At 59.9% G+C, this 55,199-nt stretch carries 58 protein-coding genes (2 of these 58 only partly in view); 36 read left to right on the top strand and 22 right to left on the bottom strand.

Features of this window, described 5'->3' with window-relative positions; genetic code table 11:
- Positions 1-939 carry the 3' portion of a replicative DNA helicase gene (locus tag EYD00_RS03735; protein WP_004441029.1) on the top strand. 558 nt of this gene lie to the left of the window's left edge, so 939 of the gene's 1,497 nt are visible here — the last part of the coding sequence; its start codon lies off the left edge, out of view; it ends in the stop codon at positions 937-939.
- A 99-nt stretch (positions 940-1,038) separates the two neighbouring features.
- Here the strand turns inward: EYD00_RS03735 and EYD00_RS03730 are convergent, their stop codons facing one another.
- The 3 genes from EYD00_RS03730 to EYD00_RS03720 form a co-directional block, all read right to left on the bottom strand.
- Positions 1,039-1,341, bottom strand: coding sequence for an AzlD family protein (locus EYD00_RS03730; RefSeq protein WP_004441027.1), 303 nt, complete (start codon positions 1,339-1,341; stop codon positions 1,039-1,041).
- Positions 1,338-2,042 carry an AzlC family ABC transporter permease gene (locus EYD00_RS03725; protein ID WP_004441025.1) on the bottom strand — a complete coding sequence of 235 codons (705 nt, stop codon included), beginning with the start codon at positions 2,040-2,042 and terminating at the stop codon, positions 1,338-1,340. The genes EYD00_RS03730 and EYD00_RS03725 overlap by 4 nt, the downstream gene beginning before the upstream one ends.
- 90 nt (positions 2,043-2,132) lie before the next feature.
- Positions 2,133-2,990: an AraC family transcriptional regulator gene (locus tag EYD00_RS03720; protein ID WP_004441023.1), complete on the bottom strand. Its 858-nt coding sequence runs from the start codon at positions 2,988-2,990 to the stop codon at positions 2,133-2,135.
- 86 nt (positions 2,991-3,076) lie between these two features.
- On the opposite strand from EYD00_RS03720, the gene alr reads away from it, so the two are divergent.
- The 13 genes from alr to rarD all read left to right on the top strand — a co-directional run bounded on the left by alr (position 3,077) and on the right by rarD (position 14,766).
- On the top strand, positions 3,077-4,252 hold the full coding sequence (gene alr / locus EYD00_RS03715; RefSeq protein ID WP_004441022.1) for an alanine racemase: 1,176 nt from the start codon (positions 3,077-3,079) through the stop codon (positions 4,250-4,252).
- Between the two features lie 65 nt (positions 4,253-4,317).
- Positions 4,318-4,587: a type II toxin-antitoxin system ParD family antitoxin gene (locus tag EYD00_RS03710; RefSeq protein WP_004441020.1), complete on the top strand. Its 270-nt coding sequence runs from the start codon at positions 4,318-4,320 to the stop codon at positions 4,585-4,587.
- 67 nt (positions 4,588-4,654) lie between these two features.
- A complete protein-coding gene (locus EYD00_RS03705; protein WP_234882041.1) occupies positions 4,655-4,894 on the top strand; it encodes a type II toxin-antitoxin system RelE/ParE family toxin in 240 nt (79 codons plus the stop codon).
- A gap of 5 nt (positions 4,895-4,899) precedes the next feature.
- Complete coding sequence (gene radA / locus EYD00_RS03700; RefSeq protein WP_004441018.1) at positions 4,900-6,306, top strand: DNA repair protein RadA; 1,407 nt, start codon at positions 4,900-4,902, stop codon at positions 6,304-6,306.
- Between the two features lie 89 nt (positions 6,307-6,395).
- Complete coding sequence (locus EYD00_RS03695) at positions 6,396-6,983, top strand: CvpA family protein (protein WP_004441017.1); 588 nt, start codon at positions 6,396-6,398, stop codon at positions 6,981-6,983.
- Positions 6,984-7,121: 138 nt separating this feature from the next.
- A complete protein-coding gene (gene purF / locus EYD00_RS03690) occupies positions 7,122-8,630 on the top strand; it encodes an amidophosphoribosyltransferase (RefSeq protein ID WP_004441015.1) in 1,509 nt (502 codons plus the stop codon).
- 145 nt (positions 8,631-8,775) lie between these two features.
- The gene (locus tag EYD00_RS03685; RefSeq protein WP_004441013.1) at positions 8,776-9,516 is read left to right on the top strand and encodes an SDR family NAD(P)-dependent oxidoreductase; all 741 of its coding nucleotides are present in this window, start codon (positions 8,776-8,778) and stop codon (positions 9,514-9,516) included.
- 211 nt (positions 9,517-9,727) lie between these two features.
- Positions 9,728-11,113: a cysteine--tRNA ligase gene (cysS, locus tag EYD00_RS03680; protein WP_004441011.1), complete on the top strand. Its 1,386-nt coding sequence runs from the start codon at positions 9,728-9,730 to the stop codon at positions 11,111-11,113.
- Positions 11,114-11,387: 274 nt separating this feature from the next.
- The gene (locus EYD00_RS03675; protein ID WP_004441009.1) at positions 11,388-11,756 is read left to right on the top strand and encodes an endonuclease domain-containing protein; all 369 of its coding nucleotides are present in this window, start codon (positions 11,388-11,390) and stop codon (positions 11,754-11,756) included.
- Positions 11,753-12,229, top strand: a complete 477-nt coding sequence (locus EYD00_RS03670; RefSeq protein ID WP_004441007.1) for a GFA family protein — start codon at positions 11,753-11,755, stop codon at positions 12,227-12,229. The genes EYD00_RS03675 and EYD00_RS03670 overlap by 4 nt, the downstream gene beginning before the upstream one ends.
- A complete protein-coding gene (locus EYD00_RS03665; RefSeq protein WP_004441005.1) occupies positions 12,226-12,684 on the top strand; it encodes a GFA family protein in 459 nt (152 codons plus the stop codon). Before EYD00_RS03670 ends, EYD00_RS03665 begins: the two co-directional genes overlap by 4 nt.
- Positions 12,685-12,687: 3 nt before the next feature.
- Positions 12,688-13,644: a prolyl aminopeptidase gene (gene pip, locus EYD00_RS03660; protein ID WP_034495822.1), complete on the top strand. Its 957-nt coding sequence runs from the start codon at positions 12,688-12,690 to the stop codon at positions 13,642-13,644.
- Positions 13,645-13,857: 213 nt separating this feature from the next.
- Entirely contained in the window at positions 13,858-14,766 is a 909-nt protein-coding gene (rarD, locus tag EYD00_RS03655) for an EamA family transporter RarD (RefSeq protein ID WP_034495824.1), read from the top strand.
- Between the two features lie 52 nt (positions 14,767-14,818).
- Here rarD and EYD00_RS03650 read toward each other — a convergent pair whose 3' ends face one another.
- Positions 14,819-16,579 carry a peptidoglycan D,D-transpeptidase FtsI family protein gene (locus EYD00_RS03650; RefSeq protein WP_004441000.1) on the bottom strand — a complete coding sequence of 587 codons (1,761 nt, stop codon included), beginning with the start codon at positions 16,577-16,579 and terminating at the stop codon, positions 14,819-14,821.
- A 187-nt stretch (positions 16,580-16,766) separates the two neighbouring features.
- Positions 16,767-17,387 (bottom strand): LOG family protein, encoded by a 621-nt coding sequence (locus EYD00_RS03645; RefSeq protein ID WP_004440999.1) that lies wholly within the window; start codon positions 17,385-17,387, stop codon positions 16,767-16,769.
- A gap of 156 nt (positions 17,388-17,543) precedes the next feature.
- Between EYD00_RS03645 and EYD00_RS03640 the strand changes: the two genes are divergently transcribed.
- The 6 genes from EYD00_RS03640 (at position 17,544) to EYD00_RS03620 (ending at position 25,275) form a co-directional block, all read left to right on the top strand.
- Positions 17,544-19,541: a LysM peptidoglycan-binding domain-containing protein gene (locus tag EYD00_RS03640; RefSeq protein ID WP_004440997.1), complete on the top strand. Its 1,998-nt coding sequence runs from the start codon at positions 17,544-17,546 to the stop codon at positions 19,539-19,541.
- 110 nt (positions 19,542-19,651) lie between these two features.
- Complete coding sequence (locus EYD00_RS03635) at positions 19,652-21,538, top strand: ABCB family ABC transporter ATP-binding protein/permease (RefSeq protein WP_004440995.1); 1,887 nt, start codon at positions 19,652-19,654, stop codon at positions 21,536-21,538.
- Between the two features lie 164 nt (positions 21,539-21,702).
- Positions 21,703-22,401 (top strand): phosphatidylserine decarboxylase, encoded by a 699-nt coding sequence (locus EYD00_RS03630; protein ID WP_004440992.1) that lies wholly within the window; start codon positions 21,703-21,705, stop codon positions 22,399-22,401.
- A 24-nt stretch (positions 22,402-22,425) separates the two neighbouring features.
- Positions 22,426-23,295, top strand: coding sequence for a CDP-diacylglycerol--serine O-phosphatidyltransferase (gene pssA / locus EYD00_RS03625; RefSeq protein WP_004440987.1), 870 nt, complete (start codon positions 22,426-22,428; stop codon positions 23,293-23,295).
- Positions 23,296-23,464: 169 nt separating this feature from the next.
- Positions 23,465-23,596, top strand: a complete 132-nt coding sequence (locus tag EYD00_RS26155; protein ID WP_004440985.1) for a hypothetical protein — start codon at positions 23,465-23,467, stop codon at positions 23,594-23,596.
- Between the two features lie 386 nt (positions 23,597-23,982).
- Positions 23,983-25,275 (top strand): GGDEF domain-containing response regulator, encoded by a 1,293-nt coding sequence (locus EYD00_RS03620; protein WP_034496256.1) that lies wholly within the window; start codon positions 23,983-23,985, stop codon positions 25,273-25,275.
- A 219-nt stretch (positions 25,276-25,494) separates the two neighbouring features.
- On the opposite strand, the gene EYD00_RS03615 is transcribed toward EYD00_RS03620, so the two are convergent.
- Together EYD00_RS03615 and EYD00_RS03610 are read right to left on the bottom strand one after the other, a co-directional pair.
- On the bottom strand, positions 25,495-26,256 hold the full coding sequence (locus tag EYD00_RS03615) for an SOS response-associated peptidase (protein ID WP_034495828.1): 762 nt from the start codon (positions 26,254-26,256) through the stop codon (positions 25,495-25,497).
- Between the two features lie 10 nt (positions 26,257-26,266).
- Complete coding sequence (locus EYD00_RS03610) at positions 26,267-26,590, bottom strand: YnfA family protein (protein WP_004440978.1); 324 nt, start codon at positions 26,588-26,590, stop codon at positions 26,267-26,269.
- A 108-nt stretch (positions 26,591-26,698) separates the two neighbouring features.
- Between EYD00_RS03610 and EYD00_RS03605 the strand changes: the two genes are divergently transcribed.
- The 9 genes from EYD00_RS03605 to EYD00_RS03565 all read left to right on the top strand — a co-directional run bounded on the left by EYD00_RS03605 (position 26,699) and on the right by EYD00_RS03565 (position 32,627).
- Positions 26,699-27,115 carry an NUDIX hydrolase gene (locus EYD00_RS03605; RefSeq protein WP_034495830.1) on the top strand — a complete coding sequence of 139 codons (417 nt, stop codon included), beginning with the start codon at positions 26,699-26,701 and terminating at the stop codon, positions 27,113-27,115.
- An 82-nt stretch (positions 27,116-27,197) separates the two neighbouring features.
- Positions 27,198-27,632, top strand: coding sequence for a TIGR02301 family protein (locus EYD00_RS03600; RefSeq protein WP_034495832.1), 435 nt, complete (start codon positions 27,198-27,200; stop codon positions 27,630-27,632).
- Between the two features lie 105 nt (positions 27,633-27,737).
- The gene (locus tag EYD00_RS03595) at positions 27,738-27,995 is read left to right on the top strand and encodes a hypothetical protein (RefSeq protein WP_003501987.1); all 258 of its coding nucleotides are present in this window, start codon (positions 27,738-27,740) and stop codon (positions 27,993-27,995) included.
- Between the two features lie 14 nt (positions 27,996-28,009).
- On the top strand, positions 28,010-28,777 hold the full coding sequence (locus tag EYD00_RS03590) for a hypothetical protein (RefSeq protein ID WP_004440964.1): 768 nt from the start codon (positions 28,010-28,012) through the stop codon (positions 28,775-28,777).
- 119 nt (positions 28,778-28,896) lie between these two features.
- The gene (ygfZ, locus tag EYD00_RS03585) at positions 28,897-29,745 is read left to right on the top strand and encodes a CAF17-like 4Fe-4S cluster assembly/insertion protein YgfZ (protein ID WP_004440961.1); all 849 of its coding nucleotides are present in this window, start codon (positions 28,897-28,899) and stop codon (positions 29,743-29,745) included.
- A gap of 2 nt (positions 29,746-29,747) precedes the next feature.
- Complete coding sequence (locus EYD00_RS03580; protein WP_004440959.1) at positions 29,748-30,371, top strand: YfbR-like 5'-deoxynucleotidase; 624 nt, start codon at positions 29,748-29,750, stop codon at positions 30,369-30,371.
- Complete coding sequence (locus EYD00_RS03575) at positions 30,368-30,886, top strand: tyrosine phosphatase family protein (RefSeq protein WP_004440958.1); 519 nt, start codon at positions 30,368-30,370, stop codon at positions 30,884-30,886. The genes EYD00_RS03580 and EYD00_RS03575 overlap by 4 nt, the downstream gene beginning before the upstream one ends.
- 75 nt (positions 30,887-30,961) lie before the next feature.
- A complete protein-coding gene (locus tag EYD00_RS03570) occupies positions 30,962-31,783 on the top strand; it encodes a mechanosensitive ion channel family protein (RefSeq protein ID WP_004440955.1) in 822 nt (273 codons plus the stop codon).
- Between the two features lie 157 nt (positions 31,784-31,940).
- Positions 31,941-32,627 carry a ZinT family metal-binding protein gene (locus EYD00_RS03565; protein WP_004440952.1) on the top strand — a complete coding sequence of 229 codons (687 nt, stop codon included), beginning with the start codon at positions 31,941-31,943 and terminating at the stop codon, positions 32,625-32,627.
- A gap of 184 nt (positions 32,628-32,811) precedes the next feature.
- Here the strand turns inward: EYD00_RS03565 and EYD00_RS03560 are convergent, their stop codons facing one another.
- The 3 genes from EYD00_RS03560 to EYD00_RS03550 form a co-directional block, all read right to left on the bottom strand.
- A complete protein-coding gene (locus EYD00_RS03560; protein ID WP_004440949.1) occupies positions 32,812-33,630 on the bottom strand; it encodes an ABC transporter permease in 819 nt (272 codons plus the stop codon).
- A complete protein-coding gene (locus EYD00_RS03555; RefSeq protein ID WP_004440947.1) occupies positions 33,627-34,415 on the bottom strand; it encodes an ABC transporter ATP-binding protein in 789 nt (262 codons plus the stop codon). Before EYD00_RS03555 ends, EYD00_RS03560 begins: the two co-directional genes overlap by 4 nt.
- A gap of 249 nt (positions 34,416-34,664) precedes the next feature.
- The gene (locus tag EYD00_RS03550) at positions 34,665-35,708 is read right to left on the bottom strand and encodes an ABC transporter substrate-binding protein (protein WP_004440943.1); all 1,044 of its coding nucleotides are present in this window, start codon (positions 35,706-35,708) and stop codon (positions 34,665-34,667) included.
- Between the two features lie 288 nt (positions 35,709-35,996).
- Between EYD00_RS03550 and EYD00_RS03545 the strand changes: the two genes are divergently transcribed.
- The 4 genes from EYD00_RS03545 to EYD00_RS03530 all read left to right on the top strand — a co-directional run bounded on the left by EYD00_RS03545 (position 35,997) and on the right by EYD00_RS03530 (position 42,111).
- Entirely contained in the window at positions 35,997-37,556 is a 1,560-nt protein-coding gene (locus EYD00_RS03545; protein ID WP_004440941.1) for a VOC family protein, read from the top strand.
- A 266-nt stretch (positions 37,557-37,822) separates the two neighbouring features.
- Positions 37,823-40,618, top strand: coding sequence for a DUF2339 domain-containing protein (locus EYD00_RS03540; protein ID WP_034495838.1), 2,796 nt, complete (start codon positions 37,823-37,825; stop codon positions 40,616-40,618).
- Positions 40,615-41,259: an HD domain-containing protein gene (locus EYD00_RS03535; RefSeq protein ID WP_004440935.1), complete on the top strand. Its 645-nt coding sequence runs from the start codon at positions 40,615-40,617 to the stop codon at positions 41,257-41,259. Before EYD00_RS03540 ends, EYD00_RS03535 begins: the two co-directional genes overlap by 4 nt.
- A gap of 9 nt (positions 41,260-41,268) precedes the next feature.
- Positions 41,269-42,111: an MOSC domain-containing protein gene (locus EYD00_RS03530; RefSeq protein ID WP_034496258.1), complete on the top strand. Its 843-nt coding sequence runs from the start codon at positions 41,269-41,271 to the stop codon at positions 42,109-42,111.
- A gap of 276 nt (positions 42,112-42,387) precedes the next feature.
- Here the strand turns inward: EYD00_RS03530 and EYD00_RS03520 are convergent, their stop codons facing one another.
- On the bottom strand, positions 42,388-43,122 hold the full coding sequence (locus tag EYD00_RS03520) for a class I SAM-dependent methyltransferase (protein ID WP_004440929.1): 735 nt from the start codon (positions 43,120-43,122) through the stop codon (positions 42,388-42,390).
- 164 nt (positions 43,123-43,286) lie between these two features.
- On the opposite strand from EYD00_RS03520, the gene EYD00_RS03515 reads away from it, so the two are divergent.
- On the top strand, positions 43,287-44,504 hold the full coding sequence (locus tag EYD00_RS03515) for an MFS transporter (RefSeq protein ID WP_004440927.1): 1,218 nt from the start codon (positions 43,287-43,289) through the stop codon (positions 44,502-44,504).
- A 13-nt stretch (positions 44,505-44,517) separates the two neighbouring features.
- On the opposite strand, the gene recO is transcribed toward EYD00_RS03515, so the two are convergent.
- The 11 genes from recO to rpoZ all read right to left on the bottom strand — a co-directional run bounded on the left by recO (position 44,518) and on the right by rpoZ (position 53,772).
- Positions 44,518-45,282 (bottom strand): DNA repair protein RecO, encoded by a 765-nt coding sequence (gene recO, locus EYD00_RS03510; RefSeq protein WP_004440925.1) that lies wholly within the window; start codon positions 45,280-45,282, stop codon positions 44,518-44,520.
- Positions 45,283-45,338: 56 nt separating this feature from the next.
- Positions 45,339-45,716, bottom strand: a complete 378-nt coding sequence (locus tag EYD00_RS03505; protein ID WP_004440922.1) for a response regulator — start codon at positions 45,714-45,716, stop codon at positions 45,339-45,341.
- Between the two features lie 130 nt (positions 45,717-45,846).
- Entirely contained in the window at positions 45,847-46,599 is a 753-nt protein-coding gene (locus EYD00_RS03500) for a Crp/Fnr family transcriptional regulator (RefSeq protein ID WP_004440919.1), read from the bottom strand.
- A 146-nt stretch (positions 46,600-46,745) separates the two neighbouring features.
- A complete protein-coding gene (era, locus tag EYD00_RS03495; protein WP_022555902.1) occupies positions 46,746-47,696 on the bottom strand; it encodes a GTPase Era in 951 nt (316 codons plus the stop codon).
- Positions 47,697-47,778: 82 nt separating this feature from the next.
- A complete protein-coding gene (gene rnc, locus EYD00_RS03490; protein WP_004440914.1) occupies positions 47,779-48,492 on the bottom strand; it encodes a ribonuclease III in 714 nt (237 codons plus the stop codon).
- Positions 48,489-49,235, bottom strand: coding sequence for a signal peptidase I (gene lepB, locus EYD00_RS03485; protein WP_003509951.1), 747 nt, complete (start codon positions 49,233-49,235; stop codon positions 48,489-48,491). The genes rnc and lepB overlap by 4 nt, the downstream gene beginning before the upstream one ends.
- 207 nt (positions 49,236-49,442) lie before the next feature.
- The gene (acpS, locus tag EYD00_RS03480) at positions 49,443-49,847 is read right to left on the bottom strand and encodes a holo-ACP synthase (protein ID WP_004440912.1); all 405 of its coding nucleotides are present in this window, start codon (positions 49,845-49,847) and stop codon (positions 49,443-49,445) included.
- Positions 49,844-50,422, bottom strand: coding sequence for a DUF2062 domain-containing protein (locus tag EYD00_RS03475; RefSeq protein WP_004440911.1), 579 nt, complete (start codon positions 50,420-50,422; stop codon positions 49,844-49,846). Before EYD00_RS03475 ends, acpS begins: the two co-directional genes overlap by 4 nt.
- A 249-nt stretch (positions 50,423-50,671) precedes the next feature.
- Entirely contained in the window at positions 50,672-50,818 is a 147-nt protein-coding gene (locus tag EYD00_RS03470; RefSeq protein ID WP_003496944.1) for a hypothetical protein, read from the bottom strand.
- A gap of 197 nt (positions 50,819-51,015) precedes the next feature.
- Positions 51,016-53,250 carry a RelA/SpoT family protein gene (locus EYD00_RS03460; protein ID WP_004440906.1) on the bottom strand — a complete coding sequence of 745 codons (2,235 nt, stop codon included), beginning with the start codon at positions 53,248-53,250 and terminating at the stop codon, positions 51,016-51,018.
- A 132-nt stretch (positions 53,251-53,382) separates the two neighbouring features.
- The gene (gene rpoZ / locus EYD00_RS03455) at positions 53,383-53,772 is read right to left on the bottom strand and encodes a DNA-directed RNA polymerase subunit omega (RefSeq protein WP_003521126.1); all 390 of its coding nucleotides are present in this window, start codon (positions 53,770-53,772) and stop codon (positions 53,383-53,385) included.
- Between the two features lie 392 nt (positions 53,773-54,164).
- Between rpoZ and EYD00_RS03450 the strand changes: the two genes are divergently transcribed.
- Positions 54,165-54,734 (top strand): LabA-like NYN domain-containing protein, encoded by a 570-nt coding sequence (locus tag EYD00_RS03450; RefSeq protein WP_004440903.1) that lies wholly within the window; start codon positions 54,165-54,167, stop codon positions 54,732-54,734.
- Positions 54,735-54,950: 216 nt separating this feature from the next.
- Positions 54,951-55,199, top strand: partial view of a globin-coupled sensor protein gene (locus tag EYD00_RS03445; RefSeq protein ID WP_004440899.1) — the 5' end (the start) only. 1,251 nt of this gene lie beyond the right edge of the window; the window shows 249 of its 1,500 coding nt (coding positions 1-249); its start codon is at positions 54,951-54,953; the stop codon falls past the right edge of the window.

The following is a 55,199-nucleotide window of genomic DNA, read 5'->3' as shown; positions in this document are numbered from 1 at the left end:
GCGGGCGCGGCCTTCGAGCGCGACGGAAACCTCTCCGGCATCTCCACCGGCATCCACTCGCTTGACGCCCGCATGGGTGGCTTGCAGCGTTCCGACCTTATCGTGCTTGCCGGTCGTCCGGGTATGGGCAAGACCTCGCTTGCGACCAACATCGCCTACAATATCGCCGCTTCCTATGAGCAGGAAGTGCAGCCGGACGGCTCGTTCAAGGCGAAAAATGGCGGCGTTGTCGGTTTCTACTCGCTCGAAATGTCCTCCGAACAGCTGGCAACGCGTATCATTTCAGAGCAGACCGAAGTTTCCTCGTCGAAAATCCGTCGCGGTGACATCACCGAGGCCGATTTCGAAAAACTCGTCGCCTGCTCACAGATGATGCAGAAGGTGCCGCTTTACATCGACCAGACCGGTGGTATCTCGATTGCCCAGCTTTCCGCGCGCGCCCGCCGCCTGAAGCGCCAGCGCGGCCTCGATGTTCTGGTGGTCGACTACGTTCAGCTGATGACCGGCTCCGGCAAGAGCGGCGAAAACCGCGTGCAGGAAATCACCCAGATCACCACGGGCCTGAAGGCGTTGGGCAAGGAACTCAATGTTCCGATCATCGCGCTGTCACAGCTCTCCCGTGCGGTGGAGAGCCGCGAAGACAAGCGCCCGCAGCTTTCCGACCTGCGTGAATCAGGTTCCATCGAGCAGGACGCCGACGTGGTGCTGTTCGTGTTCCGCGAGGAATATTACGTCAAGAACATGGAGCCGCGCGATCCTGCCGATCCGAAATATGCCGAGTGGGAAGCGCTGTTCGACAAGGTAAAAGGCACGGCTGACGTCATCATCGCCAAGCAGCGTCACGGACCGACTGGCACCGTGAAGCTTGCCTTCCAGTCCGAATTCACCCGCTTTACGGACTTGGCCGATCCGAGCTTCAGCCAATACGAAGAACATTGAGGCGGCAATAATTGCCGAGAGGGTATGTTTACCGTCTCGGCTATTTCCCACGTTCCGGAAACAAGGCTCGAGTCCTTTCAAGACGTTGGTGGCTTTTTCTCACAAACCGATTCCGCGCAGCAGCGCCACGGCCGCCACGCCGACTGTTGCCGCCGGCAGAAGGCTGAGGCGCAGCGCCGCGACAGCGGTGACCGCGCAGGCGATGGTTTCCGCCGGTCCGCTGGCAAGCGCAGTCGGCGTGACGACGGCCATCAGGACGGCGGGCGGCACTACGCCGAGGGCCTTTTTAAGGCGCGCGGTCAGGGTAAACCGACTGACAAGCAACAGGCCGCCGAGGCGTGTTGCGACGGTTGCCGCCATCATGGCGAGAATCGTCAGCAGCGTATTAAGGTCGAGCGTCATGCCGGCTGCTCCGCCTGTTCATCATGGCCGAAGGCGGCGACAGCGAGGCCCGCGAGCGCACCGGCGGCGATATACCAGGCTCCGGGTACCAGCGCATGGGTGAGAAAGGCGGCGGAGGCGCTTGCCAGAAGCACCGAGCCCGTTTCCCGGCCCTTCCAGAACCCTATGAGCAGCACGATAAACACCGCGGGAAAGGCGAAATCCAGCCCGATGACCGACATGTCGCCCATGACCGAACCCAGCAAAGCACCGGTGAGGGTGGCCAGGTTCCAGACGATATAGATCGACAATGCAGCGCCGGTGAAGAAACCCGCCGTCAGCCTGCCGGCGATGACACGAAACTCCGACAACGCCCAGGATTCATCCGTCAGCACCAGCATGGCCGCATATTTCCGCCAGCCCCGGAAATCGTCCAGCTTGCCGGCGATGGAAGCGCTCATCAGCACGTGGCGCAGATTGACGAGCAGCGCCGCAAAGCCGAGCGCGCTCCAGCTAGCCGGATGGGTCCATAAGTCCATCGCCACGAATTGCGAGCCGCCGGCGAAGACCAGCAGCGACATCAGCGAGGCTTCGAGCGGCGACAGGCCCTTGCCGATGGCGACCGCGCCAAACACGACGCCGATCGGCACCATGGCCACGAGCAATGGCGCGGCGGCCCGTAATCCCGCGACGAATTCCGTCCTTTTGTCCCATATTGACATCGCTTTCTCCCTTTCAGGAGAGCGATTACGCGTAAGACATCCACCGGTCTTGTACGAAAGTGACGTCACACAGGAATGCGTGTGCCGGCATCACCCCATGCGAAACTGGCCCGGGGTAATGCCGGTGCGCGCCTTGAAATGGCGGGTGAAATGCGCCTGGTCCGCAAAACCGCACATCGCCGCCACCTCGGCCGGCATCTCGCCGGCGCGCAGAAGCCGACGCGCCCTGCGGATGCGCACGTCGGTCAGATAGGCGTGCGGGGTGATGTAGAACTCTTTCCTGAAAGCACGGATAAGGTGTGCGCGGCTGAGACCGGCAATGGAAGCCAGTTCCTCAAGGCCGATATCGGTCTCGTAATTGTCGGAAAGGTAGTCGCGGGCGGTGTAAACCGCCGTTTTCTCGCGCGTTTCGACCGGCAGAATAATGGCGCTGCCATGCCTGCCGAAAAGGGCGGCGAGAACCGAGAACATGCCCTCATCCGCCTCGAGGGCACCGGATTTCTCCTCCAGACGCCGGTGCGCCATCTGAAAGGCGGCCGCCATCTGCGGATCGCGCGGCAGAAACTTCGGGAATGAAGGCGTACCGTGGAAGGCCCTGCCTGTCACATCCTCGATGATATCGCGCAGCAGTGCGGTGTCGGGATAGATCATCCGGTAACGGTAACCGCCGCCGCCTGGTGCACCATCGTGAATCTCGTCGGGATTGATGAGATAGAGATGCCCCGGCCCCGTCTGTTCGGTAGTGCCCTGAATGGTGGAAATCTGCGAGCCACTTTCGATGGCGCCTATCGAAAACGTGTCATGGGCGTGAGGCGAATATTCATGGGTGAGAAACGTAGCACTCAGGCATTCCATGCCGCCAAAACGTTCGTCTCGCCAGAAACGCGTGGTTTCCGTCGTGGCGACGGGCATGAAATCGAGGGCCTGTTCCTGCGAAACATTGTGCATGAGCGAAGTTTAGAGCATTCGATCCTTACCGTCTTGAACAAAAGTGCTAGGGTCTGGTCGGTTCCAAAATCAACCGGACGCATGGCATGACAGACGACTTCGAGGATACATTCGCTGAAACCGAAACCGACGCTTTCGAACACGCGCCACTGCGGCTGACCGTCGATCTCGGTGCGCTGGCCGATAATTGGCGGGACATGAGGAGACGCTCCGGTAAGGCGCGGACAGCGGCCGTCGTGAAGGCTGATGCCTATGGCCTCGGCATCGAGGATTGCGGCGCAGCGCTCTACCATGCCGGCGCGCGCGACTTCTTCGTGGCAACGGTTGCCGAGGGTGAGACCCTGCGTTCCTATGCACCTGAAGCACGCATCTTCGTCCTGTCAGGCATCTGGCAGGGCCAGGAACGGCAGGTCTTCGACAATGATCTGGTGCCGGTTCTTGCCTCCGAGGAGCAGCTTTCCTTCTGGATGGCGACGGTGGCCGAGCGTGGTGATCACCCCTGCGCACTGCATGTGGACACCGGCTTCAACCGTCTCGGACTGCCGCTCGACGATGCGCTGTTTCTGGCCGACGACGTGACCCGGCCGGCAAGTTTTGACCCGGTTCTGGTGCTTTCCCATCTCGCCTGTGCCGACACGCCCTCCTCGCCGATGAACAGGGCTCAGCTCGAATCATTCCGGATGGTTAGCACTGCTTTCGAAGGTATCGAATCGAGCCTCTCGGCTTCCGCCGGTATCTTTCTCGGCCCGGATTATCATTTCGACCTTACCCGTCCCGGCATAGCGCTCTATGGCGGAGAGGCGGTCAACGACGTTGCAAGTCCCATGCGGCCGGTCGCCAAAGCCGAAGCGCGCATCATCCAGATCCGCGATGCGGGCGAAGGCCAGACCGTCAGTTATGGCGGCACCTTTCTGCTGAAACGCGCAAGCCGCCTCGCCATCGCGACTGTCGGTTACGCGGACGGATACCAGCGTTCGCTGTCCGGTTCCGGCATTCCGCTGCGCGAAATGGGCCATGGCGGCGCATACGGTGTCGTCAACGGCCACAAGGTGCCGGTTGCTGGCCGCGTCACCATGGACCTCACCATCTTCGACGTGACGGATGTTCCGGCCAATGCCATTCGAACCGGAGACTATGTCGAGCTTTTCGGTCCCAGTGTGCCCGTAGACGAGACTGCACGGGCGGCAGGAACGATCGGCTATGAGATGTTGACAGGACTTGGTCTGCGATATGAGCGGCAATATCTGATGGCGGATGATTGAGACGCGCCTTTAGCGCTTGGAAAGCTCACGCGACCTGTGTTAAAAGAGAACAAAAGGAGATCGAAATGCCCGAAATCCATTTGAGCGAGCAGGACGAGAAGTTCATCGAGGAGCAGGTGGCAGCTGGCGTCTATAGCGATGCGGATGCAGTGATTTCTGCTGGACTTCGTTTGCTGGGCAGCGATGAGGGAAAGAAAGCGGCACTCAAGCTGCTGCTGCAGGAAGGAATTGATGATGCTGACGCTGGCCGTGTTCACAGCTATCGGTCGCGAGATGCTTTCCTGAGCGACATCAAGAACCTGTCCGCGCAACGAAAAACGGGGACCGATCATTAATATCCGGACCGTTATCTGGACCACGCGGGCAAGGCAGGACGTCGCTGAAGATCACGCCTATATCGCAGTGGAAAATCCGGCCGCGGCCGACCGTCTCGCGCTTGAAATTTTTGACAAGGTCGAATCGCTAGCGGCGCTCGGCCTGTCCGGCGTCTCACGAAGCAGCTATGGAACAGGGCTTCGCAGCATTGCCTATCGGGACCGCGTGATTTTCTTCCGCGTCAACGAGAATGAGCTTACGGTCCTGCGCGTCCTCCACGGCCACCAAGACATCTCCGCAGATCATTTCAAACAAGAAGAAAACTGACATAGATGGCCAAAGCCAAGACTCAATTCGTGTGCCAGAACTGCGGCACGGTTCATACCCGATGGGCGGGAAAATGCGAAGGCTGCGGCGAGTGGAATACCATCGTCGAGGAAGACCCGATGGGCGGCATCGGATCCGGCCCGGGCAAGGCTCCCAAGAAGGGCCGGCCAGTCACACTCACCTCACTATCAGGTGAAATCGAAGAAGCCCCCCGCATCCCGACCGGCATCAGCGAACTTGATCGGGCGACCGGCGGCGGTTTCGTGCGCGGTTCGGCCGTTCTGATCGGTGGGGATCCCGGTATCGGCAAATCGACGCTCCTCATGCAGGCGGCCGCCGCCCTTTCGCGGCGCGGCCATCGCATCATCTATGTCTCCGGCGAAGAGGCGGTGGCGCAGGTGCGTCTGCGTGCGCAACGTCTGGGGGCTGCGGAAACCGATGTGCTTCTGGCGGCGGAAACCAATGTCGAGGATATTCTGGCGACGATTTCCGAAGGCAAGCGGCCCGATCTCGTCATCATCGATTCCATCCAGACATTGTGGAGCGATACCGCCGATTCCGCCCCCGGCACGGTGACACAGGTGCGCACCGGCGTGCAGGCGATGATCCGTTTCGCCAAGCAGACGGGCGCGACCATGGTGCTTGTCGGCCATGTCACCAAGGAAGGCCAGATCGCCGGCCCGCGCGTGGTGGAGCACATGGTCGATGCCGTCCTTTATTTCGAAGGTGACCGCGGCCACCATTACCGCATTCTTCGAACCGTCAAGAACCGCTTCGGGCCGACCGATGAAATCGGCGTGTTCGAAATGTCGGATCGCGGCCTCAGGGAAGTGTCCAATCCATCCGAACTGTTTCTGGGAGAACGCAACGAAAAATCACCGGGCGCTGCGGTTTTTGCAGGCATCGAGGGCACACGCCCCGTGCTCGTTGAAGTGCAGGCGCTGGTCGCGCCAACCTCGCTCGGCACACCGCGCCGCGCGGTGGTCGGCTGGGATTCGTCGCGACTCGCCATGATTCTCGCGGTACTGGAGGCCCATTGCGGCGTGAAGCTCGGTCAGCACGATGTCTATCTCAACGTCGCCGGCGGCTACCGGATTTCTGAACCGGCCGCCGATATGGCTATTGCTTCTGCGCTGGTTTCCTCGCTTGCCGGTCTTGCCCTCCCCGCCGATTGCGTCTATTTCGGCGAAATCAGCCTGTCGGGCGCGGTGCGCCCGGTCTCGCACACGGGCCAGCGATTGAAAGAAGCTGAAAAACTCGGCTTTTCCGCCGCACTTCTGCCTTCTGCTTCGGCTGAATTGCCGAAAGGCGGCAAGGGGCGCTGGACGGAAATCGAAAGCCTTCCGGACCTCGTGGCCCGCATCGCCGGCTCCGGCAACCGGTTCAAACAGGTTGAGGACGACGAATATTGATCCTTTCGCCAAAGGAAACAGTGGTGTAAGAGGATCGCAAAATTGGCAAGGCAGCGCCTGACAGGGCGTCGCACCTCCGGAGTTGGTATATGCCCATTACAATTTTCGACGGCATCGTCATCGCCGTTGTTCTTTTCTCCGCCATTCTCGCGATGGTCCGCGGTTTTTCCCGCGAAATCCTGTCGATTGCGAGCTGGGCCGGTTCGGTCGCCGCCGCCTATTATCTTTATCCGGTCCTGCTGCCCTATGCGCGCAACTATACCGATGACGACAAGATCGCCATTGCCGGTTCCGCAGGCGTCGTTTTCCTCGTCTCGCTGATCGTGATTTCCTTCATCACCTCGCGCATTGCCGATTTCATCATCGACAGCCGCATCGGCGCACTGGACCGTACGCTCGGATTCCTGTTCGGCGCGGCGCGCGGCATTCTGCTTCTAGTGGTTGCGGTCGCCTTCTGGAACTGGCTGGTGGATGTGAAGACGCAGCCGGAATGGGTGACGCAGGCGAAGTCCAAGCCCTTCCTCGACGGGCTGGTGGGCAAGCTGGAGGCGGTTCTGCCTGACGATATCGAGCCGCAGATTCGCGCTCGCATCCTTGGAAAACCGCAGGAACAGACGACCACGCAGGCGCCTGCCGAAGATGTGCCGGCAACAAATCCGCCGGCAACGAATAATTGACACAGTGTCGCGTCTTGCAATGCATGCAAGGCGCGCTATTTGTGCTAAATATCAAGCACGACACAGACGGACCGACCGGGAGAGATACTCGCCGGCGAGGTCTTTCTTTTTTCTCGGTAGAGAGCAAGGGCAAGCCGGATGATTGAGCCGCTTTCGCATTCCACATTCCATGGGACCACTTTCAAGGAAGAGATCGACGGCGATACGCTGCATGAAGAATGCGGCGTTTTCGGCATTCTCGGCCATGCCGACGCCTCGGCGCTGACCGCGCTTGGCCTGCATGCCCTGCAGCATCGCGGCCAGGAAGCAGCCGGCATCGTCTCCTTCGATGGCAAGCGCTTCCATCAGGAACGCCATATGGGCCTCGTCGGCGATCATTATACCGATCCTGCAACGCTTGCCCGCCTGCCCGGCTCCATCGCCATCGGCCACACCCGTTATTCCACCACCGGCGAAGTGGCGATGCGCAACGTACAGCCGCTGTTTGCCGAACTGGAAGAAGGCGGTATTTCGATTGCCCATAACGGCAACTTCACCAACGGCCTGACGCTGCGCCGCCAGATCATCGCGACGGGCGCCATCTGTCAGTCGACCTCGGATACCGAAGTGGTGCTGCACCTCATCGCGCGCTCCCGTCATGCCTCCACCGCCGACCGTTTCATCGATGCCATCAGGCAGATGGAAGGCGGTTACTCGATGCTGGCGATGACCCGCACCAAGCTGATTGCCGCGCGTGACCCGATCGGTATCCGCCCGCTGGTCATGGGCGAGCTGGACGGCAAGCCTATCTTCTGCTCGGAGACCTGTGCTCTCGATATCATCGGCGCGAAATTCGTGCGCGACGTTGAAAACGGCGAAGTCATCATCTGCGAGATCCAGCCTGACGGTTCGATCACCATCGATGCGCGCAAGCCCTCGAAACCGCAGCCGGAGCGTCTCTGCCTGTTCGAATATGTCTATTTCGCCCGTCCCGATTCCGTCGTCGGCGGCCGCAACGTCTACACGACGCGCAAGAACATGGGCATGAACCTTGCCAAGGAAGCACCGCTCGAAGCCGATGTGGTGGTGCCCGTTCCCGATGGCGGCACGCCCGCAGCGCTCGGTTTTGCGCAGGAGAGCGGCATTCCCTTCGAATACGGTATCATCCGCAACCATTATGTCGGCCGCACCTTCATCGAGCCGACCCAGCAGATCCGCGCCTTCGGTGTCAAGCTCAAGCATTCCGCCAATCGGGCGATGATCGAAGGCAAGCGCGTGGTGCTGGTGGATGATTCCATCGTGCGCGGCACGACCTCGGTCAAGATCGTGCAGATGATCCGCGAGGCCGGCGCCAAGGAAGTGCATATCCGCGTTGCCAGCCCGATGATCTTCCATCCGGATTTCTACGGCATCGACACACCTGATGCCGACAAGCTGCTGGCGAACCAGTATGCGGATGTCGAGGCGATGGCGAAATATATCGGCGCCGATTCGCTGGCGTTCCTGTCGATCGACGGGCTTTATCGCGCGGTGGGCGGTGAAAACCGCAATCAGGCGCGGCCGCAGTTCACCGACCACTATTTCACCGGCGATTATCCGACCCGCCTCCTCGACAAAAACGGCGAGGCGATGGGCAGCAAGATTTCCATGCTGGCCAGCAACGGCTGATAATCCCGAAAGAACAAGCGGCCACCGGTCTCCGGTGGCCGCTTTTTTCTTGCCTTTTATCAGCCCGCGAGCTGCGGCAATTTAATTGCTTGCAGCAGGCGGCTGCGGCTTCGTACAAGGAAGCGCAATCATTTCGGGGGAGACCATGACTATCGATCTCAAGGGCCGCATCGCTCTCGTCACCGGCGCGTCGCGCGGCATCGGCTATTTCACCGCGCTGGAACTCGCCAAGGCCGGCGCGCATGTCATCGCCTGCGCCCGCACGGTGGGCGGCCTTGAGGAACTGGACGACGCCATCAAGGCCGTCGGCGGCACCGCGACGCTGGTTCCCTTCGATCTCTCCGACATGAAAGCCATCGATGCGCTGGGCGCCAATATCTACGAGCGCTGGGGCAAGCTGGATATTCTGGTCGCCAATGCCGGTGTCCTCGGCGTCATCTCGCCGGTCGGCCATATCGAGGCAAAGGTTTTCGAAAGGGTCATGACCATCAACGTCACCGCCACCTGGCGGCTGATCCGCTCGGTCGAGCCGCTGCTTCTCAAATCTGACGCCGGTCGGGCATTGATCCTGTCCTCGGGTGCCGCTCATAGCTGTCGTCCCTTCTGGGGCGTCTACTCCACCTCCAAGGCAGCTGTGGAAGCACTTGCCCGCACCTGGGCGGCGGAGACGCAGAAGAGCGCGCTTCGCGTCAACAGCATCAATCCCGGCGCCACGCGCACGGCAATGCGCGCGCAGGCCATGCCCGGCGAAGATCCCGCCACCGTGCCGCATCCGTCAGAGGTAGCCGCAGCCATCCTGCCGCTTGCTTCGCCCGATCTCAAAGAGACCGGCAAGCTCTTCCTGGTCCGGGAAAACCGGTTCGTGGATTACCGTCCGCCGGAGTGATGCCGGTCGGCGGGTCAGCCAACGTCACGAGAGAAACGCTTGACCGCGCATGACCGCCGCGCCATAACGCAAGTCATGAAAACGACGATCTGCACCTGCTGCTGAAATAATTTTGCTGGTTCGCCACCGGCCGGCTCGTTTTCGTCTCCCGCAAGGTCTTACAGACAAACGGCCCGGTCAGGACAACTGACTGCCTCTAGGGAATTGCCGCATGTCCTTGCGCCTGAAACTTTACAACACGCTGACCCGCGAAAAGGCGGAATTTGCGCCCATCGATCCTGAAAACGTGCGCATGTATGTCTGCGGCCCGACGGTCTATGATTTCGCCCATATCGGCAACGCGCGACCCGTCATCGTGTTCGATGTTCTCTTCCGGCTGCTGCGCCATGTCTATGGCGAAAATCACGTCACCTATGCCCGCAACATCACTGACGTTGATGACAAGATCAATGCGCGGGCGCTGCGGGACTATCCGCATCTGCCGCTCAACGATGCCATCCACGCCGTGACGGAAAAGACGGCTGACCAGTTCCATGCGGACGTCGCGGCGCTGGGCTGCCTTCAGCCAAGTGTCGAACCGCGCGCGACCGACAATATCGCACAGATGATCGACATCATCGAGAAACTGATCGCACGCGGCCACGCCTATGCGGCCGGTGGCGAGGTCTTGTTCGACACTCGCTCCATGGCGGATTACGGGCAGCTTTCGAAGCGTCCGCTGGACGAGCAGCAGGCGGGCGCGCGCGTGGCGGTGGATGCCCACAAGAAGAACCCCGGCGATTTCGTGCTGTGGAAGCTTTCCTCCCACAACGAGCCCGGCTGGGAAAGCCCTTGGGGCCGCGGCCGTCCCGGCTGGCATATCGAATGCTCGGCTATGTCCGGCCGCTACCTCGGTGACGTTTTCGACATTCACGGCGGCGGGCTCGACCTCATCTTCCCACATCACGAGAACGAAATCGCCCAGTCCCGTTGCGCGCACGGCACGCATGTCATGGCGAACGTGTGGATGCATAACGGCTTTGTGCAGGTGGAAGGCCGCAAGATGTCGAAGTCCGAGGGCAACTTCGTGACGATCTATGAATTGCTGCACACGGAGAAATTCGGCGGCCGGAAATGGCCGGGCGAGGTTCTGCGTCTTGCGATGCTGATGACGCATTATAGAGAGCCGATCGATTTTTCGGTAAAGCGTCTGGAAGAGGCCGAACGCCTGCTCGCCAAATGGCCGGCGGCGGAAGCCTCCGATGCCGCGCCGGATGAAACCGTGCTCGAGGCGCTTGCCGACGATCTCAACACCGTTGCGGCCGTGCAGGCGCTGCATGCATCGGCACACGCGGCCAATGTGAACCCATCCAAGCTGCCGGCCTTCGCGGCGAGTGCTGCCCTCTTGGGCGTGCTGCCGAAGACAACTGAAATGGACGAGGCCATCGTTTCGGCGGTCAACGCTCTGGTGGAATTGCGTCTGGAGATGCTGAAGGCGAAGAACTTTGCAGAGGCTGATCGGTTGCGCGATGAGCTTTCGGAGAAGGGCATTCAGTTGAAGGATGGCAAGGACAAGGAGACCGGCGAGCGGACGACGACCTGGGAGTTGAAGCGGTAGGGCTTGCGTCCAGCGCTTGAGGCTGCGGCTTGCGGTTTACCCCCCTCTGCCCTGCCGGGCATCTCCCCCACAGGTGGGGAGATCGACTCGTTGTTAGGCCCCGCATTTCTCTTCGGTCGAAATGGAGCGACGCAGGCGCGTCATGCCGATCTCCCTCCTTGTGGGGGAGATGCCCGGCAGGGCAGAGGGGGGTATCCTCGCCCACCACAATACGCTTGCGATTTTAAGTTCCCTCAACCAATCTAAGGCGAGGCACTAAACGGCGAGCCAGATCATGCCGCATGCAGATGTAGACCCAATGCATCGCAAATACGCGAAGCAAATGCGGAAAGTAATGACGGATGCCGAGCTGAAACTCTGGAACGCAATTCGCGCCCATCGCCTGGAAGGCTTGAGTTTCCGTAGACAAATGCCGATTGCCGGTTTTATCGTCGATTTCGCCTGTTCCGATCATCGACTTATTATCGAGATCGATGGCTCTCAACATACATCCGAGGCAGCATTACACTACGATCATGAAAGAACCGTGCGGCTTGAAAAAGACGGCTGGACCATCCTCCGCTTCTGGAACCATGACGTCCTCACAGACTTAGATAATGTCTGTCTCCACATTATCAGAACGATCCGGGAGGACCGAAGATGACGACATATACCGGCGGATGCCAATGCGGCGCGGTCCGTTTTCGCGCCACTGGCGACCTGAAAGACAGTTCCATCTGCCATTGCCGCATGTGCCAGAAGGCTTTCGGGGCTTATTACGCGCCACTGGTTTCAGTTCGCAATGTGGAGTTCACATGGACGCGCGGCGAGCCGAAACGCTTCCAGTCCTCCAGCGTCGTGAAGCGCGGCTTTTGCCCCGAATGCGGCACGCCGCTAACCTATGAGGCTCCGGATGGCATTGCGGTGGCGGCCGGCGCCTTCGACGATCCCGCCGCGCTGCCGCCAACCATCCAGTGGGGCGTGGAACGGAAGATCGGTTTTGTCGACAACCTCCACACCCTGCCCGCCGTTGCGACCGAGGACGACCTGACGCAGGTGGACTACCTTGCCAATCTCGTTTCCTATCAGCACCCCGACCACGACACCGAAAACTGGCCACCGGAGAACAGACAATGAGCGAAACGGGTTTTTCCGGCGGCTGCCAGTGCGGCGCCGTACGGTTCCATGCGGGCAAGCTCGGCAGGGCCTCCATCTGCCACTGCCGCATGTGCCAGAAACATTTCGGCAATTTCTTTGGCGCACTTGTGACTGCCGATCAGGCACATCTGACCTGGACACGCGGCCAGCCTGCCCTCTTCCGCTCGTCGCAGAAAATCCATCGCGGTTTCTGCAACAAGTGCGGCACACCGCTGACCTATCATTATCCCGGCGGCGTGGAGATCGCGATCGGCGCTTTCGACCATCCCGAGAAGATAGAGCCGCAGGTGCAGGTGAACATCCACAAGCGTATGCCGTGGATCGAGCAACTCTTCGCCAAACCGGCAGTCGAACAGGGCGTCGATGAGGCCGAGATCACCTCCTACCAACATCCGGATCATGACACGGCCGAATGGCCGCCTGAGGAACGATAAAACATGACTGAAGAACTGCGCGGCTTTTATCCAGAGATCGAACCCTTCGAGACCGGCATGCTCGACGTGGGTGACGGCCACACGATCTATTGGGAGCGGGTGGGCACACGCGGCGCTAAGCCGGCGGTCTTCCTGCACGGGGGCCCAGGCGGCGGAGTGAATCCCACCCATCGCCGGGTATTCGATCCCGATCTTTACGATGTCATCCTGTTCGATCAGCGCGGCTGCGGTCGCTCCACGCCACACGCGGAACTCAAAGCCAACACCACATGGCATCTGGTTGCCGATATTGAACGGCTGCGTGAACTCTGCGGCTTCGAGAAATGGCTGGTGTTCGGCGGCTCCTGGGGTTCGACGCTGGCGCTCGCCTATGCCGAAACCCATCCGGACCGCGTCAGCGAACTGGTCCTGCGCGGTATCTACACCGTCACCCGGCCGGAACTCGACTGGTACTACCAGTTCGGCGTCTCTGAAATCTATCCGGATCAATGGGAAAAATTCATCGCACCCATTCCCGAATCCGAACGCGGCGAGATGATGCAGGCCTATAATCGCTATCTCACAGGCACTGACGAAACGAAGAAGCTGGAATGCGCGAAAGCATGGAGCCAATGGGAGGGCGCGACCATTGCACTCGTCACCGATCCCGACCGCGTCGAGGATTTCGGTGAAGACAAATACGCGATTGCCTTCGCCCGCATCGAAAACCACTTCTTCGTTAATGGCGGCTGGCTTGAGGAAGGACAATTGCTGCGCGATGCCGGCAAGCTCAGGAATATTCCCGGTGTCATCGTGCATGGACGTTACGACATGCCCTGCCCGCTGAAATATGCCTGGCAGCTGGCCAAGGCCTGGCCGGACGCGGATTTCCACATTATCGAGGCCGCGGGACATGCGATGAGCGAGCCCGGCATTCTCGATCAACTGATCCGCGCTAACGACCGTTTTGCCGGGAAATAGTATTTATTTCAGCACGTTGTAGCGGCAGGATAAGATGATGATTCACGCAGGGGTTTCCTGCGGGAATCATTTACCCGGCGCTGATCAGCACGTTTGAAAGGCAAAGCGCCTTTTATTCATGCAGTTTTTCTCATGAACCCTTCACGGAAATGAATTGGCCGCCATTGTGCCGATCCGTTATAAAACGCCATCCGAACAATTGGCGGTACTCCCATGGCACTCGACAAAACGCTTCCAGCCCAAGAGGGCGGCGACAGCGCGCGCGGTTTTGCTTTCGCGCTTTCCGCATATCTTTTGTGGGGTTTCCTGCCCTTCTACATGAAGGCGGTTGCACATATTTCACCGATCGAGGTCATCGTGCATCGCGTCGTCTGGTCGGTGCCGATCGCAGCGGTGGTGCTGATCGTGCTCGGGCGCACGGCTGAAATCCGTACGGCGCTGAGAAGTCCGAAGATGCTTGCGATGGCGAGTCTTACGGCTGCGCTCATCAGTATCAACTGGGGCGTCTACATCTGGTCGATCGGCGCGGGCCGCGCACTTGATGCCGCGCTCGGCTATTTCATCAATCCGCTGTTCAGCATCTTCCTCGGTGCCGTACTGCTGAAGGAAAAACTCTATCCGGCGCAGATCGCCGCCATCAGCCTCGTGGCGGTTGCGGTGGCCATCCTCACCTGGCATGCGGGCAGCCTGCCGTGGGTTTCCATCGCGCTCACCGTTTCCTGGGGCTTTTACGCCTTTTTCCGCAAAACCCTGCCCATAGGCGCGACGCAGGGCTTCCTGCTGGAAGTCATGCTGCTGTCTATTCCCGCCGTGCTGGTCATGATCTGGCTTGCGTTCAGCGGACAGGCGCATTTCATGGGCGGCAATTCCGCCGATACCTGGCTTCTGGCGGCAAGCGGCCTCATCACCGCCGTTCCCCTCATTCTCTATGGCAATGGTGCGAAACTGCTGAAGCTCTCCACCATCGGCATCATGCAATATATCGCGCCGACGATGATCTTCCTGATAGCCATTTTCGTCTTCAAGGAACCGTTCGACATGGTGCGTCTGGCGGCTTTCGCAATGATCTGGGTGGCGCTTGCGATCTACACCGGCTCAAGCCTGCTGCGGCTCAAGCGATGACCAAATCCTTTCTCACTCCTGCTCCCTGAGACAGGAGTGAGGTAGCCAGGCGTCAGTAATCCACCAGCAATTGCGGGTTTCCCTCATAGCCGAAGCGCGGCTTGACACCGAGGAGGCCCGCCGTCTGGGCGATGATCTCGCGCGTCATGGGGGCCGCTGTCGAGGCTGCCGTGCGGCCGCCGTTCACGCCGGTCCTTGGCGCATCGATCATGGTCAGCACGACATATTTCGGCTTGTGCATGGGAAAACCGGCCACGAAGGCGTTGAAATTGATGTCCTTGGCGTAACGGCCATTGATCACCTTGTCTGCCGTCCCCGTCTTGCCGCCGACATGAAACCCCTCCACCTGTGCGCCACGGCCGGAACCCTTGATGCCGTTCCAGTTGAAGAGGTAACGCATGTCGGCGCTCGTCCTGTCGTTGATGACGCTGCGCGCGAGCGATGCCGCAGCCTCTTTCGAACGCGGCAGGAAGGTCGGAGAGATCAGGCTTCCGCCATTGATAAGGGCTGCAGCGGCCACCGCCGTCTGCAACGGAGTGGTAGCAACGCCATGGCCGAAGGAGATGGTGACGGAATTGATCTTCTTCCAGTTTCTCGGCTGGGTCGGCGTGGCAACGCCGGGCATTTCCGTGTCCATTCTGGTCAGCAGACCAAGCTTCGTCAGGAATTGTTGATGGCCCTCGACACCGACCCTGTCGGCCACCGCCGCCGTGCCGATATTCGATGAAAATTGAAACACTTCCGGAATGGAGAGCGGCCGGTTTCTTCCCTTGAAATCCCTGATGGTGAAGCCGCCCATGCGGATCGGCCGCGACGCATCCACCACCGAATTGAGCGTAATCGCCCCGGCATCCAGACCCATGGCGAGCGTGAAGCTCTTGAATGTGGAGCCCATCTCGAAGGTGGCGTTGCTCATCCTGTTGAACCAGCCTTTTTCATACTCCTTGTCGACGCTGCCATCAGCGAGGGTGCGGGAAGGTTCGTTCGGATCGTAATCCGGGACGGAAGCCATGGCCAGCACTTCGCCCGTCTCCACATCGAGGATCACCGAACCGGCGGCTTCGGCCTGATAGGCACTTTTCGCCTTCACGACCACGTCGCGAACGATGTTTTGTACCCTGAGATCGATGGACAGCCGCACCGGTTCCAGTGGCGTGCCGCTGGCAAGACCCACAGCGCGCAGATCGGCCAGCCCCTGCTGGTCCAGGTAACGCTCCATGCCAGCGAGACCCTGATTGTCGACATTGACGTGGCCGATAATATGCGAAGCGGTTGGGCCGCCCGGATAAAACCGCCGTTTTTCCGGGCGGAAACCGATACCCGGTATGCCGAGATTGAGAATATCCGCCTGCTGCCGCGGTGTCAGCTGGCGTCGCAACCACTGGAAGCCTGTATCCGAACGCAATCTACGATGCGTCTCGCGCCAATCCAGATTGGGAATGACGGTCGCGAGTTTTTCCACCACCTCGTCCGGATCGACGATCCTGCGCGGATCCGCATAAAGCGATACCATGTTGAGATCGGTCGCCAGAAGCGTGCCGTTGCGGTCGACGATGTCAGGCCGTGAGGCGATGGCGTTGACGCCGGAATTGATCCATGCGGTGGAAACGGGTTCGGCGAGCCCATATTGAACGAGGCGCGCCGCGGCAACGCCATATATCGCAATGAAGACGGCGATGACGATCGCAAGCCGCGTCTTTGCCTCCGCCCGGCGGCGGGCGACCGAACCGAACACGACCTCCCTGCCCCGCAGTGGGTTTCTCTTGATAATGAAATGCGTCCGGCTCTTCAGCCGCATCACGAAAGCAATCATTGCCGATGACACCCACCCGAGGCGGCGGAGCAAAATTCCGCGATAACCAACGCCTGGGAAACGGTGACACAGGATCAGTCGCCGGGCCACGAAAAGGACGGGCGGAAGGATGCCGCCGTTAAATCTATATTAATATACATTTAAAATTGTAACGAGCCGCCTGAGCGGCCGTTAACAATCGCCGGGCCTACAGGCGCGAAATCACCGAAGGGTCGCCTTCAGGGTTCTGCTGCGCCAGCGCGCGGTCGATGATGGCGGGGACGATATCCTTCACCTCGTCAATGATGAGCGGGTTGAGAAGATGCGCACGGTGGATGAAGCCCTGGTCACGCATATGTTGCACGAGTTCCAGCATCGGGTTCCAGAAACCGTTGATATTGGCGAAGACCATTGGCTTCGCGTGACGGCCGAGCTGCGCCCAGGTCATGATCTCCACGATCTCTTCCAGCGTGCCGACACCGCCCGGCAGGGTGACGAAAGCATCCGAGCGCTCGAACATCATGTGTTTGCGCTCGTGCATGTCCTTTGTGATGACAAGCTCGTTCAATTGTCCGAGAGAATGGCGTGTTGCCTCCATATCGACCAGAAATTCCGGTATGATGCCCGTCACTTCGCCGCCATTGGAAAGAACGCCGCTGGCAACTGCGCCCATGATGCCCTTGGTGCCGCCACCATAAACCAGGCGAATGCCGTTTTCGGCAATGGATTTCCCAAGCGCACGGCCTGCTTCCATGTGGGCGGGATCACGTCCGGGCTGGGAGCCGCAATAAACGCAGATGGATCGAATCGCTGTATCTTTGTCCGTCATGAAGGGAAGGAACTATGTGCGATGCGGCACGTCAAGAAAATTTGGGAAATCCCTTGCAAATATGGCCTTTTGGCCACTCACCGCTTGTCTGGCGCTAGGTAAGACGCTAGCAATCTCAACTCGTGTGAAAAGCTTGAATTATCCGGAGCACCCAGGATGAAAAACAATAAAGCCGGTTTGCTGGCGCTGATCGTGTTGGGGATTGCATCCCTGCTCATGATCTTTTTCGTCCTGCCGCGGATTTCAAACGACGGCAAGCCGATCGGCGACGCCATCAACGAGGCGGGCAACGCCGTGAAGAACAGCGTGGAAATGGGCGCCGACAAGGCGGGCGACATCCTGTCCGATGCGGCAGAAGAAACCGCCAATATCGCCGACAAGGTCGGCCGTCTGGCGGCTTCCGCCACACAGTCGATCAAGGATCTGACCACGCTTTTCGCCGACAGCAAGGTTCCCTCCGACGCCGATTTCGCAGCGGCGCGCAAGAAGGTCGAGACCTCGCTCAAGGAACTGACGAATATCGAAATTCCCGAGTCGCTGGATGAAACGACGTCGCGGCTCATCACCACAGCCCGCACCGCCGCCGAGCGCACCACGGCCTTCCTGCGCGGCCTGCCTGACAATGCGGCGGCAGCGGCGGCGCAGGTGCGTCGTCTCGCGGGCGTCTTCGCCGGCACCGACGATGGCGCGCCCGAAGCGGCGAAGCCGGCGGCGGCGCCAGCCGATGCCGCGCAGACCTCTTCCGGCGCGCCGACTTTCGACGTCCTGCGCGTCGAGCCTGATGGTTCGGCGGTTGTTGCCGGCAAGGCGCAGCCGGGTGCGAAACTTGAAATCCTGAGCAACGGCAAGGTCGTCGCCCAGACAACGATCGACGGCTCCGGCGATTTCGCAGCCGTTTTCGACAATCCCCTGCCGCCCGGCGACCATGAACTGGTGCTGCGTTCGACCGATACCGCCGGCAAGGCGACGCAGTCTGAGGAAGTGGCGACGGTTTCCGTTCCGGAAGGCAAGGCCGGCGAGCTTCTGGCCATGGTTTCAAAGCCCGGCAAGGCAAGCCGGGTCCTCGCCATGCCGGAGGCGGCCCCTCCGGCGCTTCAGCCGCAAACGCCATCACAACAGCCTGCGGCAACGGCTGCGACCAACGCCAATGCGGCCTCCGTACCGCTTGCCGGCGCGGCCGCTGCCGCCGCTCCGTTGACGTCGAGCGTCCAGGTCACTGCCGTCGAGTTCGAGGGATCGAAGATTTTCGTCGCGGGTTCCGCGCCCGCCGGTTCGACGGTTCGCGCGCTGGTCGATGACAGGGAAATCGGCAAGGCCACGACGGAAGCCTCCGGGCATTTTGTCATCGAAGGCGACGTTGATCTCGCCGTTGGCAGCCACATCATCACCGTCGAGGAGCTGAATGCCGACGGCACCGCGAAAGTGCGCGTGCGCGTTCCGTTCGAAAGGCCGCAGACCGACCAGGCAACCGTCGCGATGCAGACGCCGTCTGGTTCTTCGTCAGCGGCCACGACTGCAGCGCCGGCCGAAAACCAGAGCACGGCAAGCGACCGCGCCGCTTTCGAAAAGCTGCGCACCGATGTCGCCAAGGCCTTCGGCATCCTCTCCAATCTCTATAGGGACCAGGCGACACCGGCGCTCGATCAGGCAATTGCCGGCCGCTCCGCCTTGGTGATCGCGCTGAAATCGCTTTCGGAGTTCCGCACCGCGGCAGCCACCGAGCCGGACTTCACAGCCTTCGCCGGCGACATCGCCGCCAAGGCGCGCCAGCTGCTGACATCGGTCGAAGCCTGGCCGAATGACGTGGCGGCAATCGGCAAGGGGCTGGCTTCGCTGGCCAGCAGGCTTGCCGAACTCCACATCACCGCGCCGCCCGCTCCCACGCCACAGGCGCCAGCCGGTCCGCAGACCTTCGAGCAGGCGCCGCTGGCCGAAAGCCAGAACAGCGTCATCATCCGCCGTGGTGACACGCTGTGGCAGATTTCGCGCCGCGTCTATGGCCAGGGCGTCCGTTATACCACGATCTATCTCGCCAATGAGGACCAGATCAAAAACCCTGACCTGATCGAGCCCGGCCAGATTTTCGGCGTGCCGAAAGAGGCCCTGCCGAATGCGGAAGAACTTCACCGCAAGCGGCTGAAAGGTGGCTCTTGAGCAACTGAACCGTTGCGGTAAATCCGCAACGATCCTATCTGTGACGCGCGCGGCGGCTTGACCAAAGCCGCCGTCATGCTGTCGGCTTCCGGCAGTGCCCGGAGAGTATGATGGCCACGAAGAAAAAAACCATTTCTGCGGATTCCAGCAATCCCACACAGACGCTGATCAATCTCTGGCCATATATGTGGCCGGAGGGGCGGTGGGATCTGAAGATGCGGGTGGTCTGGGCCACCGTATACCTTGTTGTCGCCAAGCTGGTCCTCATCTCCGTCCCCTATTTCTTCAAATGGGCGACGGACGCGCTGAATGGCAGGCTCGATATGGCGGGGCTGGTCCCGGCCTTCCTGCTGGGCGCGGTCGCCCTTGTCATCGCCTATAATCTGACGCGGCTGATACAGGTCGGGCTTAACCAGCTGCGCGATTCGCTTTTCGCCAGCGTCGGTCAGCACGCGGTCCGCCAGCTGGCCTACAGAACATTCGTACACATGCACCGGCTTTCGCTGCGCTTCCATCTGGAGCGCAAGACCGGCGGGCTCTCGCGGGTTATCGAGCGTGGCACCAAGGGCATCGAGACCATTGTCCGCTTCACCATCCTCAACACCGCACCGACCTTCATCGAATTCCTGCTGACGGCAATCATCTTCTGGGCGTCCTACGGCTTTTCCTACGTTCTCGTCACGGTCATCACCGTCTGGGCCTATATCTGGTTCACTGTCCGGGCCAGCAACTGGCGAATCTCCATCCGCCGCGCGATGAACGACAGCGACACCGATGCCAATACCAAGGCAATCGACTCGCTGCTGAATTTCGAGACCGTCAAATATTTCGGCAATGAAGAGATGGAGGCGCAGCGCTTCGATGTCGCAATGGCGCGTTACGAAAAATCGGCGATCTCGATCTGGACCTCACTCGGCTGGCTGAACTTCGGCCAGGGTGTAATTTTCGGCCTTGGCTCCACCGTCATGATGGTGATGTCGGCGCTTGCCGTGCAGCGCGGCGAACAGACGATCGGTGATTTCGTCTTCATCAATGCACTTTTGCTGCAGCTTTCCGTGCCGCTCAATTTCATCGGTTTCGTCTATCGCGAAATCCGCCAGGGCCTCGCCGATATCGAGCAGATGTTCGAGCTTCTGGAAGTGGAAGCCGAGGTTACCGACAGGCCGGGTGCGACGCCGCTCGCCGCCGGTCCCGGCGCGATCTCGTTCCGCGACGTGCATTTTGCCTATGATGCCGAGAGACCGATCCTGAAGGGCATTTCCTTCGACGTGCCGGCGGGCAAGACAGTTGCCATTGTCGGGCCTTCGGGTGCAGGAAAATCAACGATCTCGCGGCTGCTCTACCGTTTCTACGATATCCAGGAAGGGGCGATCACGATTGACGGGCAGGATGTCCGCGACGTGACGCAAAAGAGCCTCCGTTCCGTCATCGGCATGGTTCCGCAGGATACGGTGCTTTTCAACGATACACTGGCCTACAATATCCGTTACGGTCGCCCTTCGGCGAATGACGAAGACATCACGGCGGCAGCGGATGCAGCCCAGATCAGCGCCTTCATCGGAAAGCTTCCGGATGGCTACGCCACCATGGTCGGGGAGCGCGGGCTGAAGCTCTCCGGTGGCGAAAAGCAGCGTGTGGCGATTGCCCGGACGATCCTCAAGGCACCGCCGATCCTGATCCTCGACGAGGCGACCTCGGCGCTCGATACGCATACGGAGCAGGAAATCCAGAGCGCGCTTGATATCGTTTCGAAAAACCGCACCACACTGGTCATCGCCCACCGGCTCTCGACGGTGATCGGCGCAGATGAAATCATCGTGCTGAAGGAAGGGCTGATCGCGGAGCGCGGCACGCACACATCCCTGATGGCCCAGAACGGTCTTTACGCCTCGATGTGGAGCCGCCAGCGCGAAGCTATCCGGGCCGAAGAGATGCTGCGCCATGTTCGCGAAACCGACGATCTCGGTGTCGTGGACCGTGGCGAACCAGCGCATTGAGGCGCATAAACGCCTGATAACGGCCCCCGCATGGCAAGGGGACCATTGCCGGGCGGTCCGTTTGGCTGTAACCAGCTAGGCAAAATTTGTCGCACGTCCGTATGGATCATGTCGTATCACGACCACATATAGACGCGACAGACAAAACCGGAGCAAGGAACCATATGAATCTGTTCGACACCATTCGCAACACCATCGTACCGATCCACAAGGAAGGTTATGTCTTCGTAGCCGCTTTCTTCGTGGCATCGCTGGTGCTCGGCTGGATCGCCGAACCGCTGTTCTGGGTCGGCCTGGTGCTGACGGCCTGGTGCGCCTATTTCTTCCGCGATCCCGAGCGCGTGACGCCGCAGGATGACGACCTGATCATCAGCCCCGCCGATGGCAGGGTTTCCGCCGTACAGACCGTCATCCCGCCGCTGGAACTGGAGCTGGGCAAGGAGCCGATGGTGCGTATCTCGGTGTTCATGAACGTCTTCAACTGCCACGTGAACCGTTCGCCGGTCCGCGGCCGCATCGTCAATGTTGCCTACCGTCCCGGCCTGTTTCTCAATGCCGAGGTGGACAAGGCTTCCGAGGACAATGAGCGCAACGGCCTCGTCATCGAAACGTCGCATGGCAAGGTCGGCGTGGTGCAGATCGCCGGCATGGTCGCTCGGCGCATCGTCTGCTGGGTCAAGCCAAACGAGCCCGTCGATGCCGGCGAGCGTTTCGGCCTTATCCGCTTCGGCTCGCGCCTTGACATCTTCCTCCCGGAAGGCTTCCAGCCGCGTGTATCCGTGGGTCAGACGGCAATCGCCGGCGAGACCGTGCTGGCAGAGTTCGGTTCCGCCAAGGGTCCGCTCCTCAGCCGCCGCGGCTGATGACGATCAGGAAAGACATGCGCCATGGAAACGCCGATCGCCGAACCGCCGCAGAACGGAAAACATGAGGGCAGAAAGGATAGCGGCCGCGGGCCGCGCCTGAGAGAAATTCCCTTTCGCCTGCTTGTTCCCAATCTCATCACCGTTCTGGCCATCTGCGCCGGCCTCAGCGGCGTGCGGCTGGCCATCGAAGGGCGTTTCGAACTCGCCGTTGGCATGGTGCTGCTCGCGGCCTTCCTCGACGGCATAGACGGGCGCATCGCCCGCATGATGAAAGCGACGTCCAAATTCGGCGAACAGATGGATAGTCTGGCCGATATCGTCAATTTCGGTGTCGCGCCCGCGCTGGTGGTCTATGCCTATCTTCTCGATCAGGCGCGGTCGATCGGCTGGATCGCCGCCCTCATCTATGTCATCGCCGCGGGTCTGCGCCTGGCGCGCTTCAACGTGATGATCGAACGGCCGGTCAAGGCGCCATGGCAGAACGAGTTTTTTGTCGGCGTCCCTGCCCCGATGGGTGCCATGCTGGTGCTGCTGCCGGTCTATCTCGGCTTCCTCGGCGTCGAGCCGGACAAGCCATTCGCTTATGTCGCTGCCGCCTATACCGTGCTGATCGGTTATCTCCTTATCAGCCGCCTCCCGGTCTGGTCGGGAAAATCAGGCACAAGCCGTATCCGCCGCGATCTCGTGCTGCCGATGATCCTCGTCGTCGTTCTCTATGTGGCCATGCTGATGAGCTTCACCTGGGAGGTGCTGGTTCTCACCGTTGCCGCCTATCTCGTCTTCATTCCCATCAGCGCGCGGCTCTGGCACCGCCGCTACGGTACGCTTACGATCGAAGAGGACGCGCATGACGACGGAAATGGCGGCAATGGCCTCGATCGCAGCATTTAAAACCGCAGGTATCATTTTTCTTGCTTCACCTATCTGCGCCGTGGCGCAAAATGTCGCACCCTGAACGGCCGGCTTCGCGTTTTCCGCCTCGAATCCGTCAAGATTAGCCGCGAAAGAAGGGGCTCACACGCATCGCAACGGCGTTTGGCGTGAATTGTGGAGAGAGAAAATGACGAACGAGACGAAGGCACAGCCGCAGGCAAAGCCGGACCTCAAAAGCCACTACCGCCCGCTCGGACTGAAGGCCGTCGCGGCCGCAGCGCTGATGTTGAAGCGCAAGCCCGCAGCCAAAACCGCTTGAAAATAAACGATTTTTCTTAAATCGGACAGGTCGGCGCCTGATAGGTCAGCTGACCGAAGACGGTCAATCCGGGATAACCGAGCACAACACGGCGCTATGAATGGCGCCGTTTTCTTTTGCTACCGTCATGCGCCATTCCGGCCAGGACCATGGAGCCGATCCGTTATAGTGTAACGTGACTGCAACAAAACCATGCTAAAGTATTCGACTTCCACGAGACGACTGTACGGACAGTCTCGCATCAATTACTGAGAAATTACAAATTTTCTACTTTAGAGATTCATTCCTCTGCGGTTACCAAGATTTTCAATACCGTGACGTGCGGTGGCGAAAGAATGAAGTTTCGTGGAGACATCATGAAGACGGCCATGGGGGGCTTGGGCGGCATGCAGGATAAAATCCTTCTGATTGAAGATTCCGTTGCTCTGTCCATGCTGCTGAAGACGCGCCTTTCGGAAGAGACGCAGGCCGAGGTGATCCACTGCGACAGCATGGCCGCGGCCGATACCCTGCTGCGCGCTCATGATTTCACGCTGGCGCTGACGGGTCTCAATCTTCCCGACGCTCCGAAGGGTGAAATTCTGGCGCTGCTCTCCGAACGCAAAGTGCCCGCCATCGTCTTCACCGCGACAGTGGATGAGGAGGCCCGCAAGCGTTATGCCGAGAAGAAGATCATCGACTATATCGTCAAGGACGGTCACCGCACCGTCGACGCGGTGGTCAAAACTGTCGACAGGATTCTGACCAACAGACAGTTTTCCGTTCTGGTGGTCGATGATGCGCGGACCGCGCGCTCCGGCCTCGTGGAAATTCTGGAACGGCAGAACTTCAAGGTCAGCGAGGCGCATTCGGGCAATCGCGCGCTGGAAATCCTGGCGCAGGACCCGTCCATCCAGCTCGTCATCACCGATTATCACATGCCCGATATGGACGGTTACGAACTTACGCGCCGCATTCGCGACAGCCGCTCCTCGGAGGATCTGCGCGTGATCGGCATATCATCCTCCACGGACCGGCTGCTTTCAGCAAGCTTCCTGAAGGCGGGCGCGTCGGATTTCGTCTATCGCCCCTTCGTGCCGGAAGAGTTGCAGTGCCGTATCGACAACAACATAGAAACGCTGAAACAGCTCAAGCGCCTGCGCGAACTGGCCGAGCGCGATCATCTGACAGGCTTGCCAAACCGCCGCTCCTTTTTCGAGCGCACCCGTGCGCTCATGGACGTTATCAATGACAATGACGAAAATGGCGCCGTCGCCATCCTCGACATCGATCACTTCAAGAAGATCAACGACACGCTGGGGCACGATGCGGGCGACCGGGCTCTAAAAAAGCTGGCGGAGCTTCTGCACGACAAGTGCGACGCGCACCGCCATATCCCCGCCCGTCTGGGCGGCGAGGAATTCGCGGTCTTCCTGCGTGGCCTGGATGCCCACGCCGCCTATGCGTTCTGCGAAGAATTGCGCGCCCATGTGGAAAAAAGCGGCCGACAATTGAGCGGCAGCAGCCTCGCACTGACGATCTCGCTCGGCGTCGTAGAGATCGAGAAGGGCGAGCCCTTCGACAACCAGTTGAATGCCGCCGATCAGCTGCTCTATCTCGCCAAGGCGAACGGCCGCAACCGCGTCTATTCCGATATCATGATCCAGGAAGGTTTGCAGAAGATCGGGCGGAACGGCTGAGTTTCTTCCGGAACTGAGGCATGGGGAGCCAGCGGATGAGGCTTGTTTCTTCTCCCCGCCGGGGAGAAGCCCGTGGCAGCGGGATGAGGGGCAAGCCCACCGTATATCTCTGCCGTAGCCCCCTCATCCGACCCTTCGGCCACCTTCTCCCCCTCGGGGAGAAGAATTGGCGGCAATGTCAGAGCTTAGATAACCAGCCTCACACGCTGCGCAAAGACGTCAAAACAGCGACATCTGCCCCTCGTCCTTCGCCGGTTTGATCTTTGCCAGCGGCACGCTTTCCGGCACTGGCTCGATGAGATCGGCGCCGACATTGGCGACCTTGTTGACCTTGTCCGAGACGGGAATCATCTCAAAGAAATCATCCTGAACCGGCCGCATCAGATCGGCGACCTCGCGTGGTTCCTGGGTCTTGCAATCGAGCCAACGGCTGAAATCCTCAGGCGCGATGACAACGGGCACGCGGTCGTGAATGCGCCCGATGGCGGCATTGGCGGCCGTGGTGAGGATAACGCCGGTATCGACCTCCGAACCATCGGCCGAAGACCATGTCTCCATGAGACCGGCGAAGGCGACGATGCCGCCTTTCTTCGGGCGAATGAAATAGGGCAGGGGTTTGCCGCCCTCTTCCTTCGGCGGACGTCGCCATTCATAAAAGCCGGTCGCAGGCACGAGCACACGGCGATGGCGCATGGCGGCGCGGAAGGAGGCCTTGCCGATTGCCGTTTCCGAACGCGCGTTGATGAGCAGCGGAAAATCCTTCGGGTCCTTGACCCATCCGGGCAGGAAACCCCACCGAACCAGCACTGCCCGGCGATTGGGCAGGTTGCTGCCGCGCTCCTGCCGTTCACCCTCCATGACAATCAATATCGGCTGCGTGGGCGCGATATTGAAGCGGGCGGGGAAATCCTCTAGCCCGATCAGGTCAAGATAATCGGCAATCTCTTCCGGCGTCGCTTTCAGGACGAAACGTCCGCACATATGTTTCTCCTCAACCCCGCGGCCCGAACAGGATGATGGTGGCCCCTGCGAGACAAACGGCACCGCCGGCGATATCCCATTTGTCCGGCGCGTGGCCCTCGACCCCCCAGAGCCACAAAAGGGAAGCGGCGATATAGATGCCGCCATAAGCGGCATACGCCCTGCCTGCGGCCTCCGCTGGCACCACCGTCAGGAGCCAGGCAAAAGCGGCCAGCGACAACATGCCCGGCAACAATATCCACGCCGTTCTGCCAAGTTTCAGCCAGGCCCAGAAGGAAAAACAGCCGGCAATTTCGGCAAGAGCCGCCAACGCATAGATAAGATAGATCTTCATTCCACCGTCTTCTGCCTGCACAATCGAACCGATTCTGGACTATAACATCGGCGCAGAAACCGGAATCGATTTTTCCAGACCGTCCGACCGAGACACGCGAAACCTTACATGACCGTTCGTATCAAGCCCCGCCTCGCCTCCTCCACCATCGTCAGAAATGGCGACCGGCTTTTGCTCGTGCGCCGCATCAATCCCCCGTCGAAGGACATGTTCGCCTTTCCCGGCGGCCGGGCCGAGGAAGGCGAAACGCCGGCCGAGACGGCGCTACGTGAACTGCACGAGGAAACCGGCATTGTCGCACGCGATCCGCAACTTTTCGCGACCTACGATCTTCCCACGCACGATGCAAATGGGACCCTGACGAGCCATTTTTTGCTCTCCGTCTTCACCGTGGAAACGGATGCCGATCCGCTTGTGACCGTCGGCGATGACGCAGCGGACGCAGGCTGGTACACGCTTGCGGAAATCCGCCGAATGCCGGCCCCGGAAAGCGTGGTGGAATGCGCCGAGCGGCTGCTAGCATGATTGCCAGCAGGGCAGAATCGCGATTATCTAGACCCGTCCGCCCGCCGGATGTTCACGAGTATGTGTGGGGCAGAATAAAATTTTGATACGACCAACCATTTTCCTGTCTCTTTTCCTGACCATGCTGCCGACCGGGCAAAACGGCGCCGTTTACGCGCAGCCTTCCAAGGCAGCATCCGAGGCACGTCCTGCGGACACGGCACCTCCCAAACCCGCGCCCTATGACGACAAGCTGGCACGGCTGTCGGAAATATTGGGTGCGGTGCAATATCTGAGAACGCTGTGCCCTTCTTCCGGACCGGAGGACTGGCGCAAATCGATGGGCGACCTTCTGGCTGCGGACACGGCCAACGAACCTGAACGACGTCAGCGCATGACGGCTGCATTCAACCGTGGATACCGCTCCTTTGCGGCCATTCACACCAGTTGCACACGCGCCGCCATCATGGCAGAAGAGAACTACCGTAACGAAGGGGCAACACTCGCTCAGGAAATCGCGTCCAGGTTCGGAAATTAGAGGATTATTAACCTCTTTTCGCCGCAGCCCGTGCCGTTTTGATAAAAGGCTGCTAGTGTTGTTAACAGGGTGGTAAGGACTTGCCCGCCCTGTCGAGGATGAAAAATGCAGACAAGCCGTAACGAAATCGACGATATGATCGTGCATGAAAAGATGCAGGTCGCTCTGGAACACCAGAACGAGGCATGGGCTGACGGCATGGCCGACGGCATCGAGCCGGAGATCATCGCCGATGCTGCAATCGCTCTGGCCATGCGCGAAACCATCCGGATCCACGGCGAGGCTGGCGCGGAAGCAATGCTGGAATCGCTGCGTCAGCGCATGCTTCAAGGCGAATTTTCTCCGCAGCGGGTGATACAGTAAAGCCGGGGTCTATCATGTCTTGCCTGAGCAAGGGGCTTTTGCGCTCTTCCGCCCTGCTATCCATCGTGCTCGCTCTGACCGCCGGGTCGATTGGCCTGCCGGGCCAAGCCTTTGCGCTTTCCGAGCTGAAGCCGGCCCAGAACAACGAAGGCGAGCCACAGGCTCAGAAGGGCGAACAGCCTGAGCAGACCGCGCCCGCCGAGCCGGACGAAATCGAGGGCGATTCGGAAGGCATTCCCCTGCCCGACCCTCTGGTCGACCGATCTGCCGCGCAGACGAACCAGCAATCGTCCAAGCCGGACAATACCCCCGAAATGTCAGTGGTCATCGAACACGATATTTCCAAGGCACCGGAAGCCGTACGCAAGCTGCGCCAACAGATCATCGACGCGGCAGCGACGGGCGATATTGAAAAGTTGCGGCCATTCATCGCTGCCGGCCAGAAAGAGTTCCGTATCGACGGCAATGACGGCGAAGACCCGATCGCAGCACTGAAAAGCTATTCAGGAGATACCGACGGGCTGGAAGTGCTGGCGATCATCATCGACCTCCTGTCGACCGGTTACGCCCATATTGATGCCGGCACGCCGGACGAAGCCTATGTTTTCCCCTATTTCGCCGGAAAGCCGCTCAATACGCTGACACCGCCGGAAAAAGTGGAACTGCTGCGCATCATCACTGCCGGCGACCTTGCGGATATGCAGGAATACGGCAATTACAGCTTCTATCGCATCGGCATCTCGCCTGATGGCAAGTGGAAGTTCTTTACCGCCGGCGATTGATCCTATCCCGGCGCTTGCCGTTCTTTTGCAAAAATCCTAACTGTGCGGAATGAGCGTCCGGCACCGGTACATGTGCTGTTGCCCAGACGCATAGTCTCGACGAACCGAACGGTGACGCCATGCCTTCCGCTTTTCTTGCCGACCGCCGCCTGATCCGGGTTTCCGGCACCGGCGCCGAGGAGTTTCTGAACAATCTCATTACCACCGATGTGGAGCATCTGCCTGAAGGGGAAGCCCGCGCCTGCGCCCTTCTGACCCCTCAGGGCAAGATCCTGTTCGATTTCCTCATCGCGCGCGACGGAACGGACTATCTCATCGAGATCACCGCTTCCGAACAGGAAGCGCTGTTGCGCCGCCTGACGATGTACAAGCTGCGCGCTCCCGTCGATCTGAAAGCGGAAGCCGCCGAAGGTGTGAGCGTTTTCTGGGAGGAACAGGCACCTCAGCCTGCGTTAAGGGACGGCCGTTTCGCCAAGGCGGGTCTCGATCTATTCCGCATTCCGGGCGCAACTGCCGCTGGCGACGCAGCCGTCTATGATGTGCTGCGTGTCGAATACGGCATTGCCGAAGCTGGCCGCGACTATGCGCTGCAGGATGCTTTTCCGCATGACGTGCTGATGGATGTGAACGACGGGGTGTCATTCAAGAAGGGCTGCTTTGTCGGCCAGGAAGTTGTATCGCGCATGAAACATCGCGGTACGGCAAGGCGGCGTGTTGTCCTTGTTTCAGCGCAGGACGCCCTCCCCGGCAGCGGCGTGGACATTACCGCACAGGGCAAATCCGTCGGTACGCTCGGCACCGTCTGCGGCAACAAGGCACTCGCCATCGCGCGCATCGACCGCATTGCCGCGGCGCTCGCGTCCGGCACGCCGCTTCTCGCGGAAACTGTTCCCGTCGCCGTTGCCCTGCCCGCCTGGAGCGGTCTTTCCTTCCCGGCGGCCGATCCGGCGGCACAGGCGGAGGAATAGAGGTGGCCTCCGTCAAAGGCCCGCGCGCCTGGCAGCGCATGCTGTCCGGACGGCGGCTCGATCTGCTCGACCCTTCGCCGCTCGACGTGGAAATCGCCGATATTGCCCATGGGCTTGCCCGCGTTGCCCGCTGGAACGGCCAGACGCGTGGCGACCACGCCTTTTCAGTCGCTCAGCACTGCCTCATCGTCGAGACGATCTTCTGCCGCATGTGCACGGCCGCGACCGCCGATGAAATGCAGATGGCGCTTCTGCACGATGCGCCGGAATATGTGATCGGCGACATGATCTCTCCGTTCAAATCCGTGGTCGGCGGCGGTTACAAGACTGTAGAAAAGCGGCTTGAGGCCGCCGTGCATCTGCGCTTCGGCCTGCCGCCGCATGCATCGCGCGAGTTGAAGGACCGCATCAAGAAGGCCGACACGGTCGCCGCCTTTTTCGAGGCGACGGAGCTTGCCGGTTTTTCCACGGCCGAGGCGCAAAAATTTTTCGGCCTGCCACGCGGTATTACCCGCGACATGTTCGACATCACGCCGCTTCCCTCCACGGAAGCGCAAAAGCTGTTCATCCAGCGTTTTGAGGCCATCGAGGCCATGCGCGGGACGAACCCCGGGGGTGCCAAATGACGGCCATCGTGGTTTCACCGCTCGGACGGATCGCGGAAATGGCCGTGAAGCACAAGGCCCGGGAAATGGTGACATTGATCGCCAGGGAGCAGACATTTCACCGCCCCGCGGTCATTGCCGCCGAACGGCATCTGACGCTTGCGATGAACGACATCTCCTTCAAGGGCACCGGCAATCTTATCGCCCCTGACGATGCGCATGTGCTGAAGCTCATCGAGTTCGCGCATGAATGGGATCAGACGGCCCCGTTGCTTATCCATTGCTGGATGGGCGTTTCGCGCTCGCCTGCGGCTGCCGTCATCGCCGCGCTCAGTCTTTACCCTGATCAGGATGAGACTGAACTTGCGCTGCGTCTGCGCGCCGCCTCGCCCTATGCCACTCCGAATGCCCGCATCATCGCCATCGGCGACCGGCTGCTCGGCCGGAAGGGTCGTCTGGAGGCGGCTATCAAGGCGATTGGCAGGGGCGCGGACACAGATGGCAATGTGCCTTTCGTGCTGCCACTTCGCAGTTGACAACCCTTTTGGCGGAACCCCTTCGGAACGCAGTCGTTACCAACCCTGAACGCAAATAAAATCACGGGACGATTCATGGAACAACAGGCAACGGATATCATTGTCGCATCGCAAGCGGCCGTAAGACAGGCGAGCGCACTGGCGGTGCAATATTCCTTTTCGGTGATCGGTGCACTTCTGCTGTTAATCGTCGGCTGGCTGGCCGCTGCCTTTCTTCAACGCTGGGCCTTTCAGGGCCTGTCGCGCATTCGCGGCTTCGATGCGACGCTCGCCGGATTCTTCGCGGGCGCCATTCGTTATGTCGTCCTCATTCTCGTCATCGTGATGGTGCTGGGCCAATTCGGGGTGCAGACGGCCTCCATTCTGGCGGCCCTCGGCGCCGCCGGTCTTGCCATTGGCCTCGCGCTGCAGGGAACGCTGCAGAACATTGCCGCCGGCATCATGCTGCTGGTGCTGCGTCCCTTCCGGGTCGGGGAATATATCGAAACCAGCAGCGTCAGCGGGACGATCATCGAGATCGGGCTGTTTGCGACCGAGCTGAAGACCAGCGACGGCCTTTACCGTCTGGCGCCCAACTCGACGCTCTGGAACGTGCCGATCACCAATTTCAGCCGCTTTCCTTCTCGCCGTCACGAATTGAGCCTGACGGTGAAAAACGATGAGAATCTCGCCGCTGCGCAGGACATGCTGATGAATGTCGTACGCTCGGAAAGCCGGGTGCTGCTTGACCCAGCCCCTGTCACCTTTGTCGATTCTGTGAGCGCCGACAGCGCCACCGTCAAGTTGCGTTACTGGGTGCGTAGCGACAGCTATTTCGCGACGACCCGCGATGTGACGAAAGCGATGAAACTCGCGTTCGACGAGCGTAAGGCGGAAGTGAGCGCACAGCCGGCCTGAGACGTCACCCCCATTTTGCTGCAAGCGCGATGGCTGCAAGAGCCGTCGCGCTTTTTCGCTGCCTCGCCCTGTAGCGCACTTGCATCCGGCTGATGCGATCTCTATAGCTTCATACGTAATGTTATTACGTAACTTGTCTTAGGAGAGAGCCGAAACAATGCAGAAGACAATCACCCGCCTCACCGGCGCTGTCGCACTTGGTTCCATGCTGTTGGCGGCGACCACGGCAATGGCTGCCGGTGGCGACAAATCCGCAGCCCACAGCCATGAGCACGGGCACGATCACGGCCATCAGATGACCGAAGCTGAAAAGCAGATCTACAAGGGTTATTTCGAGGATGCCCAGGTGAAACCACGCACACTTTCCGATTGGGAAGGCGACTGGCAATCCGTTTATCCCTACCTGCTGAACGGCTCGCTCGATCCCGTCATGGCGGAAAAGGCGGCTCATGGCGACAAGACGGCCGCCGAATACCGCGCCTATTACGAGGTCGGCTACAAGACCGACGTGAACCGTATCGTCATCAAGAGCGACAGCGTGGCGTTTTATAAAGATGGCAAACCCGCTGAAGGCACCTATGTCAGCGACGGCCACGAAATCCTGACCTACAAGAAGGGCAATCGTGGGGTCCGCTACATCTTCAAGAAAACCGGCGGCGATGAGGCCGCACCGCAATTCATCCAGTTCAGCGATCACTCCATCGCCCCGGTCAAGGCGGGCCATTACCATCTCTATTGGGGCAACGACCGCAAGGCATTGCTGGACGAAGTGACCAATTGGCCAACGTATTATCCGTTCCTGATGGACGGCGCCGATATCGTCAAGGAAATGGCGGCGCATTGAGCTATAGCAGGCTCGCGGCTTTCCGGAGCGTGAGGAATGCCGAGCAAGCAAGTCTTTCGCCTTCTCCCCGCCGGGGAGAAGGTCGCGGCAGCGGGTTGAGGGGGCAAGCTCTCCGCATATCTCTGCCTTCGCCCCCTGATCTGGCCCTTCGGGCCACCGTCTCCCCGGCGGGGAAAAGAAAGACTCACTGCCCCATGGTGGAGCGATGCGCCCAGCCCGTCATGCGCTTTTCGAGCCAGGCCATGATGGCATACATGGCGATGCCTTCCACCGCGAGCATCAGCAGGCCGGCAAAGACCAGCGGCACATTGAACTGGCTCTGCGCCGAACTCATCATGTTGCCGAGGCCATAATTGGAGGCGACGGTTTCCGAGACGACCGAGCCGACGAAGGCGAGCGTGATGGCGATTTTGAGCGAGCCGAAGAAATAGGGCATGGACCGCGGAATACCGACCTTCAACATGATGTCCATCTTCTTGGCACCGAGTGCCCGCAGCACGTCTTCGGTTTCCGGCTCAATGGTGGCAAGCCCGGTCGCCACATTAACGACGATCGGGAAGAAGGAGATCAAAAAGGCGGTCAGAACGGCGGGAACCGTGCCGATGCCGAACCAGATGACGAGGATGGGCACCAGCGCCACCTTGGGGATGGCGTTGAAACCGATCATCAGCGGATAAAGCCCGGCATAGATGGTTTTCGACCAGCCAATGAACAGGCCAATAGCAAGACCGGCGACCACGGCAAGGGCAAAGCCCAGTGTCGTCGTATAAAGCGTCTGCAGCGAGTTTTTCCAGATCGGCGACCAATATTGCATGATGGCCTGGCCCACCCTTACCGGGGATGGCAGGATCGTGGGCGGCATTTTCAGCGCATGGACGAGCAGTTCCCACACCACGAAGAGCGCCAGCGTATAAAGCCAGGGAGCGGCTTTCACCCAGTTGACGCGGGCGATCAGCGGCTTCGGCGGTTCGGCCGCCACGGTGCTTTCCACGATCGCGCTCATGCCGCCACCCTCGCCTGCGCGATTTCGCCATGCAGTTCCTGCACCATGTCGTTAAAACCCTTGTCATACATGATGTCGAGCTGGCGCGGGCGTGCAAATGGCACGCGGTGTTCGGCGAGCACCCGGCCCGGCCTCGCACTCATCACGAAAATCTTGTCGGCCAGAAATGTCGCCTCGCGCAGATCGTGGGTCACCAGGATGATAGTGACGCGCTGCGCGGCGTGCAGGTCGCGTATGACGCACCACAATTCCTCGCGGGTGAAAGCATCGAGCGCACCGAAAGGTTCGTCCAGCATCAGCAGTTCCGGTTCGTGAATCAGCGCACGGCAAAGATTGGCGCGCTGCTGCATGCCGCCGGAAAGCTGCCACGGATACTTCGAGCCAAAACCTTTCAGGCCGACGATTTCCAGAAGGCGCTCGGCTTTCGCAACATATTCCGCCTTGTGGGCGCGCAGGCGACGGCGATGTTTTTCGACGATCTCCAGTGGCAGCAGGATATTTTCGAGCGTCGTGCGCCAGGGCAGCATCGTCGGGTTCTGAAACGCCATGCCGACAATGGAAACCGGCTCCGTGACCTGCCGTCCGGCGACGATGACATTGCCCTTCTGCGGAATATGCAGCCCCGTCACCAGTTTCATCAGGGTCGACTTACCGCAGCCAGACGGGCCGACCACGGCCGCGAATTCACCCTTGTCGACCGTCAGGTTCAAGCCGGAGACGGCCAGCGTGCCGGCCGACCCGCCGTAGCGCATGTCGACATTATCTATTTCCACGAGATGTGACATCGCGATCCCCATTTTCAGGCTGGAACGGGCGCTTATGGCCTTCGTTACTCCCGCCGCAATTCCCTAGGCTGCCGGCCATACCCGGCGTTGCCGCTTGTTTCTTCTCCCCGAGGGGGGAGAAGGTGGCCCGAAGGGTCGGATGAGGGGGGAAACGTCAGCGGTAGACCGAGAGCTTGCTCCCTCATCCCGCTACCGCGGACTTCTCCCCGGCGGGGAGAAGAAACCTGCGGCACCCGCTCATTTTACCCATCAGGGAAGCATGCGTTCTGCCTTGGCCGGCAGGTAGGTCGCGTCGAACACCTGCTCCGCCTTGACGTTGCCCTTCAGGCCCATGGACACCTTGAGCGTCTCCAGCGAGGCGGCAAGCCGGCTTGGCTCGACGCCGCCCATACCGTTTTCCACCACATAGGGCGTCTTGATGTTCATGCTGTTGGCCATGTTCAGGCGTTCGAGTTCGATGGCACTGTCGAGCGTTTCGTTGCGCTTGAGAACAGCAGCCACGCCCTCTTCGGGGTTCTTGACGGAATCAGCAAAACCCTTCGCCAGCGCTTTCAGGAAACCTTTCACCGCTTCAGGGTTTTTCTCAGCGAAATCAGTGTTTACCAGCACTGCATTGCCATAGAGATTCAAGCCGTGCTCGGCCATCAGAATGGTCGAGATATCATCGTCACCGATGCCCTGCTTCTTGAGATTGAGGATCACCGAAAAGGCAAAACCGAAAACCGCATCGACATCACCCTTGGCGAGCATCGGCTCACGCACCGGGAAACCGATCGATTCGATCTTGATCTTGCCGTCATCGAGACCGGCGACCTGCTTGAAAGCCGGCCATTGCGCAAAAGCGCCATCCGGCGGCGGCGCGCCGAGCTTCTTGCCTTCCAGCGATTTCGGATCGCCGGTGACGCCAAGCGACTTGCGGCCAACAACGGCGAAAGTGGGCCGCTCATAAACCATATAGACGGCCTTGACCTTCTGGCTTGGATCCTCATCGAGGAATTTCATCACCGAGTTGATGTCGCCGAAACCCATCTGGTAGGCGCCGGTCGCGACACGCGGAATGGCTTCGACCGAGCCGTTGCCGCTGTCGATGGTGACGTCGAGGCCCTCGGCCTTGAAGTACCCCTTGTCGAGTGCCAGCAGGAAACCGGCGGCCGGACCTTCGAACTTCCAGTCGAGCGTGAATTTCACCGGCGTTTCTGCCCGCGCCTCCCCCGCTGGCAGCGAAAAGCCGGCGGATACACCGATGGCGGTAATGGCCAGAGCTCTGGTCAACAACCTGCGCGTTAAAATCATCTGTTCCCCCTGATGGTTTTGTTGGATTGGTTGCATAAGACCCAATTCCGACCTCCAAGGCAAGATAAAATTGCATACAAAATAGCCGTTATTTTGTATGCTTATTTTATATGCACAATTATTCGCGAGCCAGGCAAAAAGCCGGCATTCTGCCCATCGCGCATGCAACGAAGCGAGAGCAGTATCGTTCACGCAGAGAACACAGCGTTCTCATTTGCCGGGGTTGCGGATCAGGGGCAGCGTGAGACAAATAGGCCACGAACAGCAGGCGGCTACAGCGGGGGCAAGATGAATTCTGCACTGGGCATACACCACATCACGATGATCACCCGAAAGGTGCAGGCGAATGTGGATTTTTACGCCGGCTTTCTGGGCTTGCGGCTGGCCAAACGCACGGCGGGCTTCGAAGACGCCATGCAGCTTCATCTGCTCTATGGCGATGATATCGCCTCGCCCGGTTCCCTGCTGACTTTTCTGGTGTGGGAGGACGGTGGCCAAGGCCGCGTGGGTTACGGCCAGACGCTGGAAATTTCCGTGGCGATCGATCCTGCCGCCATCGGCTTCTGGCTGACGCGGGCGCTGAGATTCGGCATCCGGGCGGAAGGTCCCTCCGACGAATTCGGCGAGCCCGTCATTCGGCTGAAAGACCCTGACGGCCTGATCGTCAAGCTGGTCGGCACTCAGGCCTTTGACGACGCCACGCCGCGCATGACGAAAGACATTTCCGAAGAGGACGCCATTCGCCGCATCTACGGTGCAACCGTGCTGAGCGAAGTGCCGGAAGAAACCGTGGCTTTTCTCGAAAAACACTTCGGATACAGGCAGGTAAGCCAGACGGGCGCAATTCGCCGGCTCGTTTCCGATAGCGGCGACATTATCGATGTGCGCGACGCCACGGGCTTCTGGTCCAGCGCGCCGGGCACCGGCACGGTTGATCACATAGCCTTCCGCGCAAAAGACATGGATGAGTTGAACTCGGTTCTAACCGGGCTGAAATCACTGAATTCCAGCACCACCAACGCCCATGACCGTAAATATTTCCATTCGCTCTACGTCCGCGAACCGGGCGGGGTATTGATCGAAATGGCGACCGACGGGCCGGGTATGACGGTGGACGAACCGCTGGAATCGCTCGGCGAAAAACTGTTCATCCCGCCGCTCTTCATGAAGGATGAGGCGGATGTGCGTGTCGCCCTGCCGCAATTTGCGATGCCTGGCGAAGAGCGCATCGTCTATCGCGACCTGCCCTTCGTACACCGTTTCTACACGCCCGAAGAGCCTGATGGCAGCACCATGATTCTGCTGCACGGTTCCGGCGGAAGTGAAACAAGCCTGATGCCGCTGGCGCACCGGGCAGCACCGGGCGCGACGCTTCTCGGCGTCCGCGGCCGCAGTACGGAAGAAGGGATTGCCCGGTGGTTCCGGCGTTATCCCGATTTCAGCTTCGACCAGAAGGATATCGTCTCGGAAGCGGAAGCCTTCGCCGCATTCGTGGAAGGGGCAATCCGCTCCTATGGGCTCGATCGTTCGAAACTGCGGTTTATCGGCCATTCCAATGGGGCAAACTTCTATGCGGCCTTTGCCGCGCTTTATCCGGAGCTTGCCGGGGACGCCCTGCTGTACCGCCCAATGCCTGTTCTCGAAACATGGCCGGAAAGTGATCTTTCCGGCCGCAGCTTCCTGCTTGTTGCGGGAGAACGCGACAAATACCGCGACGGGGCGAGCGTGTTGCGGGACAGGCTTGCGGCAAACGGCGCAAGGGTTGAGGTGGAAACGCTGGAAGATGGGCACGAACTCGGGCTCACGGATATCGAAGTGGCGCGGCGCTGGCTGGCGTATGTTCCCTGATTTTCGGGGGATGCGCATGAGGCGAGCGGATGCCGCCCATTTCTTCTCGCCGAGGGGAGAAAGTGGTCTGAAGGGTCGGTTGAGGGGGCAAGCTCTCAGTTTATTTCTACCCTCGCCCCCTCATCCCACTGCCGCAGACTTCTCCCCTCGGGGAGAAGAAGCGGATGCGAGCGCTCGCTCCCCCGTTACCCACAACCTCATCAACCGGGCCTTGCATAAATTCACCAAAAGGGCTTTAAAAACAGCTTCATAATTGGAGAGTCCGTTTGGAAATCCCGCTGTTTATCCTCGCCCTTGTCGCGGCCTTCATCTACACGCTGGTCGCAAGCATCCGCAATTCAAGCCGCATTAAGTCGCTCGAACGGGAGGTTCACAGCCTCAAGCGGCTGATGGCGGCGGGCGTGGCCGCTCCTGCTGCGGCACTGGCGGAAAACACAGAAACCGCCGAAAAGACTGATTTCGCAGCAGAGACGGAAGGCCAAACGGCGCTGGAACCAGCGGGCATCCGGGATGAAGACGCCTTCGAGCGTTCAGAAGCCAGCACCGCTGCGGCGGATCAAGACGTGGCGCGCGAAGACGCTTCCGCTGCGCCACTAGCCGATGCCGTATCCGTGGCGGCTTCTGATACCGCGTCTGCCCCGGCAGCGAAAGAAAGCTTCGAAAGCCTGCTCGGCGCGCGCTGGGCGGTTTGGGCGGGCGGGCTGGCGCTGGCGCTCGGCGGCATTTTCCTCGTCAAATATTCGATCGAATCAGGCCTGCTCAGCCCGGCGGTCAGGCTGTCGCTCGCCGCCATTTTCGGCCTCTTTCTCGGGCTTGCCGGTGAAGCGATCCGCCGCAAGGCGGTGCCAGGCATCGCCACCACCTACTCCAACGCCATGATACCGGGTGTGCTCACTGCGGCCGGCGCATTGACGCTGTTCGGTGTGGTTTATGCGGCTTATGGCATCTACGACTATATCGGCCCCGGCACCGCCTTTATCCTGCTCGGCCTCGTCGCCTTCGCCACCATCGGCCTGTCGTTGTTGCACGGACAGGCGCTCGCCGGTCTCGGACTTCTAGGTTCGATGCTGACGCCGGCGCTGATTTCCACCGAAACGCCGAATATCTGGGCGCTCTTCGTCTTCCTCACCGTCTCTTGGCTCGCAACCGCGGCAGCGGCGCGCCGGCAGGGCTGGACGGTGGTCCCGTCGCTTGCCAATGCCGGACTTGGCCTCTGGGCTCTCGGATATATCGGCTTTTCGGATGCAATCAGTGCCGAACCGCCGACTCTTGCCCTGCTCATTATGCTCGCTGGCACGATCTTCCTTTGGCCCGGAAAACAGTACGACACCACGCCTCGGGAAACTGCCGAAACGGCAGCTCCCGAGCGGCGCGCGATTCGCATCATGCGGCTTTTGCTGCGCCCGTCGCTCGCCCTCAACCTCACCGTATCGATGGCGGTGATCCTGCCGGCCATCGGCTTCCTCTTTGCCGAAGGCAGCGTCGATACTCACCCGGCGCTCATCGTTTCAGCGCTTATTGCAGCTCTTGCAGCACTCGGTGCTGCCCGTCACTATGCCGTCTGGCCGGCGATCATCGCCGCGCTCGGCGCGCAGTCTGCGGTGTCGCTCATGTCGCGGCGTGGCATCGATTTTATTGGTCTCGTGAATGATACCGGCGTGACGCTTCCGCCCGTGGGCACAGGCTACGCTGCGGAAATTGCCATGGCGCTCGGCCTTGGGGCTATCTTCGTGCTGTGCGCCTTTTCCTTCCTGAAACGCAAGGGCGCAGAAGATGCGGATTTCGCCCAGCTCTGGGCTGGCATTGCCGCCCTGTTCCCTGTCTGGCTCGCGACGGCGAGCTTCGTCGAATATGGCAATCTCGGCCGCGACTGGCTGCACGCGGCCTATGGTCTCGGCCTTGGCTTCGTGCTGCTTGCCGGTGCTGAATGGCTGCACCGGCGCAACAGTGAGGCCTATCGCAAGCCGCTGAACATCCTTGTGCTCGGCTCCTTCGCCGCCTTCGCGGTCTGCCTGCACACGCTGACGGAAGGGCTCGCGACGACAGTGCTGCTGTCCGTCATCGGCTTCCTTTACGTGCTGGCGAGCCGCTACCGCAACTGGGATATACTGCCTTGGGTCATGGCTGTCGCAAGTGTTGCCGTTCTTGGCCGGATCGCCTGGGAGCCGACAATCGTCGGGCCGCAAAATCTCGGCACGACGCCGGTCTTCAACGCGCTGCTGCCGGGCTATGGCATCCCTGCCTTGCTGGCCATCGTCTCCGCGTGGTTGTTGCGCGACTGGCCGGGCATGCGGATCAAGAACTTCCTGCAGGCCATCGCCGGCGTCATGGGACTTCTGGCCGTGGCCATCCTCGTTCGCCACGCAATGAATGGCGGTACGCTCGACAGCAATGTGCCGACGCTCGGCGAGCAGTCGATCTACACGCTGCTGACCATCGGCTTCTCCGGTGTCCTGATGACGCTGGATTTGAAAAGCCCCAGCCCCGTCTTCCGTTACGGCTCGATGATCGCCGGCGTCATCGCCGTCATCAACGTGCTGACGATGCATTTCTTCACGCTCAACCCCTATTTCACCGGCGAGAATACCGGCCGCATCCCGGTCCTCAACCTGCTGCTGATCGGTTACCTTTTGCCGGCATTCGCTTATGGCGGCCTCGCCTATTACGCGCGCGGAAAACGTCCGCCGCCCTATGTCAGCATGCTGGCGGTGGCGGGAGCAGCGCTCGGTTTTGCCTGGGCCACGCTTTCGGTGCGCCGTTTCTGGCAGGGCGAGAATATTGCTGACTGGAAGGGCTTTATGCAGGGCGAGACCTACAGCTATTCGGTGGTCTGGCTGCTGATCGGCGTCCTGCTGCTCGTGCTTGGCTCGCGCTTTAATGCCCGCAGCCTGCGTCTGGCATCGGCCGCCTTCGTGCTGATCTCGGTTGCCAAAGCCTTCCTGATCGACACGAGCAACCTCGAAGGCGTGCTCCGGGCGCTGTCCTTCATCGGGCTCGGCGCGGTGCTCATCGGCATCGGCCTGTTCTACCAGAAAATCCTCACCCGGAAGCCGCAGGCATGATCGCGGCGGAGGCTTTCGCGCCCCATGCGGCGCTTGCGCAGGAGTTGATCCCGCACGCCGCCGATGCGGGCGACGGCTCGCATGATCTGGCCCATATTCACCGCGTCTTCCGCAATGCCATGCGCATCCATGCGGGTGAAGGCGGCGATGGCACCGTGCTGGCGGCCAGCGTGCTGCTGCATGATTGTGTGGCCGTGGAGAAAAACTCGCCCTTGCGGGCACAGGCATCACGGCTGGCGGCAGAAAAGGCTTCAGGCATTCTGGCCGGCCTCGGCTGGAAGAAGCAGGATATCGACGCCGCCACGCATGCGATCATCACCCACAGCTTTTCCGCCAATATCGAGCCGCAGACACTGGAAGCGAAAATCCTTCAGGATGCCGACAGGCTGGACGCCATCGGTATGGTGGGCGCGGCGCGCTGCTTTTATATTGCCGGACGCATGGGCTCCGCACTTTACGATCCGGTCGACCCCTTGGCGAAGGAACGGCCGCTTGATGACCGCGCTTTTGCCATCGACCATTTCGAGACCAAGCTGTTCAAGCTGGCAGATGGTTTTCGCACAGAGACCGGCAGGCAGATGGCCAGAGCCCGCCATGAGCGGCTGAAACAGGTGCTGGACCTGTTTCTCGATGAAATATGAGGAAGCATGATGCGTGTGACAGAGCTTAATATCTACCCGCTGAAAAGCGCGCGCGGCATTTCCCTCCCGGACAGCGCCGTGTCGCCCGAGGGTCTGCCGGGTGACCGTCGCGCCATGCTTGTGGACCCGTCGGGCCACTTCATCACCCAGCGTGAATTGCCTGCCATTGCCACGGTTCTGGCGCGGCACGAGGACGGGGGCATGTTGCTTTCGCGCGACCAGCATGGCGAGATCGTCGCAAGACCATCCGGCGAGCGCATGGATGTGGCGGTATGGAAATCGATAGTCAGCGCCAATATGGCCGACGCTGTGACCAATGACACGCTCTCGGCATGGCTCGGACGCGAAGTGAAGCTCGCCTTTTTCGATAACGCTTCCAAACGCATCGCGAGCCTCGAGTGGACAGGCAATGAAACGCCCGTCACCTTTGCCGACGGCTACCAGATCCTTGTCACCACTACCGCCTCGCTTGCCGCGCTGAACGACAACATGCGCGAAAATGGCGAAGACGACGTTGGCATGGAGCGGTTCCGGCCCAATATCGTGCTTGAGACGGACGAACCATGGGCGGAAGACGGGTGGGCGGCCATCGAGATCGGCGGCATTCGCTTCGATCTCGTCAAACCCTGCGCCCGCTGTATCATGACCACGCAGGACCAGACGACCGGCTCCCGCGATGTGCCCTCTCCCATGAAGGCCATGGGCCGCATCCGTATGTCCGCAGACCGGCGCGTGCCCGGCCCGCTGTTCGGCTGGAACGTGACGCCGCGCGGTGAAGGCAGGCTGTCTGTCGGCGACGTCGCAAAGGTGATCGAGGAAAGGCCCGAAGGCTGGGCGATCAAGAGGCGCTAAGTCAGTCCGGTTCAAACGGAATCCTCTGGGCATCAGGCAGCGCTTTAACCTGTCGTCAAACCCTCGCTCCCCTCATTTCTGTGCTTGTCACAGGAATCCAGCCGATGCGCGTCTGCGCGGCGAAACAATCCCTCAGCCCAAAGACTTGGGCTGGCTGGATCTCTGTGACAAGCACACAGATGAGGAGGGACGGAGCACTATGAACAAGGCAAGCTTCGAGCCTGACGCCCCGATCTCAACCTTTGTGCAACCCGGCGATACAACGCACGGGTCATGTCACGACTTCTTCACACCGACGATCAAAAAGATCGGGCGGCGGTCTTCATGCTTCAGCTCCGGGCGCTCGGCCATCAAAGCCGGATCCGGACGTGGTTCCGCCAGACGCGTCAGGGTGAAACCAGCGGACAGGAGGCCGTTGACGATAGCTGACACGGTGCGGTGATATTTTACCACATCGTCCGCCATCCAGTTGGAGTGGCGCACGCCCTCGTTCTGGTAGTTGTCGAGTGGCCAGTGCAGGATTTCGCCATCCTCGCCGTAAAACCAGTCCTGTTTTTCCAGCGCCGTAAAAACGGGATGCTCGATGGAAAAAATGAAATCGCCGCCCGACCTCAGCACGGCGAAAATCCTTGCGAATGCCACGCCGAGATCGCGGACGTAATGCAGGGCAAGGGAACTCAGCACCACATCGAAACTCTGCGGCGGAAAATCGATGTCTTCGATAGCGGCGCGGCGATATTCGATGCCGGACCCACCATTGATCTCTGCGGCGCGGCGCAACATGTTCTCCGAGAGATCGACGCCGACGACATGGCGTGCGCCCTGCTCCGCGGCAAAGCGGCAATGCCAGCCGAAACCGCAACCGAGGTCGAGAAAGGACTTGTCTTTCAGCGGGGGCAGCATGGCGCGCAATTCGTGCCACTCACCGGCCTGACGCAGACCTTGCACGGAACGCGGCATGGCGCTGTAGCGCTCGAAAAACCCGGGATCGTCGTAGATATTCTGTTTCATCGTCGCCTCTTAGGCCGCATTCCATCAATCGCATGAATAATGGCCGTCAAGAAAAGTCGCTAGTGGGGCCGGCTGACAAAAGATAATATTCATCCCACCATTGTGGAATCCGCGGCATGCTTTGCGCTTCTTTCAGAGGCGGGCGCTGCGAGGGGGGAATATTCATGTCGCAAGCCACTCGCCAGAGCATGCCCTGGCTGATTATCGCAGCCGGGTCGCTGATTGCGGTCATGACGTTCGGCCCCCGCTCCGCCATGGGCTTTTTCCAGTTGCCGATGCTGGCCGATACCGGCTGGGATCGTTCAACCTTCGGTCTTGCCATGGCGCTGCAGAACCTCTTCTGGGGTCTCGGCCAACCCTTCTTCGGCGCCATCGCCGATAAGTTCGGTACGGGCCGCGTGCTCGTGCTCTCGGGCTTTCTTTATGCGACGGGCCTCATCTGCATGTCCTTCGGCACATCGCCCTTCTGGCTGCATTTCGGCGGCGGCGTTCTCGTGGGGCTTGGCATTGCCGCAGGGTCCTTCAGCGTCATCCTTTCCGCCTTCGCCCGCCATGTCACGCCGCAGCAGCGTTCATTCGCCTTTGGTATCGGCACGGCGGCGGGTTCGGCAGGCATGTTCCTGTTTGCACCTATCAGCCAGGGGCTGATTTCCACCTATGGCTGGTCGGATAGTCTCGTCTGGCTCGCCGCCATGATGATGCTGGTGCCGCTGCTCGCCTTTTTCATGCGCGGAAACTCATCCTCCGGCACCCAGTCGCAGGCGCAGTTCCAGCAGACCGCGGGCGAAGCGCTGAAGGAAGCGCTTGGCCACAAGAGCTATCTGCTGCTGACGACGGGCTTCTTCGTCTGTGGTTTTCAGGTGGCCTTCATCACCGCGCATTTCCCGGCCTATCTCGGCGATATCGGTATCGAACCACGCTACGCGGTGATTGCCATGGCGCTCATCGGCTTCTTCAACATCATCGGATCGCTGGCCGCCGGCGTCATCGCACAGCGTTATTCCAAGCCCTATTTCCTGGCTTATATCTATATTGCCCGTTCCGTGGTCGTGACTGCCTTTCTGCTTTTGCCGCAATCGCCGCTTTCAGTCATTCTCTTTGCTTCCGTCATGGGCATACTCTGGCTCTCCACCGTGCCGCCCACAAATGCGCTGGTGGCCATCATGTTCGGCACGCGCCATCTCGGCATGCTCGGCGGCGTCGTGTTCCTCACCCACCAGATTGGCTCGTTCCTTGGCGTCTGGCTGGGCGGCTTTCTTTATGACAGGTTCGGTTCTTACGACCTCGTCTGGTGGCTTGGCGTCGGCATGGGGATTTTTGCGGCCGTCGTGCACTGGCCAATTGAAGAACGCCCCGCCCCACGGCCGGCCTTCGCCCAATAGCGATGGCCCGGAACTAACCGGCCCTGTCCAGTGCGGGCGGCGATCCCCTGCGCTCCAAAGCCTTCAGCGCCGCCTGCACGAAACCGTCGCGGGCGGCGTTTTCATTGAGCCCGCGCGGATCGTAGACATGGCGGTTGAGAAAATGGGCGGTCAGGCGAAAAGCTGCCGCAAGGCTCTCGGGATCAGCGGCTTTCGACTGGCCTTCGCCGAGAAAAGCCGGAAGCGACAGCATCCGGTCCGCATAAGGCGCTCCCGCCGTGCGGCAAACCGCCCTTCCCGTTTTCGGCGAGACATAGATGAGATCGTTGCGCAGCCCCGTCGCCGCACATTCGGTAAGATCAAGCCCGAAACCGAGATCATTCAGCACCGCCAACTCGAAGCGCACGAAAAGTTCGCCTGCATCGGCCGGTTCGTGGAGATTATCGAGAATGATATCGAGCGCCTGATAAAGATGCGGGTGCGGATCGCGCTCCGGCAAAAGCCTCAGCAGCGCGCCCATGGCCTGGACGCCGTATACGGCGGTGGCCGTTTCCATCAATTGCGCCGCGCGCAGTTGCAGGGGCTCGATGCGGTATTCTCCGAGATGATCGTCAAGGCGCGCGCGCCAGACGACGTCTACCCGGTTTCCCGCCTGCAGCACCGGCTGCATGCTGCGGGAGCGCCCGGAGCGCACCATGCCGAGATGGCGGCCGCGTGTGCGGGTCATCACCTCGGCGATGACACTCGTCTCGCCATGACGCTTTACGCCGAGAATGATCGCCTCATCCTGCCACTGCATGAAACCTGTCCGAATTTCGATTCAAGCCCGATCATAACCGATCCGGCGGCGAAACGTTATTCTTTTACGGTAACACGCGCCGCATCGACGAGGCGGAGGACGAAATCGGTGATTTCATTTTCTCCGAAAGGCTTGCCGAGCAAGGGCGCATGCAGGAGATCTTCGGGGAATCCGGTCGTGTCGCCGTAACCGCTGACAAAACCGAAAGGAATGGACGCAGACCGCAAGTGGCGTGCAAAATCATAACTTTTACCGTCAGAAAGGCTGACATCGAGAAGCACGCAATCGGCGCCATCCTCTTCGAGAGCCTTCCTCGCCTGCGCAAGCGTCGTGGCGATGATAACGGTCTCCACACCCATCGACTGGAGAACCGCCTCAACATCGAGCGCCACCAGATATTCATCCTCAACGATGATAACCCGTTGTGGCACCATATTTTTCTTCCTAACAAAGAGAGCCGTCAGGCTCGAAGCCGTCGTCTTCGAAACGATTCTCCAGTGAGATATCATGGGAGCAGTCGCAAATTGCGGCTCGCCCGTCATTTAAAAAAGACATGTCGGAAGATCAGATAAACGGTCTCTGCCGCTTGCCGTCGCTTTCCCAGCCCGCAACTTGCGCCAGTCCGGCGTCATCCAGCACCAGACAGCCCTTGTCCGTCCAGCGGATAAGCCCGCGATCGACGAGCTTTCTCAGCGTCTTGTTGGTGTGGACGATGGAGAGGCCGAGCGTATCGGCCACGTGCTGCTGGGTGACAGGAATCGTCGCCTCGCCCTGCAGCAGCGCGACTGCTTTCGCCCTGCTGTAAAGGAAAGCGATAAGGTAGGCCGCGCGCTCAAGCGCCGTGCGCCGGCCGATGCTGAGCAGATGACTGTCGAGCATGCGCTCTTCGCTCGCCGCAATCCATGTCAGATCATAGGCAAGCGTCGGGTGGTCGGTAAAGAGATTGTTGAGGCGCGATCGCTCAAAGACGCACAGCGTGACCGGCGACAAGGCCTCAACCGAGTGCTGCATCTCCCCCATCACCGTGCCCTGCAGGCCGACGAGGTCGCCCGGCATCACGTAATTCAGGATCTGCCGCCGGCCGTCCTCCAAAGTCTTGTAGCGAAATGCCCAGCCCGCAAGAACCGTGTAGAGGTGAGCGCTGTGTGAGCCTTCCATCAGGATGACGGAGCCGCTCTCCACCGCCAATTCCCCCGTCTTGAAACGGGACACGAAATCCAGTTCCGAAGAAGAAAAGTCCCTGAAATGCGGTAGATCGCGCAGCGGGCATTGCTGGCAGGGGGTGGTGGAAATCCCGTTCGGTTTTTTGGGTGACATGATTATCCATCATGAAAAAAGGTTGCGCCCAATTGTTTTTGGAACAACCCGTTCCAAGGATATTCGGTTCCCTGCCGGGAACAAAGACATCGCGCTCCTCCCACCGCGTTTCTGTATCCTCACAGAAACGCGGGAATGACGCGCTTTCAGCCTCGCGGGAATTCCAGCCCCATTTCGCGGAAACGCTCCGGGTCGTCGCCCCAGTTCTCGCGCACCTTGACGAACAGGAAGAGATGCACCGGCTGTTCGAGGATTTCCGAGAGTTCCTTGCGCGAGGCGGTGGAGATCGCCTTGATGGCATCGCCGTTCTTGCCGAGCGCAATCTTTTTCTGGCTGTCGCGCTCGACATAGATCACCTGCTCGATGCGCACCGAGCCATCCTTGCGCTCTTCCCACTTTTCCGTCTCGACATGCGAGGCATAGGGCAGTTCCTGGTGCAGGCGCAGGAACAGCTTTTCGCGGGTGATTTCGGCGGCAAGCTGGCGCATGGGCAGGTCGGAGATCTGGTCTTCCGGATAATACCATGGGCCTTCCGGCAATTCGGCGGCCAGATAGTTCATCAGGTCTTCACAACCGGAGCCATTGGTCGCCGAGATCATGAAGGTGCGGTCGAAGGCGACCGTCTCATTGGCGGCTGCGGCGAGCTTCAGGAGGTCTTCGCGCTTTACCTGGTCGATCTTGTTGAGGCAGAGGATTTTCTTCTGGGGGACGTCCTTCAGGCCTTCGAGAATCGCCTCAGCGTCGCCCTTCAGGCCGCGCTCGCTGTCGATCAAAAGAAGAATGAGATCAGCGTCCTTCGCGCCGCCCCAGGCGGAGGTGACCATGGCGCGGTCCAGCCGACGGCGCGGCTTGAAGATACCGGGCGTGTCCATGAACACGATCTGCGCGTTGTCGTGAATGGCGATGCCGCGCATGACCGCACGCGTCGTCTGCACCTTGTGGCTGACGATGGAAACCTTGGCGCCCACCAGCCGGTTTACCAGCGTCGACTTACCGGCATTTGTAGGGCCAATGAGGGCAACGAAGCCGGAGCGGGTCGGAAGGGCATTGTCTTCGCCTGTCGAGGCGGGGTTTTCGTGATCGGTCATGATATCCATTCAAGGTCAGAGGTATTCAACATGCGGCCAGAGGGCTCGCCATGCGCTTGATAGTCAGCTGCCGTCGCCGGTCAGCTCAGTTTCAGGTAGAGCTTTTCTGCCAGACGCCTTCGCGTTCCAGCAATCTGGTTGCCGCCACCTGCTCGGCCGCGCGCTTGGAACGCTCGACGCCGGTTTCCGGCTTTACGCCGGGAATTTCGACAGTCACCGTAAAGCGGGGATCGTGATCCGGTCCGGAGCGATCGTCAACCCGGTAAGATGGGGTGACCGCAAACTTTGCGTGCGCCCATTCCTGCAGTTCCGTTTTCGCGTCACGCCGTCCGGCATCCACGCTCGTGGCACGGCCCTGCCAATATTTCAGAATGAATTTGCGCGACGCATCGAGGCCGCCATCCAGATAGATGGTGGCAATCAGGCTTTCGACGACATCGGCGCGCACGTTCAGCATCGCCTTGCCGGTGAGTTTCTTGACGTCGGATCCGGTGCGGATGAAATTGTGCAGGCCCATCTCGTCAGCGATCGACGCGCAGGATTCGGCGCTGACCAGTTGGTTCAAACGCACCGAAAGCTCACCTTCGGACGCATTGCGGAAGATGGAGAACAGAAGCTCTGCAACGCAGAGACCCAGAACGCGGTCGCCCAGAAACTCCAGACGCTCGTAATTGCCCGCCGCAGCGGAGCGCGCGCTGGCATGGGTCAAGGCCCGGTCGAGCCGGGCCTTTTCCTTGAACTCATATCCGATCAACGCTTCCAGACGGGAAATCTCGTCCGCGGAAAGCGGCTTGGTCTTGCTCATCCCACAACCTTGAACAGGCGGTCCCAACGCATGTTGGCCGGCCATTCCCAAATGCGGCTGAACGGCGTGTCGTTGCCCAAAGAGAAGAAGATGACGCTGGCGCGGCCAATTAGGTTTTCTTCCGGCACGAAACCGACATCGAAGCGGCTATCCAGCGAATTGTCTCTGTTGTCGCCCATCATGAAATAATGGCCTTCGGGGACCACGAATTCGCGGGTGTTGTCGCCGCGCGAGTCGGGCGACTGATCGAGCGTGTCGTAGGTAACGCCATTGTCAAGCGTTTCGCGGAAAACCGGTACGTTGGCGCCCGGATCGGCGCGATAATCCGACGTGAAGGTGCCGTCGGGCTGCTTGGGCACCGGCTGGCCGTTGATGAACAGCACGCCGTTCGTGACCTGAATTCGGTCGCCCGGCAGGCCGACCAGACGCTTGATGTAATCCACTTCAGGATTGGGCGGCAGGCGGAAGACCACGACATCGCCGCGCTTCGGCTTGCTGAATTCCAGAATGCGGCCCGAAAACAGGTTCGGCGAGAAAGGCAGCGAATATTTAGAATAGCCGTAGGAGAACTTGTTGACGAAAAGATAGTCGCCGACCAGCAGCGTCGGCATCATCGAGCCCGACGGGATGGTGAAGGGCTGAAACAGCACGGTGCGGATGACCATCGCCAGCAGCAGCGCCTGAATGATGACCTTGACGTTCTCCCAAAGGGCGTTCTGCTTCTTTTCCGCTTTTTCCGACACTTAAAGACCTGCCTGATTGTTTCCCGGCTTCTTCGATCCAAGAAGCTGACGGGCCGTTGCTTATCGCGCCTGGGGCGGGTGATGCTGTTTCACGCGGCCCGCAACGCTTTCATATTTCTGCGACTTCTCTAGAACCTTTCCAGCCCGAAGGGAAGCGCTTCTGTGACAGCGGTGCAAATAGAGCGCGCCCAACGGTGCCCCCAGGCCTCAATCGATCACGGGAAGCGCCTCGATGATCACAAATGCCTGAGCGTAAGGGTGGTCATCCGTGATCGTCAGGTGAATATTGGCGCGATGGCCTGCGGGCAGCATGGCCGCCAGTCGCTCCCCTGCCCCGTTTGTCAGCACCATGGTGGGCTTGCCGCCCGGAAGGTTGACGACGCCCATGTCCTTCCAGAAAACGCCGTTCGCAAGGCCGGTGCCAAGCGCCTTGGAACAGGCCTCCTTGGCGGCGAAACGCTTGGCATAGGATGCGGCGCGGTTCTTGCGGCCATCGGATTTGGCGCGCTCGATATCGGTGAAACACCGATGGGTGAAACGCTCGCCGAAGCGCTCGATCGATTTTTCAACGCGCCGGATGTCTATCAGGTCGCTTCCCAATCCAATGATCATTTCAACATCTCCAGAGAAGCATTCTTGTTGGCGGCGCGATGCGCGAGATTTTCCATCTTGCGGCGCTGAAAACCGTTGATGAGCCCATAAACGGCGATATAGGCGATGACCGCGCTGATGATGGCGGGCGGAACCGCACCAATGGTCATGGGTTCCAGTACCGGCGTCCATATCTGCCGGAATTCAAGATGGCTAAACAGCGCCACGAAATCCACATGCGCAGCACTTTCCGACGTCTTTCGCCCGAGAATGACATGTCCCAGCTCCCAGGTGGAGGCCCAGATGAAAGGAAATGTCAGCGGATTGGCGAACGTCGTACCGAGTGCCGCCGCCACGAGGTTGACGCGCATGAGGAAACCGAGCGCCATGGCAATGATGATGTGAACACCGAGAAACGGCATCCACGCCACACCCACACCGATGGCGACACCGGCGGCAATGGAATGGGGAGAGGCGGAAAGCCTGAGCAGGCGCAACTTCATGTAGCGCAGGGAACGGGAAAAACCCGTTCGCGGCCAGAAGAGGTCGCGAATCTTCTCTGAAAAACCAACGGGTTCACGGCGGCGAAACGGCATGGGGGCAGTCTATTTCATCACCCCGGCCGAGCCAAGAGCGTGGTAGGCAACAAAGAACTTTTGCCCGGTTATCCCACGCTGATCATTGCAGATGCAGCATACCCGATCAGTCACACTGGACAGCGGCATGGAGGAGACGCGCTGAGGCGCGTATCTCCTGGGCTTGCGGTGCACAGGAAAACACAGGCCATTACCGCCGCGCTTTCCGTGTCCATACGCATGGCGACTGGCTGCCATGCGCTGAGCGCATTACCGGCGGAACAGGCCGCGGTCGATTTCGCGCTGACGGAACTCGAGGTCGACATTCGATACCGAGCCGCTGAGATATTCGAATTCGCGTTCCTGGGTGGTCTTGCCACGAACGGCGCGGGCGATCTTACGAAGCGGAGTAAACATGATTTTCGGTCCTTTCGGTTTGGAACTGGCGTTTCTCATCGGTGTTCATCCACCGGCACGCCGCGTCTCCTTCTCTTCAATTTCTGAGAGGAAAATAGTCGCAAACCGCATTAACCACCAGAGACAGGAAAAGGCCGCTGCCATGCGCAGAACGCATAACAGCGGCCTTCCGCTATCTCAAAGGCATCAAAAATGCCTCAATCAAAGGCACGCGTGACCGTGGAGACGCAATCCAGATCCTTGAGCTGCGACAGAAGCTGGTTCAGCTGCCTGAGATCCCAGACTTCCACGTCCAGCGCCAACTCGGAGAAGTCGGTACCGATGCGGACCATGTTCAGCCCGCGAATATTGACGTCGAGCGTTGCGATCGACTGCGCGACTGAGGCGAGCGTGCCCGGCTCGTTCAACGCATTGATCATCACCCGCGCCATGAAGCGCGACTTGTTCGCTTCGTCCAGATCCCACCGCACATCGATCCAGCGTTCCGGCTCGTCGTCGAAGCGCTGAAGCGCCGGCGCCTGGATTGGATAGATGGTAATGCCCTTGCCCTTTTCCATGATGCCGACGATGCGGTCCCCCGGAACGGCGCCGGCCGGCCCGAAATGCACATCGACATTGCCGGAAAGGCCACGAATGGGCAGCGGGTCAGGCCCGTCGAGCATTTCGGCCGCACCGTCATCCTCCAGCGCCGAACGGGACTTGCCCGGTATCTTGAAGACCATGCCCGAGGCGCTGCGCATGTTGAACCAGCCGTCGTCACCGGTCATCTTCACCGTCACGCGCTCGTCCTGATAATCCGGGAATACCGCGCGCAGCACATCGAGCGAGGAAACCTCGCCACGGCCGACAGCCGCGATGGCGTCCTCGACATCCTTCTGCGCCAGCCGATGCAGGACCGGCTTCAGCGCCTCCTTGGAGAAGGCCTTGCCGGCGCGTTCGAAGGTGCGCTCGAGAATGCGATAACCAAGGCCGGAATATTGTTTGCGGATGGCCATACGGGTGGCGCGGCGGATGGCCGAGCGTGCCTTGCCCGTCACCACTACCTCTTCCCATGCGGCGGGCGGCACCTGCACGCCGGAGCGGATGATCTCCACCTCGTCGCCATTGTTCAGCCGGGTGACGAGCGGCATGATCCGGCCGTTGATCTTGGCGCCAACGGTGGTGTCGCCGATATTGGTGTGCACCGCATAGGCAAAATCGATGGGAGTCGCGCCGCGCGGCAGGGCAATGAGCTTGCCCTTGGGCGTGAAGCAGAACACCTGATCCTGAAAGAGTTCCAGCTTGGTATGCTCAAGGAATTCTTCCGGGCTGTCGCCTTCCGCCAGCGATTCGATGGTGTGGCGCAGCCAGGAATAGGCGTTGCTTTCCGGCGAAAGCAGATCGCCCTCCCCGTTTTCGCCATCCTTGTAGAGCGCGTGGGCGGCAATACCGAATTCGGCGATCTCATGCATGCGCTTGGTGCGGATCTGCAGCTCGATACGCTGGCGCGACGGGCCAACGATGGTGGTGTGGATGGAGCGATAGTCGTTCTGCTTCGGCGTGGAGATGTAATCCTTGAAGCGGCCCGGCACCACACGCCAGCGTGTGTGCACGATGCCGAGCGCCCGATAGCAGGAGGGAATGTCGTCGACCAGAATGCGGAAACCGTAGACGTCAGACAGCTGCTCGAAAGAGAGCGACTTCGACTGCATCTTGCGAAACACCGAATAAGGCTTTTTCTGCCGGCCCTTGACGCCCGCGCCGATGAGGCCGTTCGCCACGAGCAATTCACGCAGCTCGTCCTCGATCTTCTTGATGAGGCCTTCATTGCGCGTTTCCAGTTCCTGCAAACGGTTTGTCACCGTCTCATAGGCTTCAGGATTGAGATAACGGAAGGACAGGTCCTCCAGCTCGTCGCGCATGTCCTGCATGCCCATGCGGCCGGCGAGCGGCGCATAGATTTCCATGGTTTCTTCGGAAATGCGGCTGCGCTTGTCGGCCGGCATGTATTCCATGGTACGCATGTTGTGCAGGCGATCGGCGAGCTTCACCAGGAGGACGCGCACGTCATCGGAAATGGCGAGCAGCAGCTTGCGCAGGTTCTCCGCCTGTTTCGCCTTGCGGGTGACGAGATCAAGCTTCTTGAGCTTGGTCAGCCCTTCCACCAGCCGGCCGATGTCTTCGCCGAATAATTCGTCGATTTCAGCGCGAGTTGCGGTGGTGTCCTCGATCGTATCGTGCAGCAACGCCACCGCGATGGTCGATTCGTCGAGATGCATTTCGGTGAGGATTGCGGCAACTTCCAGCGGATGCGAGATGTAGGGGTCGCCATTGGCCCGCTTCTGCTGGCCGTGTTTCTGCATCGCGTAAACATAGGCCTTGTTCAGCAGGGCCTCATTCGCATCCGGTTTATATTTTTGAACCCGCTCAACGAGTTCGTATTGCCGCATCATGCGATATTCCACAAAAAGAAAGCGCGCCAACCTTGGGGTCGGCGCACAATGCTGCATCAATAAGGATCAGATTATGACGGCAACTATTGACAGACGGTAACCGCCGCCTGCCAAAGGCGTCATAAAACCGGATCAATAATCGTCATTTTTTTCCGGCGGCACAAGGCCTTCGATACCGGCCAGCAGTTCTTCTTCCGACATCTGGTCGAAGGTGACAGTTTCCGGCTGGTCGTCTTCTTCGCTGTCGGCAGCGGCGGCGGCAAGCGTGACCGGATCGGGCTCGGGCTCGTCCACTTCCACGTGCTTCTGCAGCGAATGGATGAGGTCTTCCTTCAGATCGTCGGGAGACAGCGTCTCGTCGGCGATTTCACGCAGCGCAACGACGGGGTTCTTGTCATTATCGCGGTCAACCGTGATGGAAGAGCCCTGAGAAATCTGGCGCGCACGGTGGCTGGCGAGAAGCACCAGCTCGAAACGGTTGTCTACTTTATCAATGCAATCTTCAACTGTGACGCGGGCCATTGCCTGTCCTTTGCGGGTCGTAATGTCGTGGATCAGAGCGCCGTGCGGTCTTCAGGATGCACAAGGGTTGCTCTAACCTATTGAATCTGCGCTTCGTGCCGTGCGGAAAACACCTGGAATTTCTCGCGACGAAGCTTTCCAGCTTCCGATACAGCCATTGGCCGCGGAATTCAAGTTTTTCCTGTCTTTGGCGTCTTTTGGCACCTTATCCTCGATGTTTGGCGCCTGATGAACAAAATGTCTAGAAGAATTGTCTTGGAATAAGGGGGAAGGTAGCTTACTTAAAACGCAACGGCGGTACGCAAAGCGCGTTGATACGACATGATATTTAGCGCTATCGACCGGATATAAAAGCCAGATAATGGCCTTTCCAAAAAAAGGAATGGGATGGAATGTTCGATCCACGGGAGAAAATTGCGCTCTTCATAGATGGAGCCAATCTTTATGCAGCATCGAAAAGCCTGGGATTCGATATCGACTACCGCAAGCTTCTGAAGGCGTTTCAAAAGCGCGGCTATCTGCTGCGCGCCTATTATTACACGGCCCTGATCGAAGATCAGGAATATTCCTCGATCCGCCCGCTGATCGACTGGCTAGACTATAACGGTTACAAGGTCGTGACGAAGCCGGCGAAGGAATTTACCGACGCGCTCGGCCGCCGCAAGATCAAGGGTAACATGGATATCGAACTGGCGGTCGACGCCATGGAGCAGTCCGAAACGGTCGATCACCTGGTGCTGTTTTCCGGCGACGGCGATTTCACCACGCTGGTGGACGCGCTGCAGCGCAAGGGCCGCAAGGTTTCCGTGGTTTCCACCATGGCCACCCAGCCCGCGATGATCGCCGACGACCTGCGCCGCCAGGCCGATCACTTCATCGACCTGATGACGCTGAAAGCCGAAATCGGACGCGATCCGAATGAGCGCCCTGCCCGGCACGCGGAAGGCCCCGAGACGGTCTGATCCCGATTTCGCAATCACCGATATTTCAAGAACGCGTCCGTCTCAAAGACTGGCGCGTTTTTGTTTACCCCCCTATCTGCAGGGAAAAATTCCCGCTGAAATTAACAACCGTCAAATCCGGCCGGGGGAAATTATATCTTGGTTAATTTTAGACGTGTCTAAATCAAGTAACGGCACCAACGACATGATTTGGGTGCCAAAGCAGGATGACTAGACATGCATGGCCAAGAAAAAACCGACCGACAGCTCGAAGAAAGACTGAATTTTCTGGGGCTCGGCCACGAGCAGCGACAGAATCTCTCAGACATGAAGGGTGTCATCACCGGCTCTCTCGATGCGTCGCTGGACCGCTTCTATGCGAAAGTGCGCTCGGTGCCGGAGACGGCGAAGTTCTTTGCCAATGACGCACATGTGCAGCACGCCAAGGGCATGCAGCTCAAACACTGGACGAGGATCGCCTCCGGT

The organism is Agrobacterium sp. 33MFTa1.1, assembly GCF_004328495.1.
GTDB classification, from domain to species: Bacteria; Pseudomonadota; Alphaproteobacteria; order Rhizobiales; family Rhizobiaceae; genus Agrobacterium; species Agrobacterium pusense.
This window is presented reverse-complemented; position numbering and strand designations above follow the sequence as displayed.

What these genes read in the sequence shown, in the direction of transcription:
- EYD00_RS03650 (WP_004441000.1), bottom strand. Translation starts at nt 16,579, where the DNA reads ATGATTGCTTTCGTGATGCGGCTGAAGAGCCGGACGCATTTCATTATC.
- EYD00_RS03620 (WP_034496256.1), top strand. Translation starts at nt 23,983, where the DNA reads ATGCAGGATAAAATCCTTCTGATTGAAGATTCCGTTGCTCTGTCCATG.
- EYD00_RS03470 (WP_003496944.1), bottom strand. Translation starts at nt 50,818, where the DNA reads ATGTTTACTCCGCTTCGTAAGATCGCCCGCGCCGTTCGTGGCAAGACC.
- EYD00_RS03500 (WP_004440919.1), bottom strand. Translation starts at nt 46,599, where the DNA reads ATGTCACCCAAAAAACCGAACGGGATTTCCACCACCCCCTGCCAGCAA.
- EYD00_RS03665 (WP_004441005.1), top strand. Translation starts at nt 12,226, where the DNA reads ATGAGCGAAACGGGTTTTTCCGGCGGCTGCCAGTGCGGCGCCGTACGG.
- EYD00_RS03630 (WP_004440992.1), top strand. Translation starts at nt 21,703, where the DNA reads ATGAATCTGTTCGACACCATTCGCAACACCATCGTACCGATCCACAAG.
- EYD00_RS03460 (WP_004440906.1), bottom strand. Translation starts at nt 53,250, where the DNA reads ATGATGCGGCAATACGAACTCGTTGAGCGGGTTCAAAAATATAAACCG.
- EYD00_RS03515 (WP_004440927.1), top strand. Translation starts at nt 43,287, where the DNA reads ATGTCGCAAGCCACTCGCCAGAGCATGCCCTGGCTGATTATCGCAGCC.
- EYD00_RS03505 (WP_004440922.1), bottom strand. Translation starts at nt 45,716, where the DNA reads ATGGTGCCACAACGGGTTATCATCGTTGAGGATGAATATCTGGTGGCG.
- EYD00_RS03645 (WP_004440999.1), bottom strand. Translation starts at nt 17,387, where the DNA reads ATGACGGACAAAGATACAGCGATTCGATCCATCTGCGTTTATTGCGGC.
- EYD00_RS03605 (WP_034495830.1), top strand. Translation starts at nt 26,699, where the DNA reads ATGACCGTTCGTATCAAGCCCCGCCTCGCCTCCTCCACCATCGTCAGA.
- purF (WP_004441015.1), top strand. Translation starts at nt 7,122, where the DNA reads ATGATTGAGCCGCTTTCGCATTCCACATTCCATGGGACCACTTTCAAG.
- EYD00_RS03675 (WP_004441009.1), top strand. Translation starts at nt 11,388, where the DNA reads ATGCCGCATGCAGATGTAGACCCAATGCATCGCAAATACGCGAAGCAA.
- acpS (WP_004440912.1), bottom strand. Translation starts at nt 49,847, where the DNA reads ATGATCATTGGATTGGGAAGCGACCTGATAGACATCCGGCGCGTTGAA.
- EYD00_RS03560 (WP_004440949.1), bottom strand. Translation starts at nt 33,630, where the DNA reads ATGAGCGCGATCGTGGAAAGCACCGTGGCGGCCGAACCGCCGAAGCCG.
- EYD00_RS03720 (WP_004441023.1), bottom strand. Translation starts at nt 2,990, where the DNA reads ATGCACAATGTTTCGCAGGAACAGGCCCTCGATTTCATGCCCGTCGCC.
- EYD00_RS03710 (WP_004441020.1), top strand. Translation starts at nt 4,318, where the DNA reads ATGCCCGAAATCCATTTGAGCGAGCAGGACGAGAAGTTCATCGAGGAG.
- alr (WP_004441022.1), top strand. Translation starts at nt 3,077, where the DNA reads ATGACAGACGACTTCGAGGATACATTCGCTGAAACCGAAACCGACGCT.
- EYD00_RS03635 (WP_004440995.1), top strand. Translation starts at nt 19,652, where the DNA reads ATGGCCACGAAGAAAAAAACCATTTCTGCGGATTCCAGCAATCCCACA.
- EYD00_RS03535 (WP_004440935.1), top strand. Translation starts at nt 40,615, where the DNA reads ATGATCGCGGCGGAGGCTTTCGCGCCCCATGCGGCGCTTGCGCAGGAG.
- EYD00_RS03545 (WP_004440941.1), top strand. Translation starts at nt 35,997, where the DNA reads ATGAATTCTGCACTGGGCATACACCACATCACGATGATCACCCGAAAG.
- rpoZ (WP_003521126.1), bottom strand. Translation starts at nt 53,772, where the DNA reads ATGGCCCGCGTCACAGTTGAAGATTGCATTGATAAAGTAGACAACCGT.
- EYD00_RS03615 (WP_034495828.1), bottom strand. Translation starts at nt 26,256, where the DNA reads ATGTGCGGACGTTTCGTCCTGAAAGCGACGCCGGAAGAGATTGCCGAT.
- EYD00_RS03555 (WP_004440947.1), bottom strand. Translation starts at nt 34,415, where the DNA reads ATGTCACATCTCGTGGAAATAGATAATGTCGACATGCGCTACGGCGGG.
- pssA (WP_004440987.1), top strand. Translation starts at nt 22,426, where the DNA reads ATGGAAACGCCGATCGCCGAACCGCCGCAGAACGGAAAACATGAGGGC.
- EYD00_RS03565 (WP_004440952.1), top strand. Translation starts at nt 31,941, where the DNA reads ATGCAGAAGACAATCACCCGCCTCACCGGCGCTGTCGCACTTGGTTCC.
- rnc (WP_004440914.1), bottom strand. Translation starts at nt 48,492, where the DNA reads ATGAGCAAGACCAAGCCGCTTTCCGCGGACGAGATTTCCCGTCTGGAA.
- EYD00_RS03450 (WP_004440903.1), top strand. Translation starts at nt 54,165, where the DNA reads ATGTTCGATCCACGGGAGAAAATTGCGCTCTTCATAGATGGAGCCAAT.
- EYD00_RS03640 (WP_004440997.1), top strand. Translation starts at nt 17,544, where the DNA reads ATGAAAAACAATAAAGCCGGTTTGCTGGCGCTGATCGTGTTGGGGATT.
- EYD00_RS03595 (WP_003501987.1), top strand. Translation starts at nt 27,738, where the DNA reads ATGCAGACAAGCCGTAACGAAATCGACGATATGATCGTGCATGAAAAG.
- EYD00_RS03570 (WP_004440955.1), top strand. Translation starts at nt 30,962, where the DNA reads ATGGAACAACAGGCAACGGATATCATTGTCGCATCGCAAGCGGCCGTA.
- EYD00_RS03475 (WP_004440911.1), bottom strand. Translation starts at nt 50,422, where the DNA reads ATGCCGTTTCGCCGCCGTGAACCCGTTGGTTTTTCAGAGAAGATTCGC.
- EYD00_RS03520 (WP_004440929.1), bottom strand. Translation starts at nt 43,122, where the DNA reads ATGAAACAGAATATCTACGACGATCCCGGGTTTTTCGAGCGCTACAGC.
- cysS (WP_004441011.1), top strand. Translation starts at nt 9,728, where the DNA reads ATGTCCTTGCGCCTGAAACTTTACAACACGCTGACCCGCGAAAAGGCG.
- EYD00_RS03590 (WP_004440964.1), top strand. Translation starts at nt 28,010, where the DNA reads ATGTCTTGCCTGAGCAAGGGGCTTTTGCGCTCTTCCGCCCTGCTATCC.
- era (WP_022555902.1), bottom strand. Translation starts at nt 47,696, where the DNA reads ATGGATATCATGACCGATCACGAAAACCCCGCCTCGACAGGCGAAGAC.
- recO (WP_004440925.1), bottom strand. Translation starts at nt 45,282, where the DNA reads ATGCAGTGGCAGGATGAGGCGATCATTCTCGGCGTAAAGCGTCATGGC.
- EYD00_RS26155 (WP_004440985.1), top strand. Translation starts at nt 23,465, where the DNA reads ATGACGAACGAGACGAAGGCACAGCCGCAGGCAAAGCCGGACCTCAAA.
- EYD00_RS03530 (WP_034496258.1), top strand. Translation starts at nt 41,269, where the DNA reads ATGCGTGTGACAGAGCTTAATATCTACCCGCTGAAAAGCGCGCGCGGC.
- pip (WP_034495822.1), top strand. Translation starts at nt 12,688, where the DNA reads ATGACTGAAGAACTGCGCGGCTTTTATCCAGAGATCGAACCCTTCGAG.
- rarD (WP_034495824.1), top strand. Translation starts at nt 13,858, where the DNA reads ATGGCACTCGACAAAACGCTTCCAGCCCAAGAGGGCGGCGACAGCGCG.
- ygfZ (WP_004440961.1), top strand. Translation starts at nt 28,897, where the DNA reads ATGCCTTCCGCTTTTCTTGCCGACCGCCGCCTGATCCGGGTTTCCGGC.
- EYD00_RS03695 (WP_004441017.1), top strand. Translation starts at nt 6,396, where the DNA reads ATGCCCATTACAATTTTCGACGGCATCGTCATCGCCGTTGTTCTTTTC.
- EYD00_RS03670 (WP_004441007.1), top strand. Translation starts at nt 11,753, where the DNA reads ATGACGACATATACCGGCGGATGCCAATGCGGCGCGGTCCGTTTTCGC.
- EYD00_RS03685 (WP_004441013.1), top strand. Translation starts at nt 8,776, where the DNA reads ATGACTATCGATCTCAAGGGCCGCATCGCTCTCGTCACCGGCGCGTCG.
- radA (WP_004441018.1), top strand. Translation starts at nt 4,900, where the DNA reads ATGGCCAAAGCCAAGACTCAATTCGTGTGCCAGAACTGCGGCACGGTT.
- EYD00_RS03550 (WP_004440943.1), bottom strand. Translation starts at nt 35,708, where the DNA reads ATGATTTTAACGCGCAGGTTGTTGACCAGAGCTCTGGCCATTACCGCC.
- EYD00_RS03575 (WP_004440958.1), top strand. Translation starts at nt 30,368, where the DNA reads ATGACGGCCATCGTGGTTTCACCGCTCGGACGGATCGCGGAAATGGCC.
- EYD00_RS03730 (WP_004441027.1), bottom strand. Translation starts at nt 1,341, where the DNA reads ATGACGCTCGACCTTAATACGCTGCTGACGATTCTCGCCATGATGGCG.
- EYD00_RS03610 (WP_004440978.1), bottom strand. Translation starts at nt 26,590, where the DNA reads ATGAAGATCTATCTTATCTATGCGTTGGCGGCTCTTGCCGAAATTGCC.
- EYD00_RS03725 (WP_004441025.1), bottom strand. Translation starts at nt 2,042, where the DNA reads ATGTCAATATGGGACAAAAGGACGGAATTCGTCGCGGGATTACGGGCC.